The organism is Maribellus sp. CM-23 (assembly GCF_021354595.1).
In the GTDB taxonomy this organism is placed as follows: domain Bacteria; phylum Bacteroidota; class Bacteroidia; order Bacteroidales; family Prolixibacteraceae; genus Draconibacterium.
Genome location: NZ_JADWYJ010000001.1, coordinates 403,700 through 461,370, shown reverse-complemented (window position 1 = coordinate 461,370; position 57,671 = coordinate 403,700). Strand labels below are relative to the sequence as shown.

Annotated in this window: 48 protein-coding genes (2 of these 48 running past the window's edge); 40 read left to right on the top strand and 8 right to left on the bottom strand. The window is 44.6% G+C overall.

Going from position 1 to position 57,671, the window contains the following annotated elements:
* The 7 genes from INQ51_RS01735 to INQ51_RS01705 form a co-directional block, all read left to right on the top strand.
* A protein-coding gene (locus tag INQ51_RS01735) for a hypothetical protein (RefSeq protein WP_233376177.1) crosses the window boundary here: on the top strand, positions 1 to 1,319 show its 3' portion. The gene continues 349 nt to the left of window position 1, outside the view; only the last 1,319 of its 1,668 coding nucleotides appear in the window; its start codon lies beyond the left edge, outside the window; its stop codon occupies positions 1,317 to 1,319.
* Between the two features lie 21 nt (positions 1,320 to 1,340).
* A complete protein-coding gene (locus INQ51_RS01730; RefSeq protein ID WP_233376176.1) occupies positions 1,341 to 2,204 on the top strand; it encodes a 4Fe-4S dicluster domain-containing protein in 864 nt (287 codons plus the stop codon).
* On the top strand, positions 2,197 to 3,423 hold the full coding sequence (nrfD, locus tag INQ51_RS01725; protein WP_233376175.1) for an NrfD/PsrC family molybdoenzyme membrane anchor subunit: 1,227 nt from the start codon (positions 2,197 to 2,199) through the stop codon (positions 3,421 to 3,423). Before INQ51_RS01730 ends, nrfD begins: the two co-directional genes overlap by 8 nt.
* 31 nt (positions 3,424 to 3,454) lie before the next feature.
* Positions 3,455 to 4,174, top strand: coding sequence for a glycine cleavage system protein H (locus INQ51_RS01720; RefSeq protein WP_233376174.1), 720 nt, complete (start codon positions 3,455 to 3,457; stop codon positions 4,172 to 4,174).
* Positions 4,175 to 4,256: 82 nt separating this feature from the next.
* On the top strand, positions 4,257 to 5,957 hold the full coding sequence (locus INQ51_RS01715) for a sensor histidine kinase (RefSeq protein ID WP_233376173.1): 1,701 nt from the start codon (positions 4,257 to 4,259) through the stop codon (positions 5,955 to 5,957).
* A 1-nt stretch (position 5,958) separates the two neighbouring features.
* Positions 5,959 to 7,302 (top strand): sigma-54-dependent transcriptional regulator, encoded by a 1,344-nt coding sequence (locus tag INQ51_RS01710; RefSeq protein ID WP_233376172.1) that lies wholly within the window; start codon positions 5,959 to 5,961, stop codon positions 7,300 to 7,302.
* Positions 7,303 to 7,363: 61 nt separating this feature from the next.
* Positions 7,364 to 7,918 carry an archaemetzincin family Zn-dependent metalloprotease gene (locus INQ51_RS01705; protein WP_233376171.1) on the top strand — a complete coding sequence of 185 codons (555 nt, stop codon included), beginning with the start codon at positions 7,364 to 7,366 and terminating at the stop codon, positions 7,916 to 7,918.
* Between the two features lie 42 nt (positions 7,919 to 7,960).
* Here the strand turns inward: INQ51_RS01705 and INQ51_RS01700 are convergent, their stop codons facing one another.
* The 4 genes from INQ51_RS01700 to INQ51_RS01685 all read right to left on the bottom strand — a co-directional run bounded on the left by INQ51_RS01700 (position 7,961) and on the right by INQ51_RS01685 (position 10,384).
* Entirely contained in the window at positions 7,961 to 8,446 is a 486-nt protein-coding gene (locus tag INQ51_RS01700; protein ID WP_233376170.1) for a DUF4252 domain-containing protein, read from the bottom strand.
* Positions 8,443 to 8,925, bottom strand: a complete 483-nt coding sequence (locus INQ51_RS01695) for a hypothetical protein (RefSeq protein ID WP_233376169.1) — start codon at positions 8,923 to 8,925, stop codon at positions 8,443 to 8,445. The genes INQ51_RS01700 and INQ51_RS01695 overlap by 4 nt, the downstream gene beginning before the upstream one ends.
* Positions 8,912 to 9,412 (bottom strand): RNA polymerase sigma factor, encoded by a 501-nt coding sequence (locus INQ51_RS01690; protein ID WP_233376168.1) that lies wholly within the window; start codon positions 9,410 to 9,412, stop codon positions 8,912 to 8,914. The genes INQ51_RS01695 and INQ51_RS01690 overlap by 14 nt, the downstream gene beginning before the upstream one ends.
* Before the next feature lie 258 nt (positions 9,413 to 9,670).
* Positions 9,671 to 10,384 carry an RDD family protein gene (locus tag INQ51_RS01685; protein ID WP_233376167.1) on the bottom strand — a complete coding sequence of 238 codons (714 nt, stop codon included), beginning with the start codon at positions 10,382 to 10,384 and terminating at the stop codon, positions 9,671 to 9,673.
* A 147-nt stretch (positions 10,385 to 10,531) separates the two neighbouring features.
* Here INQ51_RS01685 and INQ51_RS01680 point away from each other — a divergent pair, with 147 nt between their 5' ends.
* From INQ51_RS01680 to fabD, 31 genes are all read left to right on the top strand, one after another.
* Positions 10,532 to 11,491, top strand: coding sequence for a stage II sporulation protein M (locus INQ51_RS01680; protein WP_233376166.1), 960 nt, complete (start codon positions 10,532 to 10,534; stop codon positions 11,489 to 11,491).
* A gap of 92 nt (positions 11,492 to 11,583) precedes the next feature.
* Complete coding sequence (locus tag INQ51_RS01675; protein ID WP_233376165.1) at positions 11,584 to 12,351, top strand: hypothetical protein; 768 nt, start codon at positions 11,584 to 11,586, stop codon at positions 12,349 to 12,351.
* A complete protein-coding gene (locus tag INQ51_RS01670) occupies positions 12,344 to 13,057 on the top strand; it encodes a DUF4129 domain-containing protein (RefSeq protein ID WP_233376164.1) in 714 nt (237 codons plus the stop codon). The genes INQ51_RS01675 and INQ51_RS01670 overlap by 8 nt, the downstream gene beginning before the upstream one ends.
* Positions 13,054 to 14,250 carry a hypothetical protein gene (locus INQ51_RS01665; protein ID WP_233376163.1) on the top strand — a complete coding sequence of 399 codons (1,197 nt, stop codon included), beginning with the start codon at positions 13,054 to 13,056 and terminating at the stop codon, positions 14,248 to 14,250. The genes INQ51_RS01670 and INQ51_RS01665 overlap by 4 nt, the downstream gene beginning before the upstream one ends.
* 18 nt (positions 14,251 to 14,268) lie before the next feature.
* The gene (locus INQ51_RS01660; protein WP_233376162.1) at positions 14,269 to 15,255 is read left to right on the top strand and encodes an AAA family ATPase; all 987 of its coding nucleotides are present in this window, start codon (positions 14,269 to 14,271) and stop codon (positions 15,253 to 15,255) included.
* 24 nt (positions 15,256 to 15,279) lie between these two features.
* Positions 15,280 to 16,614, top strand: a complete 1,335-nt coding sequence (locus INQ51_RS01655) for a DUF58 domain-containing protein (RefSeq protein ID WP_233376161.1) — start codon at positions 15,280 to 15,282, stop codon at positions 16,612 to 16,614.
* Between the two features lie 201 nt (positions 16,615 to 16,815).
* Entirely contained in the window at positions 16,816 to 18,627 is a 1,812-nt protein-coding gene (gene typA / locus INQ51_RS01650) for a translational GTPase TypA (protein ID WP_233376160.1), read from the top strand.
* Positions 18,628 to 18,911: 284 nt separating this feature from the next.
* Positions 18,912 to 20,618 carry a nucleoside-triphosphatase gene (locus INQ51_RS01645; RefSeq protein ID WP_233376159.1) on the top strand — a complete coding sequence of 569 codons (1,707 nt, stop codon included), beginning with the start codon at positions 18,912 to 18,914 and terminating at the stop codon, positions 20,616 to 20,618.
* A 140-nt stretch (positions 20,619 to 20,758) separates the two neighbouring features.
* A complete protein-coding gene (locus INQ51_RS01640; RefSeq protein WP_233376158.1) occupies positions 20,759 to 21,970 on the top strand; it encodes a PQQ-binding-like beta-propeller repeat protein in 1,212 nt (403 codons plus the stop codon).
* A 50-nt stretch (positions 21,971 to 22,020) separates the two neighbouring features.
* Positions 22,021 to 23,265, top strand: a complete 1,245-nt coding sequence (locus tag INQ51_RS01635) for a PQQ-binding-like beta-propeller repeat protein (RefSeq protein WP_233376157.1) — start codon at positions 22,021 to 22,023, stop codon at positions 23,263 to 23,265.
* Between the two features lie 98 nt (positions 23,266 to 23,363).
* Positions 23,364 to 24,788 (top strand): PQQ-binding-like beta-propeller repeat protein, encoded by a 1,425-nt coding sequence (locus INQ51_RS01630; RefSeq protein ID WP_233376156.1) that lies wholly within the window; start codon positions 23,364 to 23,366, stop codon positions 24,786 to 24,788.
* A gap of 3 nt (positions 24,789 to 24,791) precedes the next feature.
* On the top strand, positions 24,792 to 25,757 hold the full coding sequence (locus INQ51_RS01625; protein WP_233376155.1) for a hypothetical protein: 966 nt from the start codon (positions 24,792 to 24,794) through the stop codon (positions 25,755 to 25,757).
* Positions 25,758 to 26,023: 266 nt separating this feature from the next.
* Complete coding sequence (locus tag INQ51_RS01620) at positions 26,024 to 26,596, top strand: hypothetical protein (protein ID WP_233376154.1); 573 nt, start codon at positions 26,024 to 26,026, stop codon at positions 26,594 to 26,596.
* Positions 26,597 to 26,611: 15 nt separating this feature from the next.
* A complete protein-coding gene (locus INQ51_RS01615) occupies positions 26,612 to 27,979 on the top strand; it encodes a 4Fe-4S binding protein (RefSeq protein ID WP_233376153.1) in 1,368 nt (455 codons plus the stop codon).
* A 290-nt stretch (positions 27,980 to 28,269) separates the two neighbouring features.
* Entirely contained in the window at positions 28,270 to 30,144 is a 1,875-nt protein-coding gene (locus INQ51_RS01610) for a PQQ-binding-like beta-propeller repeat protein (RefSeq protein ID WP_233376152.1), read from the top strand.
* A 33-nt stretch (positions 30,145 to 30,177) separates the two neighbouring features.
* Positions 30,178 to 32,520, top strand: a complete 2,343-nt coding sequence (locus tag INQ51_RS01605) for an NAD(P)H-dependent oxidoreductase subunit E (protein WP_233376151.1) — start codon at positions 30,178 to 30,180, stop codon at positions 32,518 to 32,520.
* An 18-nt stretch (positions 32,521 to 32,538) separates the two neighbouring features.
* The gene (locus tag INQ51_RS01600) at positions 32,539 to 33,615 is read left to right on the top strand and encodes an SGNH/GDSL hydrolase family protein (RefSeq protein WP_233376150.1); all 1,077 of its coding nucleotides are present in this window, start codon (positions 32,539 to 32,541) and stop codon (positions 33,613 to 33,615) included.
* A 108-nt stretch (positions 33,616 to 33,723) separates the two neighbouring features.
* The gene (locus INQ51_RS01595; RefSeq protein WP_233376149.1) at positions 33,724 to 35,277 is read left to right on the top strand and encodes an FAD-dependent oxidoreductase; all 1,554 of its coding nucleotides are present in this window, start codon (positions 33,724 to 33,726) and stop codon (positions 35,275 to 35,277) included.
* Positions 35,278 to 35,320: 43 nt separating this feature from the next.
* Positions 35,321 to 36,430 (top strand): PQQ-binding-like beta-propeller repeat protein, encoded by a 1,110-nt coding sequence (locus INQ51_RS01590; protein WP_233376148.1) that lies wholly within the window; start codon positions 35,321 to 35,323, stop codon positions 36,428 to 36,430.
* A gap of 42 nt (positions 36,431 to 36,472) precedes the next feature.
* Complete coding sequence (locus INQ51_RS01585) at positions 36,473 to 36,850, top strand: GxxExxY protein (RefSeq protein WP_233376147.1); 378 nt, start codon at positions 36,473 to 36,475, stop codon at positions 36,848 to 36,850.
* 39 nt (positions 36,851 to 36,889) lie between these two features.
* Positions 36,890 to 38,176 carry a glycosyltransferase family 4 protein gene (locus INQ51_RS01580; RefSeq protein ID WP_233376146.1) on the top strand — a complete coding sequence of 429 codons (1,287 nt, stop codon included), beginning with the start codon at positions 36,890 to 36,892 and terminating at the stop codon, positions 38,174 to 38,176.
* A gap of 87 nt (positions 38,177 to 38,263) precedes the next feature.
* Positions 38,264 to 38,953 (top strand): ABC transporter ATP-binding protein, encoded by a 690-nt coding sequence (locus tag INQ51_RS01575; RefSeq protein WP_233376145.1) that lies wholly within the window; start codon positions 38,264 to 38,266, stop codon positions 38,951 to 38,953.
* Positions 38,954 to 38,996: 43 nt separating this feature from the next.
* On the top strand, positions 38,997 to 42,287 hold the full coding sequence (locus tag INQ51_RS01570; RefSeq protein ID WP_233376144.1) for an FtsX-like permease family protein: 3,291 nt from the start codon (positions 38,997 to 38,999) through the stop codon (positions 42,285 to 42,287).
* A 23-nt stretch (positions 42,288 to 42,310) separates the two neighbouring features.
* The gene (locus INQ51_RS01565; protein WP_233376143.1) at positions 42,311 to 43,135 is read left to right on the top strand and encodes a ThuA domain-containing protein; all 825 of its coding nucleotides are present in this window, start codon (positions 42,311 to 42,313) and stop codon (positions 43,133 to 43,135) included.
* Positions 43,136 to 43,227: 92 nt separating this feature from the next.
* Complete coding sequence (locus INQ51_RS01560) at positions 43,228 to 44,520, top strand: NAD(P)/FAD-dependent oxidoreductase (RefSeq protein ID WP_233376142.1); 1,293 nt, start codon at positions 43,228 to 43,230, stop codon at positions 44,518 to 44,520.
* 83 nt (positions 44,521 to 44,603) lie between these two features.
* Positions 44,604 to 45,080, top strand: a complete 477-nt coding sequence (locus INQ51_RS01555) for a nucleoside deaminase (RefSeq protein WP_119438019.1) — start codon at positions 44,604 to 44,606, stop codon at positions 45,078 to 45,080.
* A 164-nt stretch (positions 45,081 to 45,244) separates the two neighbouring features.
* Positions 45,245 to 46,225, top strand: coding sequence for a PAS domain S-box protein (locus tag INQ51_RS01550; RefSeq protein ID WP_233376141.1), 981 nt, complete (start codon positions 45,245 to 45,247; stop codon positions 46,223 to 46,225).
* 330 nt (positions 46,226 to 46,555) lie between these two features.
* Entirely contained in the window at positions 46,556 to 48,577 is a 2,022-nt protein-coding gene (locus INQ51_RS01545) for a DUF4954 family protein (protein ID WP_233376140.1), read from the top strand.
* Between the two features lie 99 nt (positions 48,578 to 48,676).
* A complete protein-coding gene (gene glmS / locus INQ51_RS01540) occupies positions 48,677 to 50,515 on the top strand; it encodes a glutamine--fructose-6-phosphate transaminase (isomerizing) (RefSeq protein ID WP_233376139.1) in 1,839 nt (612 codons plus the stop codon).
* 218 nt (positions 50,516 to 50,733) lie between these two features.
* Positions 50,734 to 51,270 carry a DedA family protein gene (locus INQ51_RS01535; protein WP_233376138.1) on the top strand — a complete coding sequence of 179 codons (537 nt, stop codon included), beginning with the start codon at positions 50,734 to 50,736 and terminating at the stop codon, positions 51,268 to 51,270.
* Positions 51,271 to 51,688: 418 nt separating this feature from the next.
* Positions 51,689 to 52,576: an ACP S-malonyltransferase gene (fabD, locus tag INQ51_RS01530; protein WP_233376137.1), complete on the top strand. Its 888-nt coding sequence runs from the start codon at positions 51,689 to 51,691 to the stop codon at positions 52,574 to 52,576.
* Between the two features lie 76 nt (positions 52,577 to 52,652).
* Here the strand turns inward: fabD and INQ51_RS01525 are convergent, their stop codons facing one another.
* Positions 52,653 to 54,011, bottom strand: coding sequence for a sigma-54-dependent transcriptional regulator (locus tag INQ51_RS01525; RefSeq protein ID WP_233376136.1), 1,359 nt, complete (start codon positions 54,009 to 54,011; stop codon positions 52,653 to 52,655).
* Positions 54,012 to 54,129: 118 nt separating this feature from the next.
* Complete coding sequence (locus INQ51_RS01520) at positions 54,130 to 55,218, bottom strand: alpha/beta hydrolase family protein (RefSeq protein WP_233376135.1); 1,089 nt, start codon at positions 55,216 to 55,218, stop codon at positions 54,130 to 54,132.
* Between the two features lie 116 nt (positions 55,219 to 55,334).
* Here INQ51_RS01520 and INQ51_RS01515 point away from each other — a divergent pair, with 116 nt between their 5' ends.
* Positions 55,335 to 56,078 (top strand): flavin reductase, encoded by a 744-nt coding sequence (locus INQ51_RS01515; protein WP_233376134.1) that lies wholly within the window; start codon positions 55,335 to 55,337, stop codon positions 56,076 to 56,078.
* A gap of 14 nt (positions 56,079 to 56,092) precedes the next feature.
* Here the strand turns inward: INQ51_RS01515 and INQ51_RS01510 are convergent, their stop codons facing one another.
* Entirely contained in the window at positions 56,093 to 56,329 is a 237-nt protein-coding gene (locus INQ51_RS01510; protein ID WP_233376133.1) for a CDGSH iron-sulfur domain-containing protein, read from the bottom strand.
* A gap of 49 nt (positions 56,330 to 56,378) precedes the next feature.
* Here INQ51_RS01510 and INQ51_RS01505 point away from each other — a divergent pair, with 49 nt between their 5' ends.
* Positions 56,379 to 57,497 carry a lactonase family protein gene (locus INQ51_RS01505; RefSeq protein WP_233376132.1) on the top strand — a complete coding sequence of 373 codons (1,119 nt, stop codon included), beginning with the start codon at positions 56,379 to 56,381 and terminating at the stop codon, positions 57,495 to 57,497.
* Here the strand turns inward: INQ51_RS01505 and folE are convergent.
* A protein-coding gene (gene folE / locus INQ51_RS01500; protein ID WP_233376131.1) for a GTP cyclohydrolase I FolE crosses the window boundary here: on the bottom strand, positions 57,494 to 57,671 show its 3' portion. The gene runs 446 nt beyond the window's last position; only the last 178 of its 624 coding nucleotides appear in the window; its start codon lies beyond the right edge, outside the window; its stop codon occupies positions 57,494 to 57,496. The two genes, INQ51_RS01505 and folE, sit on opposite strands and share 4 nt — an antisense overlap.

The window sequence follows — 57,671 nt, the reverse complement described above, 5'->3', positions numbered from 1 at the left end:
CTTCTGTAAGTGAGGTTTCCGAAAAAGGAATCTCGGCTAAAGAGCTGGCAGCCATGGTGGACAGTAAAGTCAGCACAGGAGGTGAGCCGGTGAATTTGTATGTGTTGGACGACGCAGAAGTAAAATTATCGGTGGCTAAATTTCTGGAAACCGATCCTGCAAAAATCGCCGGGCAGAATGCGCTTTCGAAAGAAGAGTTCCTGGCTGCGATTCAGAAAGATAAACACGCCATTGGGTTTTGTAATTTGTCAACTGTTTTGAACACTGCAGAACAGGCCTTTGCTGAAAAAATCAAATTACTGCCGATTGACCGGAACGGAAATGGCCGACTGGATTACAACGAAAACTTTTACGCCAATCCCGAACAGTTTGAACGCTCTGTATGGATCGGGAAATACCCGCGAGCACTTGTGCACAGCATTTACGCGGTGGCTCCTGCTTTCCCCGAAAACAGTGAGTTGAGTGATTTCCTGACCTGGGTTACCACTTCGGGACAAACAGCAGTGGGGCAAAACGGATATACCGAACTGGTGTATGGCGAGATGCAATCGAATCTCGAAAAACTTGTACCTCCTGTTTTGCTGGCAGAAGCTCAAATCAACGAAAGCACGCGTTCGTCTGTTTTGCTGTGGACCGTGCTGGTGGTGGCGGCGCTTGCGTTGCTTTTTGCCGTGGTTATTTATACCGGACGAAAAAGAAAGGCAAAGGCTCCTTTGCTGAATAAAGCAACGCTGATCAAGCTGTTAAACGAAGAGGCGCTTACCTTTCCGAAGGGTTTGTACTTCGACAAGTCGCACACCTGGGTTTTTATGGAAAAAGGTGGCCGGGTTCGTTTGGGAGTCGACGACTTTATCTCGAATGTAACCGGTGAATATACCCGGGTGATCATGAAAAGTCCGGGAGAGAAAGTGAAACGTATGGAGCCGCTGGTAACATTGATTCGGAAAGGAAAGCAAATCACGCTGAATTCTCCTGTTTCAGGAACCATTAAAGAGATCAATGAAAGCCTGGTAGCCGATCCGTTTACAATCAATGATGCGCCTTACGGAGAAGGGTGGGTGTACAAAATTGAACCGTCGAACTGGTTACGTGAAATCCAGTTTTTCACCATGGGTAACAACTACCGGGAATGGATCAGCAGTGAATTTACGCGGTTGAAAGATTTTCTGGCATGTTCCCTGAATATCATGAACATGGAAGATGGGAAACTGGCCTTCCAGGAAGGCGGTGAACTCATGCTTCACCCGTTGAAAGATCTGGACCCAAAAGTTTGGGAAGATTTTCAGAATTACTTCATCAATACCGCAGACATGTATTGATTGGTGAAAACAATTAAAACCATGAGTATAGACAGGAGAAATTTCTTCAAAGTGCTTGGAGTTACCGGGGCAGGTTTGGCCTTTGGGAAACAGGCACAGGCTGAGCCCGCCGGTGAAGAAGAGACAGAGTTTAAAGCCATTTTGTACGACTCAACACGGTGTGTGGGCTGCCAAAGCTGCGAGTTCTCGTGTGCCGAAGTTCATAACTTACCCGAGCCCGAAGATTTTCCGGAGGTGGGTGTTCTTCGAAAAACCAACGAAAACCGCCGAACGGTAGTAAATGCTTATGATACCTCGAAAGGAGAGGTGTACGTAAAACGTCAGTGTATGCATTGCAACCAGCCGGCGTGCGGGGCAGCCTGTTTAACACAGGCCATGCTCAAAACAAAGGAAGGACCGGTAATCTGGCGTGAAAACAAATGCATGGGATGCCGGTATTGCATGATTTCCTGTCCGTTTGATATTCCTAAATTTGAGTACAACAGTCCGAATCCAAAGATTACCAAATGTAACATGTGCTTTGAGCGGCAACAAGAAGGGCAGTTACCGGCTTGTGTGGAGAATTGCCCCGCAGAAGCGCTCGTGTTTGGGACCCGGCGCGAATTAATGGCGGAAGCACGCCGCAGGATCGTTGAAAATCCGGATGCCTACTACCCTCATATTTACGGGGAAAACGAAGCGGGAGGAACATCCTTTTTGTATTTATCGCCTGTTCCGTTTGAGGAAATAGGTTTTAGAACGAATATTCAGAATGCCTCTTATCCGGCTCTCACAAAAGGTTTTTTGTACAGCGTACCTGCTGTTTTTGTTCTGGTGCCTTCTGTTCTTTTAGGCATACATAAAGCAACCAAGTCTAACCTGGACAAAACTAACAATTATGACTAGCTCTGCATTTCCTTTAAAAAAAGAAAAAAAGTCCATCGGGCGCTTTTTGCTGGATGAGTTGAAGCCCAGGGGAAAATGGTTAACGCCGTTTAATATTATTTCAATTCCGGTAATGCTGGTGGGGGCCGCCATTATTGTTATCCGTTTTATCAACGGAATTGGAGCTGTTTCCAACGTAACCCAGGACATTCCGTGGGGCGTATGGAAAGGATTTAATGTTATTACCGGAGTTGCGTTTGCCGGTGGTGCTTACATTCTCACCTTTGTGGTGTATGTACTGAAAGTTGACAAGTTTCACTCCATCGTAAGGGTAACGGTTTTGAATGGTTTTCTGGCCTATGTGTTTTATGCCGGCGCTTTGGTATTGGACCTTGGTAAACCCTGGAATATTTTCAACCCGATTATCGGAAATAATTTTGGTGCTAATTCGGTATTGTTCCTGGTGGCCTGGCATTTTTTGCTCTATATCGTTGCGCAGGCTATCGAGTTTTCGCCAGCCGTTGCCGAGTGGTTGAATGCCCGCCGGGCGCATAAAATTTTATCCGGATTAACACTGGGGGCGGTTATTTTTGGTATCACCCTGTCAACCTTGCATCAGTCGGGCTTGGGAGCGCTCTTCCTGATGGCCAGGGAAAAAATACACCCACTGTGGTATTCCGAGTTTATTCCTTTGTTATTCCTGATGTCCAGCGTTTTTGCCGGACTGTCGATGGTGATCTTCGAAGGATCGATCAGCGAACGCGTTTTTGCCGACCAAATCACCAGTGAAAATAGAAAGCAGCGAAAAGACATCATTCTGAGTCTTTCCCGGATCTGTGCGTTCAGCATTTTTGTGTATCTGTTTATGCAGATCCTTGTTTTTGCTCACGGTCATCGCTGGGCCTACATCAATACCCCGATGGGTTATTGGTTTTTACTCGAAATGCTTGGTTTCGTAGTGGCACCCATGCTTTTGTTTTTGCTGAGTTTTAAACGGGCGAACATTAGGTGGGCAAGGGTAGCCGCGGTTTTAACCATTGTTGGAATAATCCTGAACCGGCTTAATGTGTCGATCATTGCTTTTCGCTGGGATGCGGCAGTGCACTATGTGCCATCGTGGATGGAAATAGTGGTGGCCGTTTCCATCGTGTTTGTTGAAATCTGGATTTTCCGTTGGGTAATCAATCGTATGCCCGTGCTGCGCGAGTCTCCGTCGTGGGCAAACAATAAGCACGTGTAAAAGAATTGTCTCATCATTAAAAAAGAAAAAAATGGAAGGATTTACATATACAAACCTGTTCGAAACAAAAGGAATCGAGTACATTATTGTGATCCTGTTTCTTTTGTTGCTGATTCCTTTCTGGCTGCTGGTAACCGGAAAAAGCAATGCGGTACAGCATGTTCAGGAAGGCATTCGGGTACTTGCTGCCCATTTGTTACGTGTTCCGAAAGGCTTGTTTTTTAGCCGGAATCATACCTGGCTTTACCTCGAAAAATCGGGACAGGCAAAAATCGGATTAGACGATTTTCTTCAGAATGTACTGGGTGAAATAACCGTTCAGCCACTAAAATCGGCCGGCGATGTGGTACAAAAGGGAGAGGTGCTGGCGCTGATTGAGCAGGAAGGGAAACAGTTGCATGTTCATTCACCGCTTTCAGGCGAAATTGTGGGGGTGAATGCCTCGGTTTTGGAACGCCGCGGAGCACTCCCGGGCGAGGCCTTCGAAGAGGGCTGGTTGTTCGCCCTTGTCCCTGCCAACTGGCAGAAAGAAACGTCAAATTTTCTACTGGGAGCCGAAGCTGTCAGGTGGTTTATGGATGAGATCAACCGGCTCAAGGATTTTCTGAACGTAAAACTGGCCCGGCAGGCAGGACTGGAATCCCTGGTGGTCTTTCAGGAAGGTGGTGAGTTAGAGGTCGATCCGCTTGCTGAATTGGACGCCGGTATTTGGAATGAATTTCAAAATGAATTTTTGGAGCAAACCAGCTAATTAGAAAGAGTCTTTGTTAACCCCTTTGTTCTTTTTTGTAACTTACGGTGCCTTTAAAAAACCACCGATTGACTGACTCGTAATGAAGAAAAGTGACGATAACAGAAGAACTGCGCCCGAGCGAAAACCGCGAAAATCACTGTCTGAATTTGTTCGGCATTACCTGAGTTTTCGCTCGTCAATTTATGCCCGTGTAGTTTACATAATCGGGTTGCTTTCTCTGTTTTTATTCATTTCCTACAGCCTTATTTTTAAGTCGGTTTACGAAGGCTACCTCCGTACCGTTATTCGCCAGCAGGGGGATAATATCGGGTCGATTGTGGAGGGCTCACTTTACCACTCGATGCTGAAAAACGACAAAAGTGCGTTGCAAAGTACGCTCGACATCATTAACGCCATGCCCGGTATCGATGAGGTGAACATGTACAACAACCGCGACAGTTTGGTGTATTCTACCACCGCCTTTTCTGATTCTTTGTCACAGCGAGGCCCGAACTGCGGCGGGTGCCATTCCAATTTTTCTGAAATGTTTCCGGCCAAACAGAAGTCGTACCGGATAATCGATTTCAAGAGCCCTTGCAACATGGATCAGAAACAGAAAGGACACCGGCAGTTACTGGTGCGAACTCCAATTCTGAATGAACGCTCGTGTTATGCAAGCGCTTGCCACGCTCACAGCCAGGACGAAGAAATTCTGGGGTCGCTCATCATAAAGGTTCCGCTGTCGGAACTTGATTCCGCCGTAACAAAGTCATCCACCGATTTCTTTTTGCTGGCGATTGTTGTGACAGTACTCCTGGTTTCGCTGCTGATATTTTTTACAAAGAACAAGATACAGAAGCCATTGAACGAGATCATCGTAGCCAGTGAAGCGGTGTCGAAGGGCGACCGAAGCCGCCGGCTCGAAATCAGGCCTCATTTACTCGAAGATATGCGTTCGGTATCGCTGGCCTTTAACAACATGCTCGATAACCTGGACGCCGCCAACCGGGAGTTGGAAAACTGGTCGCATCAGCTGGAATACAAGGTGCAGCGGAAATCGGAAGAACTGGCCGAAATTCAGAACGAGCTTATTCATATTGAAAGGATCACTTCGTTGGGCAAATTATCGTCGTCGGTGGCGCACGAGATCAACAACCCGCTTTCCGGAATATTGACTTACAGTAAATTGGTGGCCAAGCAACTGGCGAAGCTCGACATGCCCGAAACATCGAAAGCTTCGATGCTGAAATACCTGAAAGTGATTGAGACCGAATCGAAACGTTGCGGAAATATTGTGCGAGGTTTGCTGGATTTCTCCCGAAAAGACCAGGAAAACTTTGAGCAACATCACCTTAACCAGGTGCTGAAAGAGTCGTACAGTTTGATGGCACACCAGATGCACATTGCCGGTATTCATTTTTATACTGATTTTACAGCCAGTTCGGACCTGATTTATTGCAACGACAATCAGATCAAGCAGGTTTGTGTGGCCTTGCTCGTGAATGCAATGGAAGCGATCACCCTTAACGGAGAGATACTGATCAAAACCTCAAATCCGGACGAAGGGCACATAAAAATGAACATTGTCGATAACGGTGTTGGCATTGCAGCTGAAGATATTTCGCGCATTTTTCAGCCATTTTATTCGGCCAAACAGCGGGCCAGCGGAATTGGACTGGGGCTGGCCATTGTGCACGGGATTGTTCAGAGCCACAAGGGAAAAATTGAAGTGCAGTCGGAGCCTGGAAAGGGAACGACCATGTCGGTACTGTTTAATTTGGTAACAAAAGAAGATCAATAATATGAAGACGACCATTTCTATATTAATTGTTGACGATGAAGAATCGGTGAGAGACTCGTTGTACAACTGGTTCATTGAGGATGGTTACGAAGTGGATTGCGCCGCCAATGCCAAAGAGGCGCTGGCCAAAATTGAATCGGAGAAGTTTGATATTATTCTGGCTGACATAAAAATGCCCGGGATGGATGGGCTGGAAATGCACCGGCGCATCAAGGCTTTCGACAGCTCGGCCATTATTATTGTAATGACCGCTTTTGCCTCGGTAGAAACTGCTGTTCAGGCTTTAAAAGACGGCGCTTTCGATTACATTACCAAGCCTTTTGATCCGGATGATCTTACGCACCTGATTCGAAATGCTGCCCGGCAAATCTCGCTTCGAAACGAAAATGAAACACTGAAAAATAAGCTGGTAACGCTGGAGAATATCGAAGACATTGTGGGCAACAGCGATGGAATGATCCGGGTGTTGAAAGAAGTGGAAAACGTTGCTCCGGCGCACTCTTCAGTTATAATTACTGGTGAAAGCGGAACGGGTAAGGAACTTATTGCACGCGCCATTCATTCCAATTCGCCGCGTAAGTTTTTTCCGTTGGTAACGGTTCATTGCGGGGCTTTATCGGAAGATTTGCTGGAGAGTGAATTGTTTGGCCACGAAAAAGGTGCCTTTACCGGGGCCATGTTTAACCGCAAGGGGCGTTTTGAAATGGCGGATGGCGGTACTGTTTTTCTGGATGAAATTGCTACGATCTCCATGAAGATGCAGATCGAACTTTTGCGCGTGCTCGAATCAAAAATGTTTACAAGGGTAGGCGGAAACAAAGAGATAAAATCAGATTTCCGAATTATCTGCGCTACCAACAAGGACCTCAAAAGAATGGTGGCCGACGGTTCTTTTCGCGAAGACCTGTATTACCGCTTGAATGTGGTGAACATTAACATTCCTCCGCTTAGGGACAGAAAGGAGGATATTCCGATGCTGGTGACTTATTTCATCAAAAAATACTGTACTTCGATGAGCCGGGATCTGATCACCATCGATCAGGCAGCTTTGCGAAGGCTGGAAGAGTATCATTTTCCCGGGAATGTGCGCGAACTGGAAAACATGATCGAACGTGCCATTGTGGTTGGAAACGGAAAAGAGATCAGGTTGAAAGATCTTCCGATTGAAACCGATGTGGTGACCGACTCAAACGACAGCCTGAATGAGTTGGAGAAAAAGTACATTCAGAAAACACTGGAAAAATACGACTGGAACATCAGCCGTTCGGCTAAAGCGCTTCAGATCGACCGCGTGACACTGTACAATAAAATTAAAAAACATCAGCTTAGTTCGCCCAGGAAGTAGGGGCTGACGAGGTTTTGTAAATTCGTGAGCCGCCTGGCTCATGTGCCTAAAAAACTAACTTTTGGAGAAAAAAGGGATAACACTGGTTGTTCAGGGCAGGTTCGAAAAGACCTTTCTCGATCAAATGGCCCGCGACATTGAAACGGCTTTTGGATGGCCTGTTTCAGTAGTCCCTTTAACACACGACATTCTCCCGTTTTTCGATGCCGCCCGAAAGCAATACGACGCCAACCGCCTGCTGCAATTGGTGCATGCCGAATACGCAGCAGAGTCGCTAAAAACCATTGGTCTGTTCCAGGTCGATCTTTTTATTCCTATTCTTACCTATATTTTCGGACAGGCGCAGTACAACGGAAGCACCGGAATTGCCTCGGTGTATCGCCTGAGAAACGAGCAATACGGCATGGCCGGAAACGAGCGGCTTTTGTACGAGCGGTTCAGAAAAGTGGTTATTCACGAGCTTGGCCATGCTTTCGGCCTGATCCATTGCCATGTCCCGATTTGTGTGATGCGCCCAGGAACTTACGTGGAAGACATCGACCAGAAAAAGCACTTCTTTTGTAACAAGTGTTATGCTGAGTTGGAGGCTTCATTAAAAGCAATTCAGGGGAGCTAAAAAGGAACTGCAGTAGTTCAAAACAGTTCCTTTTCTATATAGTTACATATCAAACGCGCTTCCGGCAATTTCCATTACCTGTTGAAATTCTCCGATCGATTTCAAATCCAGGGTTCCTGTAATGTAAATGATCATATCGGAACTAAGCAGAAGAAATTCATTCTCGCTTTTACCTTCCTTTTTGTAAAAGTGGAGAACTTCGTGACGGTCCTGTCTTGTCATTAATCGCGTATAGCCTTGCAGGTTGGTGTTTTCCAGGAACGTTTTAACTAGGATGTCGCCGCGGTCATTGTTCGTTCTTGCGGGTTGTACCATTTTTAACTTGTGCAGCTGTTTTATGTAATTGATAAATTCGGGACTGGCATTTTTCGACTCCGACAACATGGCAAACATGTCTTTTGTAACTTCAAAATACGAATCGTCGGGCGTTGTAATTTTCTCCAGGGATTTATCGATGGACAGGTTGCCGTTTTGCGCTGCACTGAACAAACTTAGTGATAGCAGAAAAAGAATAAGTTTTGCTTTCATAACTGATTGAAATTTATGTTTTTAAATGGATTGTTTTTGTTGATGTTAATATTTTTTAATGCCTGCATACTGGTCACCGGTTCTCCCATCTTTTTTTGGGCGTCTTCCAGTTGGGTGAGGCAGGCATTCAGTTCTTTCGAAAAATAAAGCAAGGCCTCGCTGGTATTTTTTTGAAGTTCAGCCAATTCCTGCGTTTGTGCTTTCTTGTGTTGATGATGCTGAAAAGCAAAAAACAAGCTTACTGCAAGTACCACCGATGCGGCATAAGAAAGAACACGCCGGACTGTAATTGTACGTTTTCTTTGTTCTTTTTTCAGTTTTTCAAAAGGATCAAACGCAGCTTTTCGGGCTTGTTCGCCGCGAATCATTTCCCGATAAGAGCGAATAAAATCGTTTTCTTCCGGTGTGTTGTGAGCTTTTCCGGAACTTCCCGGGAATGGCTCATTGTCCCAAAACAAATCTGGTTTATTGGTACGCATCTTTCAATTCCTCCTTAAACAGTTCAACTAATTTTTTTCTTCCCCTCGAAACGTTCACCCGTATGGTTTCGACGCTTTGCTCCAGAATTTCACTGATTTCGCTGTAATCGAAACCTTCAATGTCTTTCAGACTAACTGCCAGCCTTTGCTGGTCGGGTAGCCGGTAGAGTTCCTGTTTTAGCTTTTCAACCAAATCAAGCTGCTCAATTTCAGGTTCGGTGGTTGCGTGTACCCAAACATTTTGTTCGTAGGTTTGCTGCTGTTTTTGTTTCCTCAATACATCAAAACAATAATTCTTAACTGCGTTCAAACAATAGCTTTCCAGGTTTTTAGCGCGGTCCAGCAAATGTTTGTTCTTCCAAAGTTTTAGCACTACCTCCTGGACTGCATCCTGCGCATCGTCACTGTTTTTAAGGATGCTGAATGCAAACCTGTACAGCTTGTCTTTTTGTTGAAGAATTACTTGCTCAAATTCGCTTTTAGTCATCCAGTGCAGGCTCTTTGTTTTGTTTTATGAATTACGTACGAAGGAAGATTTCATAACATTGCGAAAGTAAGAAAATTGAAAATTAGCAACCTGATTATCTTTTTGTATGTGATTATATGTTGTATCAGGGATGAGTTTCAGCTGGACTAGATTTTCATTTAAAGATTTACTCTCTGGAAAACGAGTAAAGCTTGTCCAACCCGAATAGCCTTCCCCTGTGGTTGGAAATAGTTTATAATAACGGGGTAAAGCAACTTATCAGGCGTAAACCAGGTAATAATCGTCAAGTAGTTGTTCCAAAAACTTCACTGGTATCATATTGGTTTCAATGCCTAATTTCTTTTGCATGGTGCTACTTGTTTGTTTGAGCATTTTGGCTGCATTTCCATAAAACCCTGCTTCTTTGCCATAGGCTAAAACTTCACGTATCACTTCAATGTCTTTGTCATCAAGCAAGCTAACCTGGCTAAACACTATTTTTTTCTCTTCCGAAGGTTTTTGGGTATACCGGAGCTCCTGAAGTTTTTGAGCAGGTTTAATCGAAATGACAAGTGTATCTGCCGCAATATCGCCCACTCGTTGTCCTTTTTTGCTAAACAATATTGTAACAACGCCAACACTGGCAAACAAAATCCATATATCAACCAGGCGCAGTATCCAACGTAAAAGATAGGAGGTAAACGGAATATTTTGTCCCTGGCTGTGTACTACTTTGATTTTCATTACCATTTTTCCCAATGTCTGCCCGTCAAACAATAGCTCAAGGAGTAGGGTGTAGAAATAAACCGGAAGAAGGAAAATAGCCATAAAAGTAGTGCCCATAGAAAAAATGCCTGACAGAATAGTCCCTATAAGTGCATAGGCTCCCATTACCATGGCGTCAAGTAACGATGCGATCATGCGTTCTCCCAAACTGCCCCTGGTTTGATAAAGTAATGTGTTTTGTGCGGTTTGAATTTTTATGGCGGTCATATTCAGATTTATAGTTGTGTTTTCGGTAAACTAATTTCTATTTTGTTATTTTAGCTTTGAAATTAATATAATTTTTTAAGCGGATAATTGAACCGCTAAAAATCGGAAAAACCAAACATAAAAAATTACTGTTTTTCAGGTTGTGGTATGAAAGAAATCGTTTTCGTCAAACGAAATTCGGAAAAGTGGGAGCAAATAGAGAAGCTTTTGCACGAGAATCACCCAATAAAGCCCGATGACCTTTACAATATGTATATTGGGCTAAATGACGATTTATCATATGCCGCTACATTTTTTTCTCAAAGTGAAACACACGTTTATCTGAATAATCTGACCGTTCAGTTACACCAAAAGATTTATTTGAACAGAAAGATAAAGCGAAACCGTTTTGTCGAGTTCTGGAAAACAGAGTATCCTTTATTGTTTTGGCAAAACCGGAGATATTTTTGGTATGCATCGGCCATTTTTATTATTAGCATTATCATCGGCGCTTTTTCAACTTCGGTTGACAACAATTTTCCACGGATTATTTTGGGCGATCATTATGTTAATATGACACTTCAAAACATTTCGCATGGAGATCCGATGGCAGTTTATAAAAAGGCGAATGAAATGGATATGTTTCTGGGGATAACCATTAATAATATCCGTGTAGCATTTTTGGCCTTTGTTGCAGGTGTGTTTTTCTCTGTTGGCACCGGATTTATTTTACTGAAGAACGGGATTATGCTGGGGTGTTTTCAGTATTTCTTTTATCAATATGGTTTAATGCGCGAGTCGGTGCTCACTATTTATATTCACGGAACCCTGGAGCTTTTTTCCATTGTGGTGGCCGGAGCTGCCGGAATGGTTATCGGCAACAGTATTCTTTTTCCCGACACTTTGCCCCGTGTCTTGTCTTTCAGGAAGGGCGCTGTAACCGGATTGAAAATTGTTTCAGGGGTGGTGCCTGTATTTATGGTGGCAGGCTTTCTTGAAGGCTATGTAACCCGCCATACCGAATTGCCGGATATGCTTAGGGGTGGAATTATTCTGCTGTCGTTAGTATTTATTGTCTGGTATTTCTTTTTATATCCCGGATATTTACTTCAAAAATCAACAAACTAATTATGGAACCACATTTTGAATTTAGAAAGATTCGTGATTTTGGAACGGTAATGAACCATTCGTTTGACTTTATCCGACAGGAATTTAAACGATTGGGAAAAACATTTCTGATTTACGTGTTGCCGTTTTTTATCCTCTCCGGTATATTATTGGTTTATTCGCAAATGAGCTTACTGGATTCGCTACAGAATATGACGCCTGGCGAGTCTTTCGGAAAGTTTACTTTACTGAGGGCAATACCCAGTTATATAATTCAAATCTTGAATTATACTGTATTAACTGCGGTGGTTTACGGATATATGGATTTGCACCTAAAGAAAAAAGGTGACTTTACTCCCGAGGAACTATGGCCTGGTGTGTTAAGAATAGGGCTTAAATTATTTATGGTCTATTTCACCACTTTTGTTATGATAATAATAGCCAGTATTTTTCTGGTAGTGCCCGGTATTTATCTTGGCGTAGTTTTTATGCTTGTTCCTCCGGTTCTCATTTTCGAAGAAGTTGGTATGGGAACAGCTATGAATCGTAGCTTTGACATCATAAAAGACAACTGGTGGAAAACTTTTGGAATCATCATTATTGCCGGACTTATTGTTTATATTTTTAGCATAGTGGTTTCCCTTCCGCTTATAATTACCACGGCGCTCAAAACATTTCATGCTGTATCAGCTAATCAAGAACCACAAATCTTCTCAACCGGTTATTTGGTTATGTCATCCATCATTTCCATTTTTCAAACCCTTTCCTATACTGTTATTTTGATTTTTGTGGCTATTCAGTATTTCAGTTTGGTTGAAGTAAAAGAGCGTCCTACTCTACAGGCAAAAATTGATAAGCTCGCCGAAGAAGTAAATGAATAAATTATTGCTGCAAATAGTTGTATTGGTTTTTCTGCTTATTGGTTCAGGTGGGGCAGGAGGAGGTATGGTTTGGGCTTTAAATGTTTCTTCAGAGGAAAGAAACTTTGATAAAACCCGGCTGGAGGAGTATAAAAATGACAAGGATTTTCAGTACGAAAACGATGTATATCGTTCCAATACCCTGTGGAATAAAGTGCGTTATTATTTTTATAAGCTACTGAAATTTTTGTTTGGTAAAGAGGGGGCTGGTCCTGTTATTCGTTACATGTTTTTGGTGGCGATTGTCCTGTTTGTTGTGTTGCAGTTATCCGGGACAAAATTAAAATGGTTTTTGGGCAAGGAGAATAAAAACCGCTTGGGAATTGTGAGCATTCCCGATGAAGATATTTCCGGTATTGATTTGGCAGAATTGGCCGAGAAGGCGCTAAGCGAAGGAGCCCTGAGACTTTGCGTGAGGTATCACTATTTGCAACTTCTGAAAATATTGGATGAAAAGGCTTACATTACCTGGCACCGCGATAAAACCAACCGCGACTATCTGGCTGAAATTACACAACCCGAAATACGTAGGCAGTTTCAACAGCAAACACTGGTTTTTGATTATGTTTGGTATGGCGACTTTCAATTGACAGAAGAACAGTTTCAGTGGGTGAACTCCGGTTTTCAGAACCTAATGAGCAGGCTCCAAACAAAGGACGACGAATGAAAGGATCTTTCAAATATATAATGCTGATAACCGGGTTGTTCGCGTTGTTGGTTTACCTCGAATCAATTGCTCCGCAAGATGTTGACTGGAGACAATCCTTTTCGGGAAACGACAAAATACCATTTGGAACCTGGGTTTTACGGCATGAACTGGATACTTTATTTCCGAATGCTGCGGTAACCGATGTTCGCACCAGTTTTTATGAATATGAAAGAGAAGGAAGCGACTTGCGTAACAGTTTGTTGATTGTAACCAATAATTTCAATCCCGACTCGCTTGATATGGATTTTCTTTACAGAAAGGCAGGTTTGGGAGCCGATGTTTTTATAGCAGCCAATTATTTTAATGAAGCATTGGCCGATTCATTTAAGTTTGAAATAAAGAATAAACTAATTACTGTGGCTGATTCGGTAACTACTTTGCAGGTTTGGGATGGCAGTAGTTGGGGCGAAAGTCTTCAGTTTCGGAAAAATGTACAATCCTCCTGGTTCAGTTTAGCCGATTCGTCGCAGGCGATTCCGTTGGGGAAGGGGAACAACAACCTTAACTTTATAAAAATACCATGTGGGAATGGGAATTTTCTGTTGCACTCGGCACCCCTGGTATTTACAAATTACCATACTTTGTACAACAACAGCAGCTACCAGGAACAGTTACTTGGATGGTTTTCCATGCCAACAGGAACATTGGAATGGGATGAGTATTACAAGCCTTTTCGCATTGATAACAGATCGCCGCTTAAAATTATTTTAGCGAACAAGAGTCTGGCGGCAGCTTACTGGACTTTGTTGATTGGGCTGGTTTTTTATATTGTTACCAATGTATTGCGGCGGCAAAGGGTAATTCCTGTCTTAAAAGCCAAAAACAACCTGTCGCTCGATTTTGTGCAAACCATCGGACTTTTGTATTACAATCAGAAAGACCACAAAGACCTGGTCGGAAAAATATTTGCAGCTTTTTTAGAATACATCAATTCAAGGTATTTTGTGCGTTTTGACAATAGTGATGATTTTTATCGGAAACTGGCCCAAAAGTCGGGAGTGAGCGAAAAAACGGTTAAAATGATTTTTAAACGGTACCAGGTATTGTCGGAGAAAAAACAGGTTTATGAGGATGAGCTTTTTCAGTTTAATAGCCTGGTAGAACAATTTTATCGCGATAGCCGTCAAGTAGCGACCAAACGACAATCATAAAGCTAAAATCAAAAGAAAATGAATATGGACGAGAATAACATGTTTGAAACCGGCAATGAGTTTGCCGCACTGGGTGAAGCAGTATTGAAAATAAAGGCCGAGCTTGCCAAGGTAATTGTAGGGCAGGAGCAAATGATCGACCTGTTGCTTGTTGCGCTATTAACCAATGGGCATGCCTTGATTGAAGGAGTGCCGGGAGTTGCCAAAACCCTGGCTGCAAAATTGCTTGCCAGGTCGGTTGATGCCGGGTTTTCGCGCATTCAGTTTACGCCCGACCTTATGCCTTCGGATGTAATTGGGACTTCGGTCTATAACATGGGCAAAGGCGAATTTCAATTTAAACAAGGCCCTGTTTTTTCAAACCTGGTATTGATTGATGAGATTAATCGGGCTCCCGCGAAAACACAGTCGGCCCTGTTCGAAGTGATGGAGGAAAGACAGATTTCGGTTGACGGACAGAGTTTCCGAATGCCTTTGCCATTTCTTGTGTTTGCTACACAAAATCCTATTGAGCACGAGGGAACTTATCGTTTGCCCGAAGCGCAGCTCGATCGCTTTCTGTTCAAAATAATTGTGAATTACCCTACGGTGGAAGAGGAAGAACAGATTCTGAATTTCCATGACGAAGCCAGAGGCCAGTTGCAAACGGAAGTTATTTCGCCCGTATTGACTGCCAGTCAATTGGTAGTTTTTCAGAAGCAGATTTTCGAAGTGGTCATTGAGCCAGGGCTTAAAAATTACATTGCACGTATCGTTTCTTCCACACGCAATCATAAAGATATTTATCTGGGAGCTTCGCCTCGCGCTGCTATTCATATTATGAATGCAGCCAAAGCCATTGCTGCCATGAACGGGCGTAGTTTTGTTACTCCCAGCGATATTAAAGAAGTGATTGCACCTGTTTTGTGCCATCGTATCATCTTGTCGCCCGATAAGGAAATGGAAGGCATTCGTCCCGAAGAGATGGTAAAGTTATTGGTTCAATCCATAGAAGTACCGCGCTAATTTTGTTCGATAATACAATCGTTTATGAATAAAAGAGAGAGCCGCATATATCTTACCAAACGTTTTTTTCTCAGTTTGCTGCTAATTGTTAGCGTATTTGTGCTGAGTTATTCTTTTTCGTGGATGTATTTCGCGGCCCGCCTGGCTCTTTTGGTGATGCTTGTACTTACATTGACCGACATAGTCTGGTTGTTTTTCCCTGGAGGGAAACTGGATATTCAGCGAACACTGCCGGCCCGTTTCTCACTTGGTGACGATAACCCCGTACTTGTAACGATTCGGAGCACTTTCCCTGCTAAGCTTAATTTTGGCATCATCGAGGAATTGCCACCTCAGTTTCAGAAACGAGACTTTTGGGTTAGTGGACAGCTTTCTGCGGGTGAAAGTTATCAATTGGATTATCTTTTAAAGCCTCTTACCCGTGGAGAATATAAGTTTGGCAATACCAATGTTTATATTTCCGGGATGCTGGGATTGGTTCAGCGACGTATAAAAGGCAGCCGGCCCGAATCGGTGGCAGTTTATCCCTCGTTTATCAGTATGCGAAAGTTTGAACTGATGGCCATTTCCAACCGGCTGGAAGATGTCGGGGTAAAGCGTATTCGTAAAGTGGGACAACATTCCGAATTTGACCAGATTCGTGAATATGTGCCGGGCGACGATTCGCGGACCATTAACTGGAAAGCAACAGCACGAAGGGCTGCCCTGATGGTGAATCAATACCAGGACGAACGTTCGCAACAGGTTATCTCGCTTATCGATATGGGGCGGGTAATGGAAATACCGTTTAATGGAATGACGCTGTTGGATTATGCGATTAACGCCAGTTTGATCATTTCGAATACGGCCATGTATAAACACGACCGTGCCGGATTGCTTACCTTCTCTAATCAAATTCATTCCTTTATTCATCCCGATCGAAAGGGCGGACATTTGCAACGAATTCTGGAAGTGCTGTATAATCAGCAAACCGATTTTTGCGAGCCTTCGTACGAAAAACTGTATGCAACAGTTTCTGCCAAAATCAAGCAACGTTCGTTGCTGATATTGTACACAAACTTCGAAGGTATTCCATCGCTAAAAAGACAGCTGCCTTATCTGAAGAGGCTGGCAGGCAGGCACTTGCTTTTGGTCGTTTTTTTCGAAAATACCGAGGTGCTTCAAATGGCTGACAGTCGTTCTCATAATCTCGAAGAAGTGTACATACATTCCATGGCAAGGAAATTTGTTCACGACAAAAAACGTATGGTGAGAGAGCTGAAACGGGCAGGAATAATGGCTCTATTGACTGCTCCGGAAAGCCTTTCCGTTAATTTGATTAATAAATACCTTGAAATTAAAGCAAGGGAAATGATATAATTCTTTCATCGATAGTAGCTCATGCATATTAAATTTTTGCCAAACTAGCTTTTAAGACATTTTTAAAAACCCTTCTTAATCCAAAACTTTCTTACTTTTGCGCGCCAATTCCAAAGAAATGCTTTTTTCGGTGGTAAATTATTGACAACGAAAACATTTCGCTCGTTTGGCTGTTGGTTGAATGGATTATAAAAATTGAAAATGGCAGAAATCAGAAATATTGCGATCATCGCCCACGTTGACCACGGAAAAACTACGCTGGTTGACCGCATTCTACACCAGGTAAAACTGTTTCGCGACAACCAGGAAGTACAAGAGCTTTTGCTCGACAACAACGATCTGGAGCGGGAACGCGGAATTACCATCCTCTCCAAAAACGTTTCGGTACGGTATAAAGACACTAAAATCAACATCATTGATACTCCCGGGCACAGCGACTTTGGGGGCGAAGTTGAGCGTGTGCTAAACATGGCCGATGGCGTTTTGCTGATTGTTGATGCTTTTGAGGGGCCGATGCCGCAAACGCGTTTTGTGTTGCAGAAAGCCATTGAACTGGGGCTGAAACCAATTGTGGTGGTTAACAAAGTAGACAAGGAAAACTGTACGCCTGATATTGCACAGGAAAAGGTTTTCGACCTGATGTTTAGCCTGGACGCCACCGAAGAACAATTGGATTTTCCGACGGTTTACGGTTCGGCCAAAGCCGGCTGGATGGGACCTGACTGGCAAACACCCACCGAAGATTTCATTTACCTGCTCGACACCATCCTGGAACACATTCCGGCATCTAAACATAAAGAAGGAACATTGCAAATGCGTATTACTTCGCTCGACTATTCTTCCTATACCGGAAGGATTGCAGTGGGAAAAGTAAGCCGCGGACAATTGATTCCCGGGGCACCTGTTTCGCTGGTAAAACGTGACGGAACAATCGTAAAATCAGTAGCCAAAGAGTGCTACTTGTTTGAAGGTCTGGGAAAAGAAAAAACAAAAGAACCGGTACCGTCAGGTGAGATTTGTGCAGTGCTTGGTCTCGAAGGTTTTGATATTGGCGATACCATCGCCGACATCGAAAATCCTGAAGGATTAAAAGCGATTCAAATAGACGAGCCTACCATGAGCATGATGTTTGTGGCCAACAACTCACCTTTTTTCGGCAAAGACGGGAAATTTGTTACTTCGCGTCAGTTGCGTGACCGACTGTACAAGGAAACAGAAAAGAACCTGGCTTTGCGTGTGGAAGAAACCAACTCGGCCGACTCGTTTTTGGTGTACGGCCGCGGAATTCTTCACTTGTCGATCCTGGTGGAAACCATGCGCCGCGAAGGCTACGAAATACAGTTGGGGCAGCCCAAAGTTATTATCAAGGAGATTGACGGGGTAAAATGCGAACCCGTAGAAGCACTTACCGTTCAGGTACCGGAAGTTTTCTCCGGAAAAGTAATTGAACTGGTAACGGCCCGCAAAGGCGAAATTGCCAACATCGAAGTAAACGATGACCGTTCGCATCTGGAGTTTTTTATTCCTGCACGCGGTTTGATCGGTTTGCGTAATCAAATGCTGACCGCCACCGAAGGAGAAGCAATTATGGCTCACCGCCTGAAAGGTTACGAACCCTGGAAAGGGGAGCTGGGAATCAAGCGAAACGGAGCTTTGATTTCGCTCGAAACAGGCACTGCTATTGCTTATTCAATCGATAAAATGCAGGATCGCGGACGTTTCTTTGTGGATCCGGGAGAAGACGTGTACATGGGCCAGGTAGTTGGAGAAAATACGCGTTTGGACGATCTGACACTGAATATTGTTAAGACAAAGAAATTGACAAACATGCGTGCTTCGGGTTCCGATGAAAAAACAAGCATTGCACCAGCCATCAAGTTTTCATTGGAAGAAGCCATGGAGTACATTCGCAACGACGAGTACATTGAAGTAACACCGAACCACATGCGTATCCGTAAGATTTTGCTGAACGAGCACGACCGCAAACGGGTGGCAAAATCAGTTACAGAATAGCTGAAAAAAACATAAACACAATAGAAAGCTTCATCATTTTTGATGAGGCTTTTTTTGTTTCTGAAGGGATGCTGTGTTTTTTTACGCAATCTGTTTGTCTGTCACTCTTCCTTCCCGGACAACAGTAAATCGAAATACTACTCTGGAAGATAACTTCACCAGGTTCCCAAAAATCAGGATATTTTGTTTGATGCTTTGAACAAAAAAAGATACTTATGTGCTTTATGCTTATTGAATCAGGGCAACGATGATTGACATTCGTTTTCTATATCCGTATTTTCAAAATGAATAAAATCTCTCACCTCAATGATAAGTGGATCAAAGCAGCCATTTTAGGAACGGTTTGGGCTTCGTCTGAAATTGTTTTGGGAAGCTTTTTGCACAACCTGCGTGTCCCTTTCAGTGGGAACATTCTAACGGCCATCGGAATTGTTATTCTTATTTCCGCACATTATAAATGGAGCGAAAAAGGGCTTTTCTGGCGGGCCGGTTTGATTTGTGCTTTGATGAAAACCATGTCGCCCAGTGCAGTTATTTTTGGGCCGATGATCGCTATTTTCAGTGAAGCCCTGCTTCTTGAATTTTCGGTTCGCCTGCTGGGGCGTACAGTGGCGGGTTTTGTGCTGGGATCGGTGCTGGCTATGAGTTGGAATCTTTTTCAGAAGATCTTCAATTACATCATTTTTTACGGCTACAACATTGTGGAAGTATATAAAAACCTGATGATCTATGCAGAGAAACAGCTCGGGCTCAGGTTCGATGCTGTGTGGACACCGATACTGATTCTGCTGGGAATTTATGCCTTGTTCGGTGCTCTGTCTGCTTTAATGGGGATCAGTACCGGAAGAAAGTTGAAGAAGCAGCCTTCTATTCCGGCTACGCATTTTAAAAAGGAGGCAGAGAGCACGGGTTTCGGTTCAAAAAGCACCGACTTTCCCTATTCTGTTTGGTGGCTGGTGTTGAATGTTTTATTACTGGTCGGCACATTGTTTTCGATCAACCGGATTCCTTTTGGTGCCTGGGTGGCAATGGTGGTAGTGATTGTAACGGTGTGGGCTTTTCGCTACAAAAGAGCTTTGCGGCAACTGGTTCGTCCAAGATTCTGGATATTTTTTGTGCTGATCACACTTGTTACAGCTTTTGTTTTCACGAGATTATCATCCGATACTAAAACCATTGCCGATGCCTTGCTGATTGGTGTGGAAATGAACCTGCGCGCGATTGTGCTGATCATGGGATTTACGGTGCTTGGAACCGAGCTGTACAACCCGAAAATCAGGGCGTATTTTGCCCGGAGCTATTTTAAGCAACTTCCGCTGGCGCTGGAACTTTCGGTGGAAAGCCTGCCGGTGATGATCGCCAATACTCCTGATTTGAAGACCGTTCTTAAAAATCCGATGTTGTTTGTTCAGCAGATAATGGGCTTTGCCGATTACCGATTGCAGCAAATAAGATCGTCTGGTTCGTTGCCATCGGTTTTTGTGATCACCGGGGCGGTGGGGGCTGGTAAAACCACTGTTCTGAAAAAGCTTTTGGCAGCCTTGCAGGAAAAGCAAATTCCGGTTGCCGGCTTTTATTCTGAACGATTGATGCACGAGGAGGAAACCGTCGGTTACGATTTGGTAAATGCAGCTACAAGGGAAAGAATCGATTTCCTGAGGGTTGCGAAAGAGCCTTCTTTAACAGGTGTCGGGAAATATGCCGTTAACCATGCCGCTTTTGATTGGGGCGAAACCCTGCTTCAGAAAGCAGATCACCAGGTGGTGCTGGTGGATGAAGTTGGTAAGCTCGAAATTAAAGGCGAGGGCTGGGGGCGTGCCCTGACAGAACGAATTCGCAAGCAGGAGAATCATTTGATTCTTTCATTCAGAAAGGATTTGCTGGATGATCTTATCCATAAATTTGAGCTGACAAAGACGGTTGTTTTGGATGTTGAAACCACTTCTGAAAAGGAAATTATTGATGCTGTTTTGGCTCGATTGGACGATTAGACGCCTCTTCTGTAATTGTTAATGAATCCTGAACAAATTGTAAACATTGCTTACTATTTAGATGGCTCCTAAATAACCTTAAACCATTGGTAATATGGCAGATTGATTCTATTTTTAGAGCACAATCAAAAAGCCGTGTTATGAATAAAAAAGCATTGTTACTCTTTTTGCCTACCTATTTATTTATCATAAACCTTTCAGCGCAAAACCCAACTGTATGGCGAGGCAATGGCACTGGTGTTTACCACGAAACCGGTTTGTTGAACGAGTGGCCGACTGACGGGCCCGAAATTCTTTGGTCGTTTGAAGAACTGGGAGACGGACATTCTTCCCCTGTAATTGCCAATAATACTATTTATGTATCAGGAATGGTGGAAGAGACCGGCTATGTTTATGCCTTGTCGCAGGATGGAAAATTAAAATGGAAGGCTCCTTATGGAAAAGAGTTTTCGGAAAGCTACCCGGGGGCACGAACCAGTGTGGTAGTCGACGGAGATCTTTTGTACATGTACAGCGGCCTGGGCGAATTGGTTTGTATGAATGCTGCCAACGGCGAGAAGAAATGGAGTAAAAATGTGTTGAAGGAGTTGGGGGGCGAAAACATAACCTGGGGGGTAACCGAAACGGTTGTGATCGATGGCGACTTGTTGTATGTAACGCCCGGAGGTAAAACAAACAATGTAGTGGCACTTAATCGTTTCAACGGAAACCTGGTTTGGAGTTCGCCCGGCAAAGGCGAGCCGTCAGCTTATTGTACACCGCTTTTGATAGAGCTTCCGGCCCGTAAATTACTGGTAACCCACACCGCTGATCATATTATTGGCCTCGATGCAAAAACCGGAGACTTGTTGTGGGATTACCCGCAGACCAACCGCTGGAAAGTGCATGCCAATACGCCTGTGTATTACAACGGTGGACTTTTCTGCTTTAGTGGTTACGGACAGGGTGGTGTAAAACTCATTCTTAGTGCCGATGGAAGCAGCGTTAGCAAAGCCTGGGCAAAAACTGAGCTCGACAGCCGGATGGGAGGCATTGTTCTGCTGGATGGCTACCTCTACGGATCGGGAGATAATGCGCGCGAGTGGCGTTGTGTAAACTGGGAAACAGGCGAAGAAACCTATGCGGCCAAAGATATTGCAAAGGGAGTGGTAATTGCCGCCGACGGAAAACTCTATTGTTACAGCGAGCGGGGAGAACTGGCCTTGGTTAGTGTCAACCCAAAAGAATTTAAAATGATCAGCAAAACTAAAGTTGACCTCGGATCGGCCCAGCACTGGGCGCATCCGGTTATTAACGACGGCCGTTTGCTGGTGCGTCACGGCAATGCGCTGATCGCTTATAAGATCAAATAGTTAGATCGGAAAGCAACGGATTGAAAGAAAAACCAACTAAATAAATGAACATGCAAAGATTTCTTTTTGTACTCATCTCTGTTTTAATCGGTTGGAGCGCTTCTGCGCAAATAACGCAGTGGCGCGGACCTGATCGCGATGGCATTTTCACCGAAACCGGACTGTTAAAGGAATGGCCCGAAGATGGTCCGCAACAGGTGCTGGAAGTGGAGAAAATCGGAGTAGGATGGTCGTCACCCATTTGGGTGGATGGAATGATCTATGTGACCGGTATGATCGATACCCTGGATCATTTAACTGCTATCAACCCCGACGGAAGTATAAAGTGGCAGGTTCCTTACGGCCGTTCCTGGAATAAATCGTTCCCCGATACCCGCAGTACACCAGTGGTGGAAGCGGATCGCATTTATGTGCAAAGTGGAACCGGACAGGTTTCCTGTATCAATAAAGAAGACGGTTCTACGATCTGGGAAGTGGACGTCGACAAAAACTACCAGGGAGAATACCACGTGTGGGGAAATTCAGAAACCGTGTTGATCTGCGATGATAAAGTGATTGTTTCGCCCGGCGGACATGAAACAAGTGTTGTGGCACTTAATAAAATGACCGGCGAAGAAGTTTGGAAAACCAAATCCCTGGGCGGACCGCGGGCTTATGCATCGGCAGCTATTTACGAGTGGAATGGCTTCCGCTATATTCTGGCAGTGATCGGTACCCATCTTTTGGCCATTGTGCCCGAAACAGGAGTGATTGCCTGGAGCTACAGCTACTTCAATCCTGAAAAATGGAAATGGCAGGACAACGGGCTTATCTGGACCAATACGCCGGTATTCAACGACAACCAGATTTTTCTGACCATGGGCTATGATTACCCGGCCGTAATGCTCGAAATGGATTCAACCGGAACATCGGTTACCGAGAAATTTGTGGATCACACGTTTGATAACCACCATCACGGCGTGATTTTGTACGACGGTTGTTTGTACGGATCAAACTGGTTTGACAACAAACGCGGACGCTGGGTTTGTATGAAATGGGATACGGGCGAAATCAAATACGTAGCCGAGTGGGATACGAAAGGTGCGTTGGTAATGGCCGACGGACTGTTGTATGCCTACAACGAACGTGGCAATGTGGGCTTGGTTGAACCCGATCCGGATGGATTTAAAGTGATCAGCGAATTCAAAATTAAAAAGGGAGCAGGCCCGCACTGGGCACATCCGTTTATAGCCGACGGGAAACTGTTTCTGCGTCACGGCGATGTGCTGATGGTTTATGATATTAAAGCAAAATAGATGGAGAGATACGAGTAATGAAACACTTTATTAAGGATTGGAGTTAATCTAAATGAATAATTCCGGAGTATTTTTTCATTACTCGCACGTTGTATTCAATGACTAAAAAAACAATAAATATTATCCTGTTTTCGGTCGGAGTGTTGGGCTTCGTCGCACTGTTTTGGTGGATGAACACTGACCCCACGCGCGAGTTTACAGTTAATCTGGAAGGGGCCGATAACCGGGGCGAAGGAAACGCTTTTGTGCAGGAAGTAAACATTGGCGAACACTTCGAAGAATATACCGCGGATTACAAGGAATTAATTGAAAGCTGGACCAATTTCAGGGGCGCCGATTACGACAATATTTCAAAGTCACCGGTTAAACTAATTGATAAATTTCCGGCAGAAGGACCTAAAATTCTTTGGTCAGTTGAGTTGGGAGAAGGCCATTCGGGGGCTGCCATTTACAAAGGTTTGGCTTACGTTATGGATTACGACGAGGAAGAAAGGGCTGATAAATTGCGGTGTTTTTCGCTGGTTGACGGGAAAGAACAGTGGAGCCGAGGTTACGACGTTACGGTTAAACGAAACCATGGAATGTCGCGGACTATTCCGGCTGTAACCGAAGATTATATTGTTACGATCGGTCCCAAATGTCACGTAATGTGCTTAGACCGTAAAACCGGCGATTTTCGCTGGGGACTTGATATTGTAAAGGAATACGGAACCGAAATTCCGTTTTGGTACACCGGGCAATGTCCGATCATCGATAACGGTGTGGCTATTCTTGCAGCCGGCGGAAGTCAGATGATGCTGGCTGTTGATTGCGCCACAGGTGAAAAACTTTGGGAAACACCCAATCCTCATGGCTGGCAAATGTCGCATTCTTCGATCCTGCCTTTTACTTTTGGCGGAAGAAAAATGTATGTGTACAGCGCCATTGGAGGAATGTTGGGAGTTGCTGCCGATGGTCCGGATGCCGGTTCTGTTCTTTGGGAAACTAATACATGGAACCACTCGGTGGTGGCGCCATCGCCGGTTTGTTTGCCCGATGGAAAGATTTTTATGACAGCCGGCTACGGGGCAGGAAGCATGGTTTTGCAGCTTTCGGAGAGTGGCGACAAGTTCAGTATTGCGCCCATTGATGAATACAGTCCCAAGGATGGTTTGGCCTGCGAACAACAAACTCCCATTTACTGGAACGGCTTCTTGTTTGGTATTTTGCCAAAAGACGGAGGAGCACTGCGCAATCAGTTGGTTTGCGTGAATCCGGCGGATACTAAAAAGGTAGTGTGGTCGAGCGGAAAGGAAACACGCTTTGGCCTTGGTCCTTTTTTTATGGCTGATAACAAGCTATTTATTTTGAACGACGACGGAACGCTTACCATCGCCCGGCCAAGTACCAAGGAATATATTCAGCTCGATCAGGTGAAAGTAATCGAAGATGCGCACGACGCATGGGCTCCCTTTGCATTGGCTGACGGTTATCTGTTAATGCGTGATTCGAAAACAATGGTTTGTATCGATTTGAATATCTAAGAAATGAAGAATAAAGGTATTGTCATATTTCTGATCGTGTTGGCAGTGGTAATTATCGCTGTTATGGTGGGCGATTGGATGTCGAAACGCCCCGATAAAATGGAGGCGAATAAATTCGAATTCAATGTTGATGCTTTTAAAAATGTTCCGGAAGAACTGGTTTTGTATAAAGAAACCAAAAATTTTAAAGTAGGCTTTGAAACGCCCGCCGGAATTACGATTTCAGGCGATACCATTTACCTGGTGGGCGACAAAAAGTTAAAGCTGATTGATAATTCCGGTAAGCTTTTGCTGGAGACTGATTTCCAGGATGAACCAACAACCGTGGAAGTAAACAGCGGAATGATTTATATCGGTTTTAAAAATCATATTCAGGTTTTAAATATGCGCGGAGAACTTCAAAAAGAATGGTCTTTGGCGGGAGAGAATACTTTTATCACGGCTATTGCTGCAGATCAAAACAATGTTTTTGTGGCTGATGCCGGAAACCGGAGAATTGTGAGGTATTCTAAAGACGGTGAGTTGATTGGGGAGTTTGAGGGAAAAGCAAGTGCTGACGACCTTCACGGTTTTATTATCCCGAGTCCTTATTTTGATATGGACATTACGGAATACGACGAACTGTGGGTGGTGAATCCTGGACTGCATACACTGGAACAATATACCGAAGACGGGAACCTGCGAGAGCACTGGCGTGCGAGCGGCGCCCAAACCGAAAATTTTAGCGGTTGCTGCAACCCGGCACACTTCTGTTTTTTGCCCGACGGTAGTTTTGTTACCAGCGAAAAAGGATTGGTGCGCGTGAAAATGTACAAACCCTCGGGGGAATTTCTGGGAGTTGTAGCTCCACCCACAAAGTTTGACGACAAGCTGGAAGGACAAGCTCCGGATGTTTCAGTGGATAAGGATGGAAACATCTACGCACTGGATTTTGACCGAAAGCTGTTAAGGATGTTTGAGAAAAAATAAAGCTCTGTGAAAACTCTGTGACCTCTGTGGTTCTAATTTTTACCACGGAGGTCACAGAGAAGACACTGAGAATAGTTCGATAAAAATGGATAGACGAAAATTCATACAAAAAGGAGGCAGACTTCTCTTGTTGGGAGGATTGACCGCAACATCCGGTTACCTGATTTTGAATAAAAAAGTAAGCGCCAGTTGTTCAGTTTCTCCAACATGTAAGAGTTGCGGAAAGTTTGTGAAATGTGAACTTCCGCAGGCAAAGGAGGTGAGAGATGGAAGAGAAAAATAAAGCACAAAGCCGGCGAAAATTCATCCAAAACGGGGTGAGGGCTTCTTTACTGCTCTCGCTTGGAGTGGTGAGTGCATCTGCTTTGCGCCGCGTAACTACCGATGACTACGTTTGGCAGATCGATCCTTTCAAATGTACACAGTGCGGACGCTGTGCAACCGAATGCGTGATGTCGCCATCGGCAGTGAAATGTATACATGCTTTTGATCTTTGCGGCTATTGCGATCTTTGTGGAGGTTACCTGAAACCTGATGCCAACGCCCGCAGCACAGCTGCCGAAAACCAACTTTGCCCCACCGCCGCCATCGAACGTCGTTTTATCGAAGAGCCTTATTTTGAATACCACATCATCGAAGATTTGTGCATCGGTTGTGCCAAGTGTGTGGCGGGGTGTACTTCGTTTGGAAACGGTTCGCTGCACTTGCAAATTATGCATCACATTTGTGTGAACTGCAACGAGTGTTCCATTGCGCGGGTTTGCCCGTCGGATGCCATAAGCCGGGTTCAGGCAAGCCAGGCCTACAAAGTAAAAGGTAGCTGGACAAATCCAGCATAGATTGATTAAAACTGAATGAATAAAACAGATCAAATAGATATTAGCCAGGAGTTGCTAGCTGTGAGTCACGTGTTAAATATGAAGACTGTGACTGAAAACTGCGACTGGAAACTTGCCGTATTGAAATACACAAAGTTTGCACTGTTCAGCTTTGTCTTTTTCCTTTCTACTTTTTCCTTGTCGGCACAACAGCAACGTTTTCCAAAGCCTGAGTTCGACAGTGGCTATACACAACCTTCTCCTGTAACGCCCGAGCCCCGTGCTTTGGCTCTTGAATATTTTGATGTACTGGTTTTATTGCTGGTACTTTCAGCAGCTACCTGGTTGGCATTAAAAAGCCGGTCGCGGCAAGGAATCCTGTGGCTGTCGATTTTTACGCTGGCTTACTTTGGCTTTTACCGAAACGGATGTATTTGCAGTATTGGTTCCATACAAAATGTAACGTTAACCTTGTTTGATGCAACCTATGCAATTTCGCTGACTGCACTTTTGTTTTTTCTGTTGCCACTATTATTTACACTGTTTTTTGGAAGAACTTTTTGTGCCGGGGCATGTCCGTTGGGAGCCATTCAGGATCTGGTGGTGATGAAACCGATCAGTCTTCCCAAATGGCTGAATAAAACGCTGGGGTTGATTCCTTATCTATACCTCTCGCTGGCAGTATTGTTTGCCGCCACAGGTACCGATTTTATCATCTGTCGCTACGATCCTTTTGTAGGGATTTTCAGAATGGATGCCAAGTTTCACATGGTAGTTTTAGGCGTAGCCTTTTTACTGATGGGAATGTTTGTGGCACGTCCGTATTGCCGCTTTTTATGTCCGTACGGAGTTCTTTTAAGTTGGATGTCGCGTTTTTCAAAATGGCATTTAAGCATCACTCCGTCAAAATGTATTCAGTGTAAATTGTGTACCAACTCTTGTCCTTTTGATGCGATCGATTTTCCAACCAACGAGAAGGAAGTAGTGAAGTCGGGTTTAGGACCGAAACGTTTTATTACCTACGCACTTATCATTCCGTTGTGGGTAGTACTGGGAGTTTTTGTAGGTGCACAATCACATACCTTTTTGTCAAAAGCCAATCCAACGGTTTATCTGGCAGAACTTATGATTTCAAAACCTGAGATTAAAGAAGATCTTGATAACATAGATGTTCAAACCTTCCGTGCTTCCGGAAAATCAATGGAACAGCTTGTGGAAGAAGCAGAAGTCATCCGCGATAAATTTTATGTAGGAAGCATGATTGCCGGAGGTTTTATGGGACTGGTAATTGGCATGACTTTATTAAACACGGTGGTTTTTCGCAAGCGGCAGGATTACGAGCCTCACCGCGGAAATTGTTTCAGCTGTGCACGCTGTGTGGATTACTGTCCGGTTGAAAAATGAAGAATGGATAAATGATCAAATTGAAAAAGATTTGGACTGATTATCAATTGAAATGAAATAAGAACTCCGTAGGAGTTGGATCCGTCAACTGACGGATAACCCCCGGTTTTAACCGGGGTGAAATGAGCAAAGCGAATAAAAGGCACATCCACAACTGAAACATTGAAGTGAAAAGATGTATGTGCCGCAAATGAGGAACAAGATTGAAACGCAAATAAAAAGATGCCAGGCAGGCATGAAATTCGGACCCAAACTTCCGACTTCGTGCTTCCTGCTTCAAACCAAAAAATATGACCAATAACGACAAATTAAAATTAGCACAAAACATCGCGTTGATTGCCGGAATATTTTGCACGGCAGTGGCCATCCTTTTGTTGCTGAACTTCTGGCAGGTATCCAAAAGCGATCCCATTGAAAGCAAGGCTCTCGAAGCACTTGTGCAAAGGTTGAAACAAGAGCCCAATAACGAGGAATTGAAAGCTGAGATCCGTGCTTTTGACCTCTTGGCCAGAAAGGCTTATTTCAACAGTCAGTGGCAGGTGAAAACAGGCGCTTATCTGATTCTGTTTGGGACTGTTGTTTTGGCGTTTGCGCTGCGGGTTTATTATTCAGCCAAGAGTAAGATTGAAGAACCTGATGCGAAACTGGAAAATGAAATCGCCAGCCGAATTTTGGCACAAAAAGGGATTGTCATTGTTGGTGTGCTTGTGATGGCGCTGGCTGTTGTGGCTGGTTTTGCTACGGTAAATCATCTCAAGGATTATGATGCTGTCAGTTTGGTGGCTGAAAATGAAAGCAATCAACAGGAAGAACAGATCGAAGTAATTGAAGTAGGTCAAAATCCCGTTACTGAAAGTAAACCATCAGAATCTGAAGCTGAACCAGCCACAGAGCCGGTGAAACAATCTGAAACGACACCCGAAGCAGAGACAGAGCAGAAAGTGGAAGAGCAGAAGGAAACGGTGGAAGCAAAAGCACCTCAAAAAACTGCTGCGGCATCTTCCGGGTTGACATTGGCGGCTTTAAAAACAAATCATAATTCATTACGAGGACCGCTCGGACAGGGAGTTAGTTACGCTAAAAATATCCCAACCGAGTGGGATGGGGCCGCTGGTACAAATGTTTTGTGGAAATCGCCGATTCCAAAGCACGGATTCAATTCTCCGATCATTTGGGGCGACAAGATTTTTATTGCCGGCGCGGATAACAATGCACGCGAAGTATATTGTTACGACCGGAACACCGGTAAACTCCTTTGGACGGGTGTTGCCAATAATATCCAGGGATCGCCAGCTGCAATGCCCAAGGTTACTCCCGACACGGGGCTTTCAGCCTCTTCGCTGACTACCGATGGAAAAGCTGTCTTTGCCATTTTTGCCAGCGGCGACGTTATCGCTTTTGATATGAATGGTAAACGTCTGTGGGCACGAAACCTGGGCGTTCCGAACAACCATTACGGACATTCCTCGTCGCTGATTACCTGGGCCGGGAAACTGTTTGTTCAGTACGATACAAACCGCGGCGGCAAAGTGCTGGCGTTGAATAATACAAGCGGAGAAACGGTTTGGGAAACTACCCGGGCCTGTAAAATTTCGTGGGCCAGCCCTGTTCTGGGAGAGGTTGACGGGAAATACCAGCTATTACTTACTTCCGACCCGATTGTGGCCGGTTATAACATTGAAACAGGGGAAGAACTCTGGCAGGTGGAGTGTATGATGGGCGAAGTTGGGCCTTCGGTGGCTTTTTCTGACGGATTGGTTTTTGCTGCCAATGAATACGCCCGTCTGGTGGCGATTGATCCAAAAACGGCATCGGTTGTATGGGAAAACGATGAATATCTTCCTGAAGCCGCCAGTCCGCTGGCATACAATGGATTGTTGTTTGTTGCAACAAGTTACGGCGTGTTGGTTTGCTACGATACTAAAACAGGAGAACAATATTGGGAGGACGATCTGGGGACAACTTTGTATTCATCGCCGGTAACGGCAGATGGCAAGCTGTTTATGATGGATAATGACGGTGTAATGCACGTGTACGAATTTGGGAAGAAATTGAAAAAGATCAGTGATAACGAATTAGGCGAACACTCAGGGCCAACTCCGGCTTTTGCTGACGGCAGAATTTATATCCGGGGAGACAAGAATTTGTACTGTATCGGAAAATAGAATGAGCGTATTTACGCTTTGTGAAAAGTTAAAATGACAGAATACAATCAATATATTGACCACCTGATTACAGAAAAAGGCGCTTCAAAAAAGAGTCTTATTCCGATTCTGCAGGCTATTCAGAAGGAGTACAACTATCTTCCGGAAGAGGCATTGCGTTACCTGGCTGAAAAGTCGGAAATCTCTGCTGCAGAAATAATCGGGGTGGCAAGTTTTTACTCGCAGTTTCGGCTGCACCCAGTGGGCGAGCACATGATCAAGGTATGTGTGGGTACTGCCTGTCATGTAAAAGGTGCGGTCCAGGTGTACGATGCTTTTCGGAGGGAATTAAAATTAGCCGATGGAATTAATACCGATTCTGTTGGAAAATATACCATTGAAAAAGTGGCTTGTCTGGGTTGTTGTACACTGGCCCCTGTTGTTCAGATCGATGGAACGACATACGGTCATGTGGCATCCGATCAGGTGGGGCAGATTATAGAGGATTTTGAAAGCATAAAAGGAAAACGCGACCTGAAGAAGGCACGAAAAGCCGACGGAACTGAAATTCAGGGCGAAATTCGGATCGGCCTGGGTTCATGCTGCGTGGCCAGTGGCAGTAAGGAGATTCAGGAGGAAGTAGAGCATGTGGTCAACGAAAGCGGGCTGCGGGTGAATCTGAAACACGTCGGTTGCGTGGGGATGTGCCATCAGGTGCCATTGGTGGAAGTGGTGCCGAATGAAGGGGAACCAACTTTATATGCGAAGGTAAAACCTGAAGATGTAAAAGGCATCGTTGAAAGTCACTTTGATGCACCGGGGCTGCTCACCCGCTTAAAAAATAAACTGATTCACGCCGTTGAAACCATCCAGACTGACCGAAACTGGGAAGGTGTGCAGCGCTACGAAATTAGCATGCGCGAGAAACCGGTGGCGTCGTTTCTTGGAAATCAGTTGCCGATTGCAACAGAATACCGAGGAATGATCAATCCGCTGGATATAAACGAATACAAAAGGCGCGGTGGTTTTTCAGCTCTGCAAAAAGCTCTCGATACTCTATCACCCGACGATGTGGTGGAGCAGGTCATGAAAAGCGGCATCCGTGGTCGTGGTGGCGGCGGTTTTCCCAGTGGTATAAAATGGGAGGCCGTAAAAAAACAGAAAAGCGAGATTAAATACCTGATTTGTAATGGTGACGAGGGAGATCCCGGCGCTTTTATGGATCGAATGCTGCTCGAATCTTATCCGTACCGAATCATTGAAGGGATGGTGATTGCGGCTTATGCTACGGGTATTCATCATGGCTACTTTTATATTCGGGCTGAATATCCGCTGGCAGTTACCCGTATTCGTGAAGCATTAAAAATCTGCAAAGAGAATAATCTGCTGGGCGAAAATATACTGGGGACTTCGTTTAGTCTCGATCTTCAGATTTATGAAGGAGCAGGAGCATTTGTGTGCGGCGAAGAAACAGCTTTGATTGCTTCGATTGAAGGAAGCCGCGGTTTTCCGAGGATTCGTCCGCCATTTCCGGCTGAAAGCGGATTATTCGGAAAGCCAACTCTTGTCAACAATACCGAAACGTTTGCCCAGATTGCTTATATTTTACGCGAAGGATGGGAGAAATTTGCCGAGATCGGCACTGCCCGAAGCACCGGAACAAAGGTTTTTGCGTTGGCGGGTAAAGTGGCGCGGGGCGGACTGATAGAGGTTCCGATGGGAATCACCATTCGGGAGGTGATTGACGAGATTGGCGGTGGAATTGCCAATGGCAAAAAGTTTAAGGCCGTTCAAATCGGTGGACCATCCGGCGGTTGTATTCCTGCTGAATATGCTGATACCCCGATAAATTTTGAGTCGCTGCAGGAAATGGGAGCGATGATGGGATCCGGTGGATTGGTGGTCCTCGACGAAACCGATTGTATGGTGGATATTGCCCGCTATTTTCTGTCGTTTACACAGGAAGAATCGTGTGGAAAATGTACTTTTTGCCGGGTGGGTACACGCCGAATGCTGGATATCCTCGAAAACATCACGAAAGGAAAAGGGAAACAAGGCGATATTGAAGAGCTGGAAAAATTGGCGGAGTGGACAAAAAAAGGAAGTTTGTGCGGTTTGGGAAGAACGGCTCCGAATCCGGTGTTGAGTACATTGAAATATTTCCGTGACGAATACGAAGCTCATATCAACGGTGTTTGTCCGACCGGAAAATGTGCCGATTTAATCACTTATTCTGTAAACGATGGTTGTATCGGTTGTACCAAATGTGTGCAGAAATGCCCGGTTGACGCGATTCCGTTCACCCCGCACGAAAAGCACAGCATCAATACCGAACTGTGTATTAAATGCGATGCCTGCAGGGCCGCCTGTCCGGTTGATGCAATTGACGTGAAATAGAATTTTAAAAAGTATAACATGAGACATTTATTGATATTTCTGATAGTAGTTTTCCCCATGGCTGCAATGGCCATTACCGCCGACAGCCTGAAATACGTGGACGCTTCCACTTTGCCGGTTATTGGAAAGGGATTTGAAGATACCCAAAACCGTTACGAGCGCTTACCTGCCACTTTGCAGGATGTAACCCGTCCTCCGGTATGGAATTTATCGAAAAATTGCAGTGGACTGGCGATTCGTTTCCGGACCAATTCAACGGCTATTGGCGCCAAATGGGAAGTTACCGGCGATGTGGTTATGAACCATTTTACGATGACGGGAATCAAGGGACTTGATTTGTATTGCCTGGAAAACGGCAAGTGGCAGTTTGTGAATTCTGCTCGTCCTACCGGGAAAACCTCGCAGGTAGTGATCATTCAAAATATGCCGGAAGGAGAAAAGGAGTATATGTTGTATCTCCCTCTGTACGACGGGCTCGCTCAGTTGGAGATTGGAGTACTTCCTTCGGCTGAGATCAAAGCGCCAGTGGTCAATTCGCCTCAAACGGGGAAGCCGGTTGTGTTTTACGGAACCAGCATTACACAGGGAGGATGTGCTTCGAGGGCAGGAATGGCTTATCCGAATATTTTGTCCCGTATGTTGGATCGCGAGATCATCAATCTTGGTTTTAGCGGAAATGGCAAATTGGATTACGAGGTGGCAGAAGCAATGGCAACCATCGATGCATCGTGTTTTGTCATTGACTGTTTGCCCAATGTTACTGCCGATTTAATGAAAGAAAAATACGATCGTTTTCTGGAAATCATAAGAGAGAAAAAGCCGGCAACACAGATAATTATGGTCGAGAATATCTTGTATCCGCACATGTATTTCGATCAAAACGTGCATAAAGCAGTAGTTGACAAGAACATTACCCTGAAACAAATCTTCGATGCACAGAAAAAGAAGGGTGACCAGAATATCTACTATGTGAAGGCGGACGATTTAATCGGACATAGTCAGGAAACTACAGTTGACGGCGTTCACCTGACTGACTTTGGTTTTGTACAGCTGGCTGACCAGCTTTACCCGGTTTTGAAGAAGCATGTGAAATAGTTCAAAGTTGAGAGAACGTCATCCTGATCATAATCGAAGGAAGATTGAAGTTGAAATACAAAAAGAGCATAATTAGACTTGGCGGTTTTGCGCCTTTGCGAGAAAAAGATGATCAAACTCAAAATAAATAACAAGGAAATTCAGATTGAAGAAGGCACTTCGGTAATGAAGGCGGCGCAGCAACTGGGCATCGATATTCCCAATTTGTGCTGGCACGATGAGCTGGAGCATTTTACTTCCTGCATGTTGTGCATGGTGAAAGACCGCTCCACCGGAAAATTGTTGCCTTCGTGTTCGGTAAAGGCGCTGGATGGAATGGACATTATTACCGATGAGGAAGAGGTGGTTGAATCGCGGAAAATGGCACTTGAACTTCTGTTGAGCGAGCATACCGGCGATTGCGAAGCTCCTTGCCAGGTGGCATGCCCCGCACATATGAATATTCCGTTGATGAATCGTTTGATAGCCGCCGGGAAGTTTGACGAGTCTCTTGAAATTGTAAAGCACGACATCGTTCTGCCGGCTGTTTTGGGGAGGATTTGTCCGGCGCCGTGTGAAGGGGCCTGTCATCGTAAAACGGTGGATCAACCGGTTTCTATTTGTCTGTTGAAACGTTTTGTCGGGGACGAAGGAGTTCAACCAAAAATTGTTCCTGCTGAAAAAACAGGAAAGAAAGTGGCGGTAATTGGTGCAGGTCCTGCAGGTCTCGCTGCAGCCTACTACCTTCAGCTAAAAGGTATTCAGGTTAGTTTGTTTGATAAGAATGAAAAAGCAGGAGGATTGCTCAGAACTGAGATCAACGACGAAGTTCTGAGCAAAGAAGTATTGGATAAGGAAATTGAAGCGATTCTGAGCCCGGGTGTTGAGTTTTTGGGCGGAAAGGAGATCAACGCTGAATTGTTTGAGAGGTTGAAAGCTGATTTTGATGCGATTGTTTTGGCCAGTGGGACGCTTTCTGAATCCTCTGAAAAGTTCAGTTTGAAAGCAACTCCAAAAGGAATTGTTGCTGACAAAGATTCTTATCAGACTTCCGACGAAAAAGTATTCGCTATCGGAAACGTTTTGAGATCGTCGCGTTTGGCGGTTCGTTCTGTTGGTCAGGGAAAGGAAGTGGCATTTGCCGTTTTGCAATATTTAAATGGGCAGTCTCCTAAAGGAGAGCCGCGCTTGTTTAATTCCCGGGTTGGAAAGCTGGTAGCCGCCGAATATGCCGAGTATATAAAGGAATCGGTGGAAGGAAAAAGAACGTTTCCAGAGGGTGGAGGTTATTCTGGTTTTTCAAAAGAGGAAGCGATAGCAGAGGCAAAACGTTGCCTGCATTGCGATTGCCGCGCGATTGATGCTTGCAAACTACGAATTTATTCTGACCAGTATAAGGCCGATCAGAAACGGTTTAAAGCCAGCGAGCGCCGCAGCATGACAAAGCTGATGAACCATGGATCGGTGGTTTACGAGGCACAAAAGTGTATCAAGTGCGGAATTTGTGTTCGCCTGACTGAAAAATATACCGAGAAATTTGGATTCACGTACATTGGCCGCGGTTTTGATGTGGAAATTGGTGTTCCGTTCAATGAAGAACTTGAAAAAGGGTTAACAGAAACCGCCGAAAAAGTAGCTGCTGGTTGTCCAACAGGAGCGATCAGTTTGAAAAACTCTCGGTGAAACTCAGTGTCTTCTCTGTGTTTTCAGTGGTAAAAAGAAAAGCATGAAAAAAATACTATTTCTAAATATTATTCTTTTGTATGTGGTACGGACAATTGCCCAGCCTTCTGATTCCTGGCCGATCTTTCGTGGCGAGCCACACCTCACAGGTGTTTCGAAGACTTCTATTCCCGATTCGCCCAAATTATTATGGACGTTCCAAACCGGCGATAATATAAAATCATCTCCTGTAGTCGCTGCTGGGAAAGTGGTAATTGGTTCTACCGACGGTTTCGTGTATTGCCTGGATACAAAAGGAAAGCTGTTGTGGAAAGTTGAAACCAGCAATTCAATTGAAGCGCCGGCTTTAATTCTTGATAAAACGGTTTATGTGGGTAATCTTGACGGAATGTTGTTGGCTCTGAATTTGGATTCCGGTGAAAAACTGTGGGAGTACGAATGCGAGAACCAGATTGTTGGATCACCCAACTGCTGGAGCGATGGTAAAACAACTTTTGTTTTTGTGGGGAGCTACGATTTCTTTCTGCATTGTGTTGATGGCAAAACCGGTCAGCTGAAGTGGAAATACGAATCAGATAACTACATCAATGGCGCGGCGGCGAGTGCCAACGGAAAAGCCATGTTTGGAGGCTGCGACGGATTTCTGCACATTGTAGATGTTGCTACCGGAAAGCTGGATAAAAAGATCGATGTGGCGACCTATGTGGCAGGTTCAGTCGCGGTTGAGGACGGGAAAGCTTACATTGGCGATTACGATGGCCGCTTTTTTCAGGTCGACATTAAAACAGATAAAACCACCTGGGTTTGGAAAGATGATAAAACACACTTGCAATTTATTGCATCTCCGTCGTTGATTGGCGACAAAGTGTTAACGGCCAATTACAATAAGTTTTTGTATTGTTTCGATAAAAACTCGGGAGAAAAGCTGTGGGAATACAACACCGGCCGGCAGGTGGACGCTTCACCTGTGGTTGTAAAAGATAAGGTGATCATTGGAAACATGAGGGGCGACCTCGCGATGGTGAACCTTTCAGACGGCTCGTTGGTTTGGAGTTATGAAATTGGCAGCCAGATCGTCAGTAATCCGGCCGTGGCAGCAGGGAAGATTTTTGTGGGGGCATACGACGGAAATGTATATTGTTTTGGAAAATAAACTCTGTGCTTCTCAGTGCCTCTGTGGTTAAATCAATAAATTATGGAAACAAACGAATTAACCGGAAAGATTATTCAATGTGCTATTGAGGTTCATAAAGCACTCGGTCCGGGATTGTTAGAATCTTCTTACAAAGAATGTTTGTTCTTCGAGTTACAGGAAGCTGGTTTAAAAGTCGAAAAAGAGAAAGCATTACCTCTTGTCTACAAGGATGTGAAACTTGATTGTGGTTATCGAATTGATTTATTGGTAGAAGACCAAATTGTTGTAGAGCTTAAATCAGTTGAGACATTGAATGATGTCCACATGGCACAAATTTTAACCTATCTAAAATTGCAAAAGCTAAGATATGGCTTATTGATAAATTTTAACGTTGCCAGACTGAAGGATGGATTAAAGAGAGTTGTTCAGGGATATTAAAACCACAGAGAAACAGAGACACACAGAGAAAATTAGAATATGAATGTCATTCAGATTATACCCGGTTCAGGAGGAAGTTTTTATTGTGGTAACTGTTTGCGCGACAGCAAATATTTTAACGCGTTGCGTGCAGAAGGCCACAAAGTGACAAAGATTCCCATGTATCTTCCCTTGTTTGCTGATGAGCATGATATCTCGGAAGTTCCGATTTTTTATGGTGCTATCAGCACTTATCTGAAACAGGTGTATCCCATTTTTCGAAAAGCTCCTGCCTGGTTCGATCGCATGCTTAATTCAAAACCCATGATGAAGTTGGCCGCCTCTATGGCTGGCTCAACCAATGCCAAAGGCCTGGAAGACATGACCGTTTCGATGCTTCTGGGCGAAGAAGGAGCGCAAAAAGACGAACTCGACAACATGGTGAACTGGATTGCAGAACATTGTCAGCCCGATATTATTCATATTTCAAATGCCTTGCTTTTGGGACTGGCCCGCCGCCTGAAAGAGAAAATCGGAGTTCCTGTTCTTTGCACGCTTCAGGATGAAGATGTTTGGATTGACCCGATGCAACCGAAGTTTCAGAAGAAAATATGGAACCTGATGCACGAGCGGGCAACCGACGTGGATGTGCTGGTTTCGGTAAGCGACTTTTTTGCAGGCGTGATGAAAAAACGAATGAATTTGCCGGATGAAAAAGTAAAAACCATTCATCTTGGGGTGGATGTTGAAGATTACCAATATGTTTCGACGAAAGGTAAAGAAAGAAATGTCGGGTATATTTCCCGCATGTGCCACAAAGACGGTTTTGACATTGTGGTAGACGCTTTTATTGAATTGAAGAAGAAACCTGGGTTTGAAGATGTAAAGTTAATTGCAACGGGTGGATCGACGGGCGACGATGCCAAATTCAACAAAGAACAAAGACGGAAGCTGAAAGCACATCATCTGCTCGATTCGCTGGAAGTACTTCCTGATTTTGAAGGCAAAGAAGTAAATGATTTTTTCAAAAGGGTTTCGCTGATCTCGGTGCCGGTGCGCATCGGTGAAGCTTTTGGAATGTACCTGATTGAGTCGATGGCTTCAGGAGTACCTGTGGTGCAACCTTCTCTGGGCGCTTTCCCCGAAATTGTTGAACTCTCGGGCGGTGGGGTGATTTACATGCCCAATACACCGCAAAAGTTAAGTGAAACCTGGGCCGAGTTGTTGTCAGACCCTGACAAACTGGAAGAACTAAGCCGGAAAGGCTACGAAGGAACCCTTAAGAAGTTTAATATTCATAATCACGCCAAAGAAATGATAACTTTATACGAGAGTTTGAAAAAATAGTCTCTGTGAACCTCAGTGTTCTCAGTGGTTTAAAAAGGAAAGTACCACAGAGTACACAGAGAAGACACAGTGGAACACAAAGAAATAATGCTATTAAAATTACAAAACATAACCAAAGGCTATGGCGAACTGGGTACGCACAGTTACCGGGCGGTGCTGAAAGATTTACACTTTGAATTGAATCAAGGCGAAAGAGTGGCCATTGTTGGACCGAGTGGATCGGGCAAAACAACACTACTTAACCTTATCGGTGCACTTGATCAACCCGAAGCCGGCAAGGTTCTTTTTGAAGGAAAGGACATCACCGGCTATTCAAAAGCCGAACTGGCAACGTTCAGGAACAAACACCTGGGATTTGTTTTTCAGATGCACCATTTAATGCCTCAGCTGAGTTTACTGGAGAATGTACTGCTTCCACTTTTGCCTCAGGGAAATAAAATCACAAAAGCGCAAAAAGACTGGGCAGAATACCTGATTAAGAAAGTGGGGATTTGGGAGCAGCGCCATCAAAAACCATCGGAAATGTCGGGTGGAGAATGCCAGCGAACTGCGGTTGTCCGGGCATTAATCAACAAGCCCAAACTAATTCTGGCCGACGAACCTACCGGTGCCCTTGACGAAGAAAATGCCGCCGCATTATCTGATTTGCTGAAAAAGTTAAGCGATGATGAGGGTGTTGCCTTGGTAACGGTCACCCACTCAGCTGTTTTAGCGGAGCAGATGGATAAGAAGTTTGTATTAAAGAATGGGCAATTGAGTTCAGCGATCAATGTTTAAAGTTCAAATTGATTCTTCGCGTTAGGGAAGATGTTCGAAGGGTATGACACGACTGCAATACATAATAAAAACATTTTTACACTATTTCAAAGCCAACCTGTTGGTCGCGTTGGGAGTAGTGGTGAGTACAATGGTTTTAACCGGCTCGCTGGTGATTGGCGACTCTGTGCGTTACAGTCTGGAGCAGGCCACTTTTTATCGTTTGGGTGAAACTACGCACCTGGTTTCGGTGGTGGAACGTTATTTCAGGCAGGAAATGGCTTCTGAATTGGAAGCTGACAACGCTCAGATTAAGGCTTCACCCGTGTTATTGCTTGAAGGTGTTGCCGTGGCCGATGGCGGTCAACGGCGTGCCAACAAGGTGCAGGTAATTGGAGTGGATCAATCTTTCGAGAAGATTTCAAATACTAAGATCTTTTCCGAATTGCAAAATAATGAGATCGCTATTAGCCAAAATCTGGCTGATAGGCTGGCTGTAAAAGAAGGTGATAATTTACTGGTGCGCATCAAAAAAGCCAGTTTGATTCCGTTGAATGCGCCATTTATTTCTGCAGAAGAGACAAGCGTTTCGTTACGTGCGACCATTAAAAATATTGTTGAAAAGGAAGAGTTGGGGCGGTTTAGTTTGAAAAACTCACAAACCGCACCGTATAACATTTTTCTTTCCATCGATCGTTTAAATCGGCTCATGGAATTCAAGGGGAAAGCCAATCAGATACTGATAGCCACCGATCTTGGGACAGACGAAGTTTTGCAGTCGGTAAAACATTGTCTGACACCAGCCGATGCCGGACTTCAGCTAAAAAATATTGAATCAACCGATGAGGTGGAGGTGTCAACCGAGCGTGTTTTTATGGAAGACAAAGTTGCTGAAACTTTACAAAAGCTTCCGAGTGCACAACCGATGCTGACGTATTTTGTGAATGAAATTTCGAAGGAAGCTACGAGCCATGAGCCACGAGCTACGAGTGTTACTGACAATCAATCTCGATCAATCCCATATTCTTTTGTTTCCACCTTAGTTGATGGCCTTGATGAAAATGCCATCATTCTGAATCAATGGGCAGCTGATGATTTAGAAGCTGAAATTGGTGATTCGATTCGCCTGAAATACTGGCAAATAGGGCCTTTGCGCAAATTGATTGAAAAGGAATCAGATTTTGTTCTGACAAGGATTGTTCCGATGGTGCCGGGATGGGTTGATGAAACGCGGATGCCCAATCTACCCGGTCTTTCGGATGCCGGGCATTGCCGGGAATGGGAAGCCGGCGTACCGATTAATCTGGATGCCATTCGCGATAAAGACGAGAAATACTGGGATGACTACAAAGGGGCTCCGAAAGCATATGTTTCGTTAAACAAGGCGCTGGAAATGTGGTCGAACCGTTTTGGAAACTATACGGCAGTGCGCTATTCTGCCAAAGTTTTTGATGAGGCGAAATACAAACAGGTATTCGCTGAGAATATTATACCTGCCGATTTGGGAATGTCGGTTGAACCGATCCGTGAAAAAGGGGTGAGTGCAGCAAAAAACGGTACGGATTTTAGCGGACTATTTATCGGTCTGAGTTTTTTCCTGTTGATTGCCGGAATAGTTCTGACTTCGCTGTTGTTTCGTCTGAACCTTGAAAATCGCTCTGCACAGGTCGGGCTGTTGGATGCACTGGGCTTCAGACAAAAACAGGTACGCAGTTTTTATTTATGGGAAGGTTTTGCCGTAGCGTTGTTGGGCGGAATTCTGGGAACCGTGATCTCTGTTTTCTATACAAAGCTGGTTTTTCAGATCCTCAATACCTTGTGGTACGACATTGTCAGAACCGACGTTTTGCTGATAAAAATTTACTCGGCTACGGTGGTTCTGGGACTCGTAATTAGCTTGCTGGTGTCGCTTACTGCGATTTATATATCGGTTTCCCGTTTTCAAAAACAGAAAACGGCTGAACTCCAGAAACAAACGTCAGCTTCCAAAAGTCGGATAAAAGAACTGGGATGGAATGCTTTGATGATAGTTTCGTTGCTTACTTCAGTCGCTCTTTTTATTTACCAGGTATTTGTATCGCCCCAAATGAATACTTCGCTGTTTTTTGCTGTCGGAGGATTGCTGCTAATTGGGCTGCTTTTGTTATTCCGGCGCTTTATTGCCGGGCTGGAAAAAAGCAGTAAAAGTGAACTCTGGCTGGGGCGTTTGGTGCAACTTAATCTTTCCAGAAACAAGGCCCGGTCGTTAACCATTGTGATTTTATTTGCACTTGGAACCTTCATCGTGGTATCGACCGGTTCAAACAAACTCGATCTGTTTGCCAACGCTCAAAATAAATCAAGCGGAACAGGTGGCTTCCTGTATTTTGCTGAAACAACCATGCCGGTTTTGTTTGATATCAACAGTCCGGAGAAAAGGGCAGAAGAGGGCATCTTCGAGGAGTTTAATGCAGTTCAGCTGCGAAAAGTAGAGGGCGACGATGCCAGTTGTCTGAACCTGAACCGTATTTCGCAACCTGCTATTTTGGGGCTTGACGCGGAAGCTCTGCAGGGGCGTTTTTCATTTGCTGCCAGATGGAAGGAGCTGGGCGAGAAAGATCCGTGGAGGACGTTGAATGAAACTTTTGATGACGGTACCATTCCCGCCATTGCCGATCAAACCGTTATTCAGTGGGGACTGGGAAAGAAAGTGGGTGATGTTTTGCTGTATCAAAATGAATTGGGCGATACGCTCAAACTGAAACTGATTGCGGGAACTACTCCTTCCATATTTCAGGGCTACGTGTTGATCTCCAATCCAAACTTTCTAAAAAACTACCCCAGTAACAGCGGTTCTCATATTTTTCTGATTGACGGGAAAACGGAAGCTCAGCAAAAAATTGGCGATGAGCTGCAGTCTGTTTTTCGCGATTATGGCTGGGAAATGGAATCCACCGCCAAACGTCTGGTTGAGTTTTATTCGGTTACCAATACTTACTTATCTATTTTTTTGGCACTGGGGGCACTGGGATTGATTCTGGGCACCATCGGTTTGGCTGTGATTTTGGCGCGTACACTGTTGGAACGCCGTCGCGAAATTTCGGTAATGCAAGCCATTGGTTTCAGTAACCGACCCATTTTCAGAATCATCACTTCGGAGTATTTGATTTTGCTGTTCACCGGAGTTCTGATCGGTTTTATCACAGCAGTGGTGGCTACACTTCCTTCGTTTTTATCTACCCATTCCGATGCATCGTTTAGCACGGTTGCTCTGGTTACAGGAATGATCTTGTTGAACGGAATTGTTTGGATATTTGGACTTAGCTGGTTTTCATTGCAGAAGAAAACGCTGGTGACCGGATTCAGAGTGGAGTAAACTGATTATATCGATAACCAACGATGAGAAATAACCAATTAAAAATTCTGGTAACGTTTGTCTCTTTTTTTGTGGTGTTTTCTGCTTTTGCCCAAAAGAAGACCGATTTTGCTGTAATTGCTTTTTATACAGGTAAAAATGATCAGGCGCACATTAGTTTCGTGCACGAAGCCAATCACTGGTTTTCGGAGATGGGCAAACGACATCATTTTTTATATGAGTCTACTGATGACTGGACAAAAATGACGGATGACTTTCTAGTGAATTATGATGTGGTGATTTTTCTGGATTCAAGGCCGGATTCTCTGTCTCAGCGTATAGCTTTTCAAAAGTATATGGAGAGAGGTGGGGCGTGGATGGGATTTCATTTTTGTGCATTTGCTTTAAGTCCTTCTTCGTTTCCTCAGAATTGGGACTGGTATCACGATATGTTTTTAGGTTCGGGGCAATACAAAAGCAATACCTGGCGGCCTACAACTGCGATATTAGAAGTGGAAAACAAACAACATCCTGCCATGAAAGCACTACCCGGGAAATTTAGTGCTTCGCCAAACGAATGGTACTGTTGGGAACATGACCTAAGTGAAAATCCAGATATTGAAATACTTGCTTCCATTGATCCTGAAAGTTTTCCTTTAGGCACGGGGCCAAAACAGCATGAGATTTGGCACGAGGGGTATTATCCTGTGGTATGGACAAACTCAAAATTCAGGATGATCTATTTAAACATGGGACACAACGATATAGATTATGAAAATGGAACCAATCGGGAGCTGTCTCATTCTTTTAAGAACAGGTTTCAGAACAAAATGATTTTGAATGCCTTGTTATGGTTGGGTAAAAACTAACAAAAAAGCGGCAATAATAAGTTAAGTTTAAATTGCCAGGCAACTCGAAACTTTCTGTGAATTCTTTTGTTGGTGTGGTAAAATAGATAGAAATGCCAGTTAATATACCAAGAACAGAGCAACCTAGAGTAGTGATTATTGGAGCCGGATTTGCAGGGTTGCGCCTGGCGCGGAAGCTGTACAAACAGAATTTTCAGGTGGTGTTATTCGACCGGAATAATTACCATCAGTTTCAGCCCTTATTTTACCAGGTGGCAACTTCGGGTTTGGAGCCCAGTTCCATCTCTTTTCCGCTACGGAAGGTTTTTCAGAATGTAAAAAACGTTTTTATCCGCGTGGCCGAGGTGAATAAAATCCGTTCCGAAGAAAAAATGCTGGAGACCAGTTTAGGAACGGTAATGTACGATTACCTGGTGATTGCTACAGGTGCTACCACCAATTTCTTTGGAATGCAAAGTTTTGCCAAAAACAGCCTTCCCATGAAGTCGGTTTCCGAAGCACTTTTTCTGCGAAATACCATACTCAGTAATTTCGAAAAGGCGGTGACGATCAGTGATGAGGAAGAGCGAAAACGTATGCTGAACGTGGTGGTGGTAGGCGGCGGACCAACGGGCGTTGAGGTATGCGGTGCGCTGGCCGAAATGAAAAATTTTGTACTGCCCAAAGACTATCCCGAAATGGATTTCAGACAGATGACGATTACACTGATTGAAGCGAATCATCAACTTTTAAACGGGATGACTGCCAAAGCGGGTGAGAAGGCATTCAACTACCTGGCCGAATTAGGTGTGGAAGTAAAGCTGGAGCATAGAGTTCTAAACTACGACGGGAAACAGGTTGACCTGGAAGACAAGGAAAGTTTTCAGGCCAATACTTTGATTTGGGCGGCAGGTGTTAAAGGCCAAATGCCTGAAGGTATCAATCCCGATCTGATTGTTCGGGGGAACCGGATCAGGGTAAACGATTTTAACCAGATAGACGATGCCGACGATATTTTTGCCATTGGAGATATTGCTTACATGGAGACAGAAGCTTATCCAAACGGGCATCCTCAGGTGGCGCAGGTAGCGCTTCAGCAGGCTTCTTTGTTGGCTCAAAACCTCGTGAATATTCATAATAAAACGGAATTGACCGGATTTCGTTACCACGACAAAGGTTCGATGGCGACCGTTGGCAGAAACCGTGCTGTAGTTGACCTTCCCAAATTGCAGTTTTCGGGTTTTGTGGCCTGGATGGTGTGGATGTTTGTGCACCTGATGTCGATCGTGGGGGTGAAAAACCGGCTCGTGATTTTTATCAACTGGCTCTGGAATTACATGACCTACGACCAGTCGCTGCGTTTGATCATCCGCCAGGTGCCCCGAAGCAGGGACACATCCGTGTAAACTTTCCGGAGAAATTCGTTGTATTTGTATTTTCATCTTCTGAATGTTACTTTTGAAAGCTTTGCCTGAAAAGAGGAGAAACTATGAGTGAAACAGACAAAAAGTTTATGCGCGCGGCCATTTCGCTGGCTGAAAAAGGGATGAAAACCAATTCCGGTGGCCCTTTTGGCGCTGTTGTAGTGAAAGACGGAGAAATAATTGCGGAAGGTTATAACCGGGTTACTTCGGATAACGACCCCACGGCACACGCTGAAGTGATTGCCATTCGTGAAGCCTGCAAAAAACTGAAATCGTTTCAGCTCGATGATTGTGTGATTTATACTTCGTGCGAACCTTGCCCGATGTGTCTGGGGGCTATTTACTGGGCGCGCCCAAAGAAGGTTTTTTATGCCTGTAACCGGGAAGATGCAGCCTCTGCGAATTTCGACGACCAATTTATTTACGATGAACTTGAACTTAAAATAGAGGATCGCAAAGTGGATTTCGAAAACATTATCCGGGACGAAGGTCTTCATGTGTTTGAACATTGGAAGGCAAAAAATGACAAGACCGAATATTAATTGCCCCTGTTTCCGGTGTAATAGACTGAAAACATCTCTTATTTTTAGTATCTGTCTAAGTATCAGTATTAGTGTCGGATAATAAAACCTAACATTTATTGTTTGTTTTTCCTGTTTGGGCGTAGTATTTTTAATCCGGTATTGATCACTAAAATCACATCGCCTTGGATAAAACGCAAAATACGGCTCGTATTGAAAAACTGGAAAGTGAATTTTCGGATCTGAAGATACAATTGGAAGATGCGCGCTTTCAGTTGCAGAATGAACGGGAGAAGCACCAGTTTTACCAGCAGATTTCTGATTTTGCATTTGCGTGGGAATTGTGGTTTGAGCCCGACGGGGCAATCAAATATTCTTCTCCTTCGTGTTACGACCTCACCGGTTTTACTTCCAACGAAATTATCCAATCGGAGGGAATCAGCGCCATGTTGGTTTATGAACCCGATCGTGAAAAGTACCAGCATTTTCTTTCAGGAGCACTGAATCAGTCGTTGGTAAATCCATCGCTCGAATTCCGGGTTTTGACACGTACCAAACAGTTGCGCTGGTGCGTGATCAATGTGCGGGGCGTGTACGACAAGCTCGGAAAGTATCTGGGTATTCGTGCGTCGGTGCAGGATATTACGCGTTTAAAACGTGCGATGGGGCATATTTCTGACCTGGAGCGCGGAAAGGAATTTGATCAGCGAAACAAGCAGCGTTTGCAAAGTCAGCTTGATCTGAAGGATCGCGAACTGGTTTCTTTTTTGTTGCAGCTGTCGCAAAAAAATGAGTTGCTGAACAAGGCAAAAAACATTCTTCAGAAAGCGGATAAGAAAGAGGACACTAATCTTTCGCAGGTTGTACAGGAATTGCGGGAAATGCTTGATGGAACTGCCAATGAGCAGGTTGACTGGAGTACCATCGAAAACCAGGTCGAAAAAGTGCATCCCGGGTTTATGGAGCGTTTACAGTCGCGGCATTCGAATATTTCGCTAAAAGACAAACGCCTGTGTTCGTATATCCGGCTGGGACTTTCAAGCCGTGAAATTGCCGGTCTGTTGAACCTGACTCCCAAAAGTGTGGAAATAGCGCGGGTTCGGCTTCGCAAAAAACTAAAACTGGGTACTTCGGTTCGTTTGTCAAACTACCTTGTGCTGCTTTGATTTGTATGTGATCCGCAATATTCGAGTATTTTTTCCAAGACATTTCAATAAGTTTTAAACTGAAATGAATGAATAAATGGATAAGATTGACCGAATCTGCGTCAATCTTCTTTTCAGTCTGTCATCAATCCTTTTTGACTTATATGTATTAGGGTAGATATTATTTTCTGTAATTATTTGTAGTGTTAGTCGTGATTTTAAATAGTTGTTTTATAGTTTTTTGATTTATTATTTGTTAGGTTCTATTGTTTTGTAGTTGTGTGTATGTTAGGTTTTTTGTCATGAGCGAAAATCGTAAGTCTTAACTTTGGCCGCAATAAAATCAGATACATGATTCACAACTCAGAAAGAAATTTTAGAAACTTACTCGATGAGGAAATAGGGCAGTTGGTACACCAGGGGTGTTCTTCTACAGACTGGAGCCTGATTAAGGTAGCAGAGGATTTCATTCCCGATTGCATTGAAAATACAAAATTTACAGGTCGCATCCGGCTGGCAGGTTTTACGGGATCGGTCAACCTGATTGGAGGAATCACCTTCAAAACAGGTATTTACAATGCGTGGTTGCATAATTGCGAGGTGGGGAAGAATGCGCTTATTCACAATGTTCGAAGTTACATTGCCAATTACCGTATCGGCGAAAACGTTATTATTCACAACATAACCACTTTGGCTGTCGACGGACGATCTTCGTTTGGAAATGGGATTGTGGTCGAAACCATCAATGAGGGCGGCGGCCGTGAGATCCCGATCTACGATTATTTGTCGGCACATGTGGCCTATATGATGGCTTTGTACCGGCACCGGCCCGCGTTGGTGAATTCGCTTAAAACAATGGTGGCAGACTATACGGAGTTTGTCAGTGATGAGATGGGGGTGATTGGTGCACATTCAAAGCTACTCAACTGCAACACCATCCTGAATGTAAAAACCGGGTCGGCAGCAGTTATCGACGGTGTAAAGAAGTTGAAAAACGGCAGTATCAACAGTAATTTTGAAGCCCCGGTTGTGATCGGAGAAGGGGTGATCATGGAAGACTTTATCGTCAGTTCGGGATCGCTGGTGGCTGAAGCTACGCTGGTTTCGAAGTGTTTTATCGGACAGGGATGTGTACTCGATAAACACTATTCCGCCGAGAATTCGTTGTTTTTTGCCAATTGCCAGGGATTTCACGGCGAGGCCTGCTCCATTTTTGCCGGACCTTACACCGTTACGCATCATAAATCTACTTTGCTGATTGCCGGGATGTTCTCATTTTTGAATGCCGGAAGTGGGTCGAACCAGAGCAATCACATCTACAAACTGGGGCCCATTCACCAGGGAATTATGGAGCGGGGAGCGAAAACTACCAGCGATTCTTATTTGTTGTGGCCGTCGCATATTGGCGCTTTTTCGCTGGTAATGGGGCGCCATTACAAGCATTGCGATACCGCGGAATTTCCTTTTTCGTACCTGATTGAAAGCAAGGACGAAAGTATTCTGGTGCCCGGAATCAACCTGAAAAGTATTGGTACGGTTCGTGATACCCAAAAATGGCCCAAACGCGACAAACGTACCGATTCAAACCTGCTCGATTTTATCAATTTCAATTTGCTGAGCCCTTATACCGTGCGGAAAATGATGGCGGGGCGGGAAAAGCTGCTGGCTATTCGTGAGTCTTCTGTTGAGGAAGCTTCGTACCGTTATCAGAAAATGAAAATTGAAAAGCATGCGCTTGACCGCGGGATTGAATTGTATGAAATGGCGATCTGGAAGTTTTTGGGGAATTCGCTGATCACCCGCTTGAAGGGAAACAAGCTGGGAAGTATTTCGGATATTCGGAAAGCCTTGCAGCCCGATACGCTTTTGGGTCGCGGGTATTGGGTGGATTTGGCCGGGATGCTGTGCCCCTTTGAGGCGCTCGATCAGTTGCTCGCAAATGTGGAGAATGGGGTAATTCAGTCGCTGGAAGAGGTAAATGCAGCGCTGGCAATGCTTCATAAAAATTACTACAATTACGAATGGACCTGGGCGGCCGATGCATTGGAGTCGTTTTACGGAAAGCCGCTGGATCAGTTTGAAACAAGCGATGTGATAAGCGTGGTGGAGAAATGGAAAAGCAGTGTGCTGGCGATCGACAAGTATTTGTATGAAGACGCTCAGAAGGAATTTTCAATGTCAAAAATGACAGGTTTTGGTGTGGATGGGCAAAACGGGGCACGCGAGCTTGATTTTGCCGAAGTGCGCGGTGAGTTCGAAAGCAACAACACCGTGCAGGCCATCCGTCTGCACATGCAGAAAAAAGAAGCATTGGGAAATGAAATCGTCGAATTGATGAGCAAACTTACAGTAAAAGAGGGACAGAGGGATTGAATGAAGAAATGCTTAAATGCGTGAATGCTTAAATGATAGAAACCTGAAAACTGCGACTAATACTGAAAACTCTGAACACTAAACTCTAAACTAATTACTATGTGTGGAATCGTTGGATATATTGGAAATCGTGAGGCGTTTCCTGTGCTGATAAAAGGCTTGAAACAGCTCGAATACCGAGGCTATGATTCCGCAGGGATTGCATTGCTGAACGGAACGCTGGAGAACTTCAAAAAGAAAGGGAAAGTTGCCGATCTGGAGGAGTTCGTGGCGGAGGAAAGCCGGCTGGGGAACGTGGGGATTGGGCATACCCGCTGGGCAACCCATGGCGAGCCAAACGATGTTAATGCACATCCTCATACCTCAATGAACGGCATATTTTCACTGGTTCACAATGGAATTATCGAAAACTATGCAAAACTCAAAAGCGATTTGTCGGAACATGGCTATGTGTTCAAAAGCGAAACCGATACGGAAGTACTCGCCAACCTGATCGAGTATTTTTACAGTCAGGATGAAGGAATGACTTCAGAGGCTGCCGTGCAGATGGCGCTTTCAAAAGTGGTGGGAGCCTACGGGATTGCCGTTTTGTGTACCAACGAAAAAGACAAAATTGTCGTGGCGCGAAAGGGGAGTCCGCTGGTAGTTGGACTTGGTGCAAACGAGTATTTTATAGCCAGCGACGCTTCGCCGATTGCTGAATACACCAGCCAGGTGATTTATCTGAACGATGAAGATATTGCGATTTTGCAGCGCGATGGATTTACACTAAAGAATGTACAGAACAATCCGGTATCACTGAAAATATCAAATCTCGATCTTGAAATAGGTAATCTCGACAAAGGTGAGTTTGAGCATTTTATGTTGAAGGAAATTTACGAGCAGCCGCTTACCATAGAAGAAACTTTTCGGGGACGACTGCGCGATGATTATTCTGAGATTGTGTTGGGTGGTTTGCTGGAAGTGTTTCCAAAAGTGGAGCAGGCCGACCGCATCATCATCATCGGATGCGGAACTTCGTGGCACGCCGCACTCATCGGCGAATACCTGATCGAGGAATATGCGCAGGTGCCGGTGGAAGTGGAATATGCATCGGAGTTTCGTTACCGAAAGCCAATTATTCGCGAAAAAGATGTGGTGATCCTGATCAGCCAGAGCGGGGAGACTGCCGATACATTGGCCGCACTTCATTTGGCAAAAGAAAAGGGAGCCACGGTTCTTGGTATTTGCAACGTGGTAGGTTCGTCGCTGGCGCGCGAAACCGATGCCGGTGTTTATACGCATGCCGGAGTCGAGATTGGTGTGGCATCAACAAAAGCATTTACAGCGCAGGTTACTGTTTTGACGATGATCGCATTAAAGCTGGCAAAACGAAAAGGAACCATCGGTCCGGAGGAATACCGGCAACTGGTGAAAGAATTAGCTCAGATACCGAAGAAAGGGAGAGTGATTCTCGAAAGCAATGAAAAGATAAAAACCATCGCAGAGAAATATTACGAAGCGGTGAATGCGCTTTACCTCGGTCGTGGTTACCTTTTCCCGGTGGCACTGGAAGGAGCCCTCAAGCTAAAGGAAATCTCTTATGTTCATGCTGAAGGGTATGCGGCCGGCGAAATGAAACACGGTCCGATTGCGCTGGTCGACGACAACCTGCCGGTTGTTGTGGTTGCCCCGCAGGATGCTTATTACGAAAAAGTGGTGAGCAATATCCAGGAAATAAAAGCCCGGAAAGGGAATGTCATCGTCGTTGTAACGGAAGGCGACAACGGTCTCAAGTCGTTGGCCAACGATGTAATTGAAATTCCCAAATCTCATCCGGCACTGGCTCCTTTGCTGGCGGTAATTCCGCTGCAATTGCTGGCTTACCACATTGCTTTGCTAAAAGGCTGTAATGTAGATCAGCCCCGAAACCTGGCGAAGAGCGTTACCGTGGAGTAGCTGATTCTGTCCCTCGTTTGTAACGAGGGGCCAATGATCCTGACATTTGTAATGTCATTTTCACGATCGTTGCAATCGACAGGAAAGCACCCCCACGCTTTATGCAAGGGGTAGGTGGAGTAGCTTACTTCGAACCTTCAAAAATATCTTTCTCTTTTTACTACATCTTTTTGTCTTTATCGTAAAAAATGTAGCAAAGCTTGAAACCGGTTTTCGATATGTGCGCAGAGCAGAAAATAGACAAGAAGAAAGGGATTCGAATGGTATTGTTGCTGCTAACGTCACTGACAGCCATTCTGATTGTTTCCTTTACGCTTGGGAAAGAATGGTATGAAGGAAGGAGTCAGGGCATGTTTTCTTTTGCACTCATTCATTTCTCTGGTTATCTGTTCTTTTTATTGATGCCGGTTGAGGTTGCCTTCATTTATTACCTGAAGTTTTTTAATTATTGGGAGATGATCGCCATAGCGCTCGGTACGGCTATCAGTGCGCAAATCGTCGACTACCTGATCGGGGTCTCCGTAAGTTCTGCCGTGATTAATAATTTTGTAGGTGAAAAGCGAATTTTAAAGGCTGAAAAATACATTTTGAAATATGGTAACCTCACCATCTTCATTTTTAATTTGTTTCCGCTCTCATCACCTGTTATTTCGGTGGCCGCCGGTATGTTGAAGTACCGCTTCCGGAATTTTTTTATGTATAGTTTGTTGGGTCTTGTGCTAAAATATTTTGTGCTCAGTTTGTTTTTCCAATGAGTCCGGTGTTTTATTCCCGAACCGAAAACCCGGGAATCGGAATTCGTTTCTGTTTTTTTGATGAATTATGTTTCGGTGCGCCGGACCTTTATTTTCTGCAGTAATTTCGATCTATAAATATTTCGCAGCGCTGCTGCTAAAGAAATTGCATTCATTGAAAGGTGCAATGCACCTAAAATATTTATAGTCTGAATATCACATCACAGGAAATAGTGCAGCGCGCCAAGGATATTTGTAGTTAGGTATATACGGATCAGATCCTTGGTTTTTAGATGCTGGTTTCATAACAATCGAACCATTCAACACAATTTTCGAAAGAATAACCTAATTTTTTATCAAATCTGGTTGAATAAGTGTGATTTAAAAGGCGCTTTTTGATTTTCGATTAAATTTGCGCCGGAATTAAAAACTCAAAATTATGAAAGCATATGTTTTTCCCGGACAGGGAGCTCAATACCCAGGCATGGGAAAGGATTTGTACGAGAATTCTGCAGAAGCGAAAGCCCTGTTTGAAAAAGCAAACGATATTCTGGGTTTCGACATCACCAAAATCATGTTTGAAGGCGATGTTGAAGACCTGAAACAAACCAAAGTTACACAGCCTGCTATTTTCCTGCATTCGGTTTTGCTGGCTAAAACCATGAAAGATTTTGCTCCCGATATGGTAGCTGGTCATTCGCTGGGAGAGTTCTCGGCACTGGTTGCCAACGGAACACTGACTTTTGAAGATGGCTTGAAACTGGTTTCTCAGCGTGCAATGGCCATGCAAAAAGCCTGTGAGTTGGAGCCGTCAACCATGGCTGCCATTGTAGGTCTGGAAGATTCGGTTGTGGAGGAAGTTTGTGCATCTATCGATGATGTAGTGGTTCCGGCCAACTACAACTGCCCTGGCCAGCTGGTAATTTCGGGTTCGGAAGCAGGTATCGATAAAGCTTGTGCCGCGCTTACTGAAAAAGGTGCCAAACGTGCCTTGAAACTGGTTGTAGGTGGTGCTTTTCATTCGCCGCTAATGGAGCCTGCCCGCGAAGAACTGGCGGCTGCCATTGAAGCAACTACTTTCAGCACACCGGTTTGCCCGGTTTTCCAAAACGTAAGTGCAGAGCCTGTTTCTGATCCTGCCGTTATCAAAGAAAATCTGATTGCGCAATTGACTGCTCCGGTTAAATGGACGCAAATTGTTCAGAATATGATTGCTGATGGCGCTACTTCATTCACTGAAATTGGTCCCGGGAAAGTGCTTCAGGGTTTGGTGAAAAAAGTGGATCGCAACATGGAAACCATTGGAGTTAACACGTTCGAAGCTTAAGATTTTAAGTCTACGTATAAAAAATCCCGATCTGTCAACTGGCGGATCGGGATTTCTTTTTATCTCAATTTTCAGATTAATTCATGTCTTTTTGCAGCATACGGTAAATGGTTGATTTTCCGATGCCTAGTTTATTGGCAACCAAACGGACATTCTGGTTGTATTTATTCAGAAAATACTTGACAATATCGTTGTTGTATTCTTCCAGCGTTTTTTCGGCTGCCAGCAGGTTTTGTACGTTTTCGTCCACATTCATGTTTAAATGATTGGGTTTGATAACGTCGCGGCTGCACATTACGCAGGCCAGCTCCATAATGGCTTTCAACTCTCTGATGTTTCCCGGGTAGTGGTAGGTGAGAAGCATTTGTTTGGCTTCGTCGGAAATGGTTTTGGGTTCCATTTCGTTATCGCGGCAAAATTCATCCACAAAAAATTTGGCCAGAAGAATTTTGTCGTTGCCACGTTGCCGGAGAGGCGGGATTTCTATGGGCAATCCGAGCAGACGATAATAAAGGTCTTGTCTGAATCTATCTTCGGCTGCCAGTGCCGCCAGGTTTTTGTGTGTGGCGGTTATGATTCTCACATCCAGTGGAATGGTTTCGTTTCCGCCCAGCCGGACCAACTCGCGTTCCTGGATTACACGCAGCAATTTAGCCTGAAGATTCAGGTTCAGGTCGGCGATTTCATCCAGAAAAAGAGTACCGCCGTTGGCCAATTCAAATTTCCCGATTTTACGGAAATCGGCACCGGTAAAGGCACCTTTTTCGTGGCCGAAAAGCTCGCTTTCAATCAGCCCGTCGGGAATGGCCGAAACGTTCACGGCAACAAAGGGTTTGGCGTTTCTTTTTGAATTGAAGTGAATGCCTTTTGCCACTAGCTCTTTACCTGTTCCGGTTTCGCCGGAGATGGAAACAGAGATGTTGGTTTGAGTGGCTTTGTTCATCAGTTCAAACACGTGGTCAATTTCGCGGCTGTTTCCTTTGATCAGGCTTCTGAAATTGTATTTTTCGGCAACAGCGTCTTTCAGAATTTTGTTTTCTGTTTTCAGCTGGTCGGTTTTGTAAATGTTGTTGATTACATTGCTCAGTCGTTCGCGGGTATCGGGCGCTTTCATAATGTAATCGTAAGCTCCAAGTTTCATCAGCTCAATAGCGGTGTCGATGCTTTCCTGGGCCGAAATCACAATGACGTTGGCACTGGGAAGTTCCTTCTGAATTTTTTCCAGAACCTCTTTTCCTGTCATATCGGGCAGGGTGTAATCGAGCGTTACCACATCAGGTGCTTCGTGCAGCGCATTGATAAAGTCGGTTCCGTTGTGAAAAACCTTAACGTTGAGCTTGTCGTCCGTCAATTGTTTTTTTAGAACCCTTGCATAAAGTTCGTTGTCTTCTACAATGAAAACCTTGTATTGACTTTTTAATTTCTGGTTGGTCATTTAGTCGTATTTAGAGCAATTTAAAAGTATGCAAAAATTATGTTTACGACAAGCTTTTTGTCCGATATTTGGAAAATATTTCGAATTTATTCCCATATTAAAAATAGATTTCTGGATTTTAGAAAGCTATTTGAAATTTATAGCCCGCTTTTTGGAGTTCTTTTAAATTTTTTACAGGCTTTTCAGGTTTTAGCTGTTTGGCTAGGTGGGCGTAAATTTTCAGGCGTATTTCCTTGGCCGTTTTGGTGTCCATCCTGTCAAAGGAATGGCCTCCCGGTATGTTTTCAAATATCTCGTACTCAAAAGGTAATCCTTCTGCTTTAAGTGATTTGATCAGGTGTTCCACTTCCAGGACATTTACATCTTCGTCGTTGGTATTGGTGTGGATCAGCAAAGGAGTCCCTTTGTATTTATGGGTGTTCCATGCCGGCGAACGGCGACGGTATTCAGCAACATTGTCGTTGGCGCTTTTCCCAATATGGTAATCGGCTTCATACAGGTCGCGGTAGCTTTGCTCGTGGTAGCCCATTCGTGCAATCAGGTCGCTGACCGGAACACCGGCAAAAGCCACCTGAAAATCGTTGGGGTGATCAAATATATTCATCAGCGTAATCAGGCCTCCGTGGCTCCAGCCAATGATTCCAACTCGGTTTTTATCCACAAAGTCGTAGTTTTCGATCATGTAGTTTCTGCTATAGTAAACGTCTTCAACTTCCAGCCCGCCGTAGTCTATCTTTTCGTAATGAGCTTTGCCGTATCCGGTACTTCCTCTGTATTCAGGAGCAACAATAACATATCCCTGGCTGATTAGTTCACGCACAATGTGGGTATAATAGGTGGTAAAATCGCCGTGAACCCCACCATGTGGCAATACAATGAGCGGATATTTTTTGCTGGCATCAAGGTTGGCTGGCATAAAAACATAGGTCCAGAATTTTACCGGGTTGCCCGCATCTTTGGCAGTAGGGTTTTGTTCTTTCCACTTGGGCGGGCCGTAAATATAAAGTTTGTCCACAAAAGCGATATCTCCCACACGCTCGTACCACAACACGTCGTCAATTTGCTTGGCCAGCTTCGAAAAGGCATGGCCCATGTCCTGCTGGCTTTTAAGAATGCTCTGAATGTCTTTTTGCCAATCACCCGACTGCGAAAAACCGGCGATTGCGAATAACAGGGAAAAGAAAAGGGTGCAGATTGTTTTTCTCATGGTTTGTTAAGTTCGGTTTTTGAATAAAAAGGGTATTAATGATTTGTCTTTTTAAAAGTACGAAATCAATTCTTATTTTTATTGACTATAAGTTGAATTTTGAAAATCAAAAATAAATGAATTACAGAGCATTTCATAAGTTGTCGTACGGGCTGTATGTGATTGCAAGTGAGCATGAAGGAGAGAAGGTAGGGTACATCGGGAATACTGCTTTTCAGATCACTTCCAACCCTTCGAAGATCGCCATCAGCAGTCATAAAAATAATTACTCCACCCAAAAAATCCTGGATAGTAAACGTTTTTCGCTGTCTGTTTTGAAAAAAGAAGTGGAAACTTCGCTGATCGGGAAGTTTGGCTTTATGTCGGGCTCCGAAATCGATAAGTTCCAGGGAGTTGAAACAAAAATAGCCAAAACGGGAGCTCCCATTGTGCTGGATTCCTGTGTGGCTTGGTTCGACTGCCAGGTGCTGGAAAGTGTGGATGTTGGAAGCCATATACTGATTATTGCAGAAGTGGTGGATGGAGAGCTGATTTCAAACGAAGAGCCGCTTACCTATGACTATTACCACAAGAAATACAAAATGCTGGCACCACAGAATGCACCTACCTACATTGAACGGGATAAGCTGGGCGATGAACCGGAAGCGGAACCTGTGGCTGAGAAGGCGGAAGGACCGGAAGCGGAAGTTGAAAGTGGCGATGGTATTTTCACCTGCACCATTTGCGGCTATCAGTACGACCCGGAAGAGGGCGATCCCACAGCAGGGATTCCTCCCGGAACCCTATGGGAAGATGTTCCGGAGGAATACAAATGTCCGATTTGCAATGCCAGCAAAGACTATTTTAAGAAGACTTCCTGATTGTCAGGTTCGATTTAAAGCGTTCGGTGTGTGCCGTCGCAATAAGGTTTGTTCGACGAATGTTTGCACTGGCATAGCCAAACGTCTTTCTTTTCTTCGATTGTAAAAGCAAGTGGCTTAAATTCCGTTACGCGGTGAGAGCCGTCACAGAAAGGTTGGTTCTGGCTTCTGCCACAGGCACACCAGTAATAGGTGCCGGGTTCGAGCGTAAGCATTTTGGGAGCTTTTTGGGCGATAACCGGTTTTTGCATGTCGTTTCGTTTTAAATTAGTAGTTTCAACTTTATCAAAATAAAGAAAGATGTCAAAAATAATTCTGATGGTACTGGGACTGATTTTGCCCGCCATCGTGTTCAGTAAAGATAATAAATTGCAGAAGTTTTACGTAGGAACCTATACGAAAGAAGGCGCGGAAGGGATTTACTATTGCAGCCTGAATACCAATACCGGGGAAATTCGTTTGGAACGCACGTTTAAAGCGGTGGATAATCCCTCGTTTTTGGTTTTGTCACCCGACAAAAAGTACCTGTATTCAGTTTCCGAAATAGCCACTATGCCGGGTGGAAAGGTGGGAGGTGTGTCTGCGTATCGCGTTGACGAAAAAGGAGACCTTCATTTTCTGAACAAACAATCTTCGAAGGGAGATAACCCCTGCCATGTAGATATTTCGCCCGATGGTAAATACGTGGTGATTTCGAACTACAGCAGCGGAACGGTTTCTTTGTATCCGATCAACGATGACGGAAGCCTGGGGGAAGCCAACACGGTAATTCAGAATGAAGGATCGGGACCGGATAAAAGCCGGCAAGGTGAGCCGCATGCCCATTCGGCAAAATTTTCTCCTTTTTCAAACACTGTTTTTAATGCTGACCTGGGAACCGATCAACTCAATATTTTTCAATTGGAGGACGGACAACTTAAACAGTCGGGGCAAAAATTTGCCAAACTGGCTTCGGGAGCTGGTCCGCGTCATTTTGAGTTTCACCCGAACGGGGAAGTTATTTATGTGATCAATGAACTGAATTCGACCGTTTCGATACTTCGGAAGAAAAACGGTGAGTGGAAGGTTGGGCAGGAAATCTCAACGCTGCCTGCCGGTTTTAAAGGCGAAAGTTATTGTGCCGATATTCATATTTCGAACGACGGAAAATACTTGTACGGTTCCAACCGCGGACACAATTCAATCGCAGTTTTTGAGGTGAACGGGAACGACCAGTCGCTGAAAATGCTGGAAACGGTTTCGGTAGAAGGAAACTGGCCCCGGAACTTTGGGATTTCTCCTGACGGGAACTGGCTGCTGGTGGCCAATCAGCGAAGCGGAAACATCACGGCGTTCAAAATAAACCGCGAGAATGGAAGCCTGCAATTCTCGGGACAGGAGATTCAACTGCCGTCGCCGGTTTGTATTGAATTCGACTAACTTAATTTCGAGCTGATCAGTTTGATAAATTCTTCGCGGGTAGCCACTTTTTCAAAGGCTCCTGTAAAATCGGATGTGGTAGTTATGGAATGTTGTTTCTGAATGCCGCGCATTTGCATACACAGGTGTTGGGCTTCAATAACCACGGCAACTCCGAGCGGTTTCAGGGTATCC

Bases quoted from the DNA above. Each gene is read 5' to 3' on its own strand.
- INQ51_RS01730 (WP_233376176.1), top strand. From the start codon at position 1,341: ATGAGTATAGACAGGAGAAATTTCTTCAAAGTGCTTGGAGTTACCGGG.
- nrfD (WP_233376175.1), top strand. From the start codon at position 2,197: ATGACTAGCTCTGCATTTCCTTTAAAAAAAGAAAAAAAGTCCATCGGG.
- INQ51_RS01720 (WP_233376174.1), top strand. From the start codon at position 3,455: ATGGAAGGATTTACATATACAAACCTGTTCGAAACAAAAGGAATCGAG.
- INQ51_RS01715 (WP_233376173.1), top strand. From the start codon at position 4,257: ATGAAGAAAAGTGACGATAACAGAAGAACTGCGCCCGAGCGAAAACCG.
- INQ51_RS01710 (WP_233376172.1), top strand. From the start codon at position 5,959: ATGAAGACGACCATTTCTATATTAATTGTTGACGATGAAGAATCGGTG.
- INQ51_RS01700 (WP_233376170.1), bottom strand. From the start codon at position 8,446: ATGAAAGCAAAACTTATTCTTTTTCTGCTATCACTAAGTTTGTTCAGT.
- INQ51_RS01695 (WP_233376169.1), bottom strand. From the start codon at position 8,925: ATGCGTACCAATAAACCAGATTTGTTTTGGGACAATGAGCCATTCCCG.
- INQ51_RS01690 (WP_233376168.1), bottom strand. From the start codon at position 9,412: ATGACTAAAAGCGAATTTGAGCAAGTAATTCTTCAACAAAAAGACAAG.
- INQ51_RS01685 (WP_233376167.1), bottom strand. From the start codon at position 10,384: ATGACCGCCATAAAAATTCAAACCGCACAAAACACATTACTTTATCAA.
- INQ51_RS01680 (WP_233376166.1), top strand. From the start codon at position 10,532: ATGAAAGAAATCGTTTTCGTCAAACGAAATTCGGAAAAGTGGGAGCAA.
- INQ51_RS01670 (WP_233376164.1), top strand. From the start codon at position 12,344: ATGAATAAATTATTGCTGCAAATAGTTGTATTGGTTTTTCTGCTTATT.
- INQ51_RS01665 (WP_233376163.1), top strand. From the start codon at position 13,054: ATGAAAGGATCTTTCAAATATATAATGCTGATAACCGGGTTGTTCGCG.
- INQ51_RS01660 (WP_233376162.1), top strand. From the start codon at position 14,269: ATGAATATGGACGAGAATAACATGTTTGAAACCGGCAATGAGTTTGCC.
- INQ51_RS01655 (WP_233376161.1), top strand. From the start codon at position 15,280: ATGAATAAAAGAGAGAGCCGCATATATCTTACCAAACGTTTTTTTCTC.
- typA (WP_233376160.1), top strand. From the start codon at position 16,816: ATGGCAGAAATCAGAAATATTGCGATCATCGCCCACGTTGACCACGGA.
- INQ51_RS01645 (WP_233376159.1), top strand. From the start codon at position 18,912: ATGAATAAAATCTCTCACCTCAATGATAAGTGGATCAAAGCAGCCATT.
- INQ51_RS01640 (WP_233376158.1), top strand. From the start codon at position 20,759: ATGAATAAAAAAGCATTGTTACTCTTTTTGCCTACCTATTTATTTATC.
- INQ51_RS01635 (WP_233376157.1), top strand. From the start codon at position 22,021: ATGCAAAGATTTCTTTTTGTACTCATCTCTGTTTTAATCGGTTGGAGC.
- INQ51_RS01630 (WP_233376156.1), top strand. From the start codon at position 23,364: ATGACTAAAAAAACAATAAATATTATCCTGTTTTCGGTCGGAGTGTTG.
- INQ51_RS01625 (WP_233376155.1), top strand. From the start codon at position 24,792: ATGAAGAATAAAGGTATTGTCATATTTCTGATCGTGTTGGCAGTGGTA.
- INQ51_RS01620 (WP_233376154.1), top strand. From the start codon at position 26,024: ATGGAAGAGAAAAATAAAGCACAAAGCCGGCGAAAATTCATCCAAAAC.
- INQ51_RS01615 (WP_233376153.1), top strand. From the start codon at position 26,612: ATGAATAAAACAGATCAAATAGATATTAGCCAGGAGTTGCTAGCTGTG.
- INQ51_RS01610 (WP_233376152.1), top strand. From the start codon at position 28,270: ATGACCAATAACGACAAATTAAAATTAGCACAAAACATCGCGTTGATT.
- INQ51_RS01605 (WP_233376151.1), top strand. From the start codon at position 30,178: ATGACAGAATACAATCAATATATTGACCACCTGATTACAGAAAAAGGC.
- INQ51_RS01600 (WP_233376150.1), top strand. From the start codon at position 32,539: ATGAGACATTTATTGATATTTCTGATAGTAGTTTTCCCCATGGCTGCA.
- INQ51_RS01595 (WP_233376149.1), top strand. From the start codon at position 33,724: ATGATCAAACTCAAAATAAATAACAAGGAAATTCAGATTGAAGAAGGC.
- INQ51_RS01590 (WP_233376148.1), top strand. From the start codon at position 35,321: ATGAAAAAAATACTATTTCTAAATATTATTCTTTTGTATGTGGTACGG.
- INQ51_RS01585 (WP_233376147.1), top strand. From the start codon at position 36,473: ATGGAAACAAACGAATTAACCGGAAAGATTATTCAATGTGCTATTGAG.
- INQ51_RS01580 (WP_233376146.1), top strand. From the start codon at position 36,890: ATGAATGTCATTCAGATTATACCCGGTTCAGGAGGAAGTTTTTATTGT.
- INQ51_RS01575 (WP_233376145.1), top strand. From the start codon at position 38,264: ATGCTATTAAAATTACAAAACATAACCAAAGGCTATGGCGAACTGGGT.
- INQ51_RS01570 (WP_233376144.1), top strand. From the start codon at position 38,997: ATGACACGACTGCAATACATAATAAAAACATTTTTACACTATTTCAAA.
- INQ51_RS01565 (WP_233376143.1), top strand. From the start codon at position 42,311: ATGAGAAATAACCAATTAAAAATTCTGGTAACGTTTGTCTCTTTTTTT.
- INQ51_RS01560 (WP_233376142.1), top strand. From the start codon at position 43,228: ATGCCAGTTAATATACCAAGAACAGAGCAACCTAGAGTAGTGATTATT.
- INQ51_RS01555 (WP_119438019.1), top strand. From the start codon at position 44,604: ATGAGTGAAACAGACAAAAAGTTTATGCGCGCGGCCATTTCGCTGGCT.
- INQ51_RS01545 (WP_233376140.1), top strand. From the start codon at position 46,556: ATGATTCACAACTCAGAAAGAAATTTTAGAAACTTACTCGATGAGGAA.
- glmS (WP_233376139.1), top strand. From the start codon at position 48,677: ATGTGTGGAATCGTTGGATATATTGGAAATCGTGAGGCGTTTCCTGTG.
- INQ51_RS01535 (WP_233376138.1), top strand. From the start codon at position 50,734: ATGTGCGCAGAGCAGAAAATAGACAAGAAGAAAGGGATTCGAATGGTA.
- fabD (WP_233376137.1), top strand. From the start codon at position 51,689: ATGAAAGCATATGTTTTTCCCGGACAGGGAGCTCAATACCCAGGCATG.
- INQ51_RS01525 (WP_233376136.1), bottom strand. From the start codon at position 54,011: ATGACCAACCAGAAATTAAAAAGTCAATACAAGGTTTTCATTGTAGAA.
- INQ51_RS01520 (WP_233376135.1), bottom strand. From the start codon at position 55,218: ATGAGAAAAACAATCTGCACCCTTTTCTTTTCCCTGTTATTCGCAATC.
- INQ51_RS01515 (WP_233376134.1), top strand. From the start codon at position 55,335: ATGAATTACAGAGCATTTCATAAGTTGTCGTACGGGCTGTATGTGATT.
- INQ51_RS01510 (WP_233376133.1), bottom strand. From the start codon at position 56,329: ATGCAAAAACCGGTTATCGCCCAAAAAGCTCCCAAAATGCTTACGCTC.
- INQ51_RS01505 (WP_233376132.1), top strand. From the start codon at position 56,379: ATGTCAAAAATAATTCTGATGGTACTGGGACTGATTTTGCCCGCCATC.